A 57,671-nucleotide genomic window follows, 5' to 3' on the forward strand; every position below is an offset into this window, starting at 1 on the left:
TATGACCCCTTGGTCAAGTGGTTTAAGACACTGCCCTTTCACGGCAGTAACATGGGTTCGAATCCCGTAGGGGTCATCATGGAGGATTAGCTCAGTTGGGAGAGCGTCTGCCTTACAAGCAGAGGGTCACAGGTTCGAGCCCTGTATCCTCCATATGATGAGTTTACTCATCATTAATTTAATAGACTTCATCATGAAAAATGTAATTTGGCTCGGTAGCTCAGTCGGTAGAGCAATGGATTGAAGCTCCATGTGTCGGCGGTTCGATTCCGTCCCGCGCCATTTATGGAGGGGTAGCGAAGTCTGGCTAAACGCGGCGGACTGTAAATCCGCTCCTTCGGGTTCGGTGGTTCGAATCCACTCCCCTCCATTTTTCATAGGGATATAGTTCAATGGTAGAACAATGGTCTCCAAAACCATCGATGTGGGTTCAACTCCTACTATCCCTGCCATGATGGCGGTATTGGCGAAGTGGTTAACGCACCGGATTGTGGCTCCGGCACGCGTGGGTTCGATTCCCACATACCGCCCTTTGATTGGGTTATAGCCAAGTGGTAAGGCAATGGACTTTGACTCCATCATGCGCTGGTTCGAATCCAGCTAACCCAATTGGGTTTGGGCAAAAATGATGGCGGTATAGCCAAGTGGTAAGGCAGAGGTCTGCAAAACCTTCATCACCGGTTCAAATCCGGTTACCGCCTTTCCTGAAAGGGTTGTAAACCTGATCAGTAAATAGTAGTAAGTCCAATTCATTATTATGCCGGCGTGGCGGAATTGGCAGACGCGCTGGACTCAAAATCCAGTTCCCGTTGAGGGAGTATCGGTTCGACCCCGATCGCCGGTATCATTGCTACATAAGTAGTTACGATAAAAAGAGACATCATACCTTATGTGTGGTGTCTCTTTTTTTGTCGTTATAACGGAATAACAGCGATATAACAAACGATTGTTGAATGCTGATTTTTCATATTTGAAAACGAGTCTGTCATCAGAAGGGGGGGCGATACCGGTGATCAGGATCGAACTCGGATACGTCGAATCCACCCAGTATCAATCGATTATGGATACGACGAATTTTAAATGGTAAGTATTGATTAACGGTTTTTTATTAAACGAGGACTTAAAATGACTCTAGTTAGAACAGTTTATGATCCAGACTTACCGACGTTATTATTGTCTTTACATCCAGAAAATACGCAGGCTATTGTTGCGCAAACAAAAGTCATTGAGTATCGGCATCGCTTCTTCAAGCAGCCATTTCAAGCGTTTGTTTATACAACTGGTTCGCAAGGTGGTGTAAACCTATTTATGAAGTGTGACCAACCAATTAAGGCCACTGTTAACTCGTTGGCTCAAATCGGGTATCGGCTTCAAAATGAGAGCAGCAAAAGTGTCAACGCATATTTTAAGGCTCAAAACAGCGGTGTGGCGATTCCGATTACTGAATGGGTACAATTTCCCCTGATTAGGTTAAAAACGCTTAGAATAAGGTTTGATAATTTTGTAACCCCACGTAGTTATGTCTTTTTAGATCAGCAGGTGCGCCAAGCTCAATTGGATTATTTCTTACAGCAACCAATTTTGAAGCGAGGATTAACTGATTGGACAGCGAAATATGCTGATATTGCAGATTTGATTTAAAAATAGGCTATCGTGAAACAAATATAGTTAAATTGTGATTTAAGTGGTATCAAAGAAGAATAGTCTGATCAATATTTAAACCAATGTGATCTATTTGTTCTTGCGTAGTAAAGGTGGTGACCATGCCCCTTAACATGTACTAGATAGCCATCTTTTCCCATATGGTAAAAAGGCATAATAGAAATTCTATGACCTTTTTTAAGACGTAAGTGCCGACCTAAACGGCTAATTACGAATGAACTGCCTTGAATAAAACGATAAACGGTTATATTTCGAGAAACGTGGGCGGTTCGATACGAACTGGCGTCAGCAACTATGCCACTGAATAAGAAACTGACTACAAAAGCCTGGTTAACTGATCACACAAAATGTGATTCTGGTTAACCAGGCTTTTTTCGATTTACTTAATTAGCTTTTCATAAACGTAGCAGACGTCATCTTGGTGATAGACGCCGACCATTTCGCCAACTCGTTCGAACCCCATTTTAGCAATCAAATGTTGCATCGGTAAGTTGTCAGCATGGGTGTCGATCCGAATACTTTTAATTTCCGGATGACGGCGGATAATATGATCAATCATTTTTTCAAAGAGTTGAGTGGCATAACCATGACCAGCTTTACTGGAATGGATGGCCACACGGTGGATGACCCGGTATGGTTCGGTCGTGTTTAGCCAAGTGGCTTTGGCAGTATCATAAGTCGTGTCGGGTGATGGCACGACGGCAACAGCTCCAACGGTTGCGTGATCGTCTTCATTGAAGAGATAGGCCGATCCACCCATAATATCTTCGGTAATCTGATTACGTGATGGGTAGTCGCCTTGCCATTGGTTCACGCCGGCTTCGGCCAATTGGTTACGGCCGTCGCTTAAAATGTCGATGATTGTATCAATATCATCGAGGGTTGCTTTCTTGAAATACATGTTGCAGTGCTCCTCTCCTGTTACATCGGCGCGGATTCACGCTGACTTAAACAGTATACAGAAATCTGGTCAGATTGAAAGGATTTACTTCTGATTTTCATTAATTTTTCCATTTTGCAAATTGGTCAAAATCTGCGCCGCTTGACTAGCTAGCTGATGCTCCTCATTATAAGCGGCGACAGCACTGGGGGCGTACTGATAAGCGCCCGTTACTAAAGTTTGTTCATAGAATGGCAAATAGGGGAGCTGGTGATCACGGGCGATTTGAATCGCTGCTTGCCAGTCGAAGGGCACTTGGCGATAACTAATATCTAGGAGACCATGATCATCGAACGTCAATAGTAAATACATCGCGCGCTGTTGTCGCAATTGTGGATGAACGGCGGTCGGTAGGCCCACGGTGCCCGCGTTTAAAATTAATTGGCCGTTAGTTGAATACCGCATTAGTGGTTGGTGGGTGTGAGCGTAAATCACAATATCCGGATCACCAACTGTCGCTTGATCGAAATTAACTTGAGCTTCAGTTGGCGCCAAGGTATGGCCACTGGCGAAGTTCGGTAAAACGTGTTGCAGCCGAATCTTCAGCTCACCGACTTGCTTAGTAACGGTCAGTGGTAAGTGTACTAATTGCTCAAAGTGGGTGGTCGATAATTGGGCGCGGTCATAAGCTGTTAAAATCGTGGCCATAATTTGTTTCGGTTGGTTGAACGTTGTGGGTGTCGCGGTTAAAACTTTACGATAGTTTTGTTCGTGATTACCTAACACGTAAACGGTGGGGGCCACTTGATCAAGTAAGGTCATACACCGTTCGGCTTCCGGTCCACGCACGGTGATGTCACCGACCGTCCAAAATTCGGTTACGGCTTGTTGTTTGGCATCGGCCAGGACAGCTGTTAGGGCCGTGGCGTTGCCATGAATATCTGAGAGTACGGCAATTTTATGTAACATGAGTAATAGCCTCCGTAAGTGCGATTAAAGTTTGTTATCGGCTTAATCGTTTCTTTGAACTTTTGTTAACTGGCTGTAACGTGGTTGCAACTTGACTCTGGTAAGCTTGGTCATTGGAACGAAGTAATCTATTAGCACGTATATTCAAGCCAATTCGTTTCACGTCGCCGTAATCTCGCTGATTACGACGGTTTTTATTTTACCTTTTTTTAGTGATGAATAAAATTAAAATGAAATTAGTATTGACAGCATTAAATGAGAATGTTTTAATGTAAATATCAACTTAACGGAAAGGAAAGATAATTATGACACAACTTTGGTCAACTAACGCGTATTATTATGGCTTTTATTACTTTAGGTAGCGTCCGCATTAGTTTCTTAGATGCGGGCGGTGAACACGCCCGTGTCTAAGGTGAGCAAAGTCATTTTTGTCTTTGACCAGCTAGACACGTGAAGGTCTAGCTGGGAATAAACATCATTTATTCCTGCATGGTTTTTAAAGCCAGCTAGATTTTCTAAATCTAGCTGGCTTTTTATATTCTAATTCGTTTTTAATTTTAAGTAGTGGTTAACATGCATAAGAGAGCATTATCGTTGAGTTTATACCTGAATTACTTCGTTCATGGGATTGGGTTAATTATTTTAACGCAAAATATGCAAGCGTTAAGCCAGCATTGGCAAACGCCAATAGCCACCGTTTCCTACGTGGTTTCGGGAATTGGGATGGGGCGCTTGTTTGCCTACTTCCTATTTGGCAAATTATCTGATCGTTATGGTCGTAAGTTATTTATTAATATTGGGATGTTGAGTTACTTAGTCTTCTTCATTGGTATGGCGTTTGTGACTAATATTCAGGTGGCCTATGCCTTAGCTATTCTAGCGGGGATTGCCAACTCGGCTTTAGATTCTGGGACCTACACGACCTTCATCGAAATGGGTGGTCGGCAAGGATCCGCTAACGTGTTGATTAAAGCCTTCATGTCCGCTGGTGAATTTATCTTACCATTATTGATTGCCAGTCTAGAAACCACGCGGCAATGGTACGGCTGGTCCTTTATGTTAGCGGCCGTCGTTTTGATCGTCAATGTGGTCTTACTGAATCGGCAGAAATTTCCAGTACGTAACCAGGTCGATGCAAGTGCCCAAGCGGCGGGTCAACAATTATCCAAAGCCCGTCGTTGGTTAGCCAGTGCTAGCTTGGCTGGTTACGGCTACACGTCAATGGCTGTGATGATCTTATACACGCAATGGATCAGTTTATTCGTGACCAGCGAATTGAACTACTCGCGTGTGTTGGCACATTTATTACTATCACTATACAGTATCGGGTCCATTACTGGCGTGCTCGTGACGTTCTGGTTGCTACATCGTGGTGCAGCTGAAAATAAAGTCTTACTGACGATGAACCTGAGCTCGTTAGTCGCATTACTAGTCGTGTGTTACACGAGTTGGCCATGGTTATCGATCATCGCATCATTCGTTTTTGGCTTTACTGCTGCTGGTGGCATGATGCAAGTGGGGTTGAACTTATTTATCCGGCTTTACCCCCAAGCTAAAGGAACTGTGACCGGCGTCTTCTTCACTTTTGGTAGTATCGCGGCGTTCACGATTCCGTTGATTACCGGCTGGTTGTCGAAGCAAAGTATTGGCGCGGCGATGCGCTTTGATTTAGTGGTTGGCTTAGCTGGCGTGGCTTTAGTTGCTTTGGCCGTCTGGGCGTTAGGACCAACGAAGTCCTTAGCTCACGAACGGCAACATATTAATCAGATTGATCAACAGATCGTTCGGCTACTCAATCAACGGTTCGACATGGTCACCACGATTGGCGATTTAAAACAAGCTGAACAATTACCAGTCTTAGATCAGCAACGTGAAGATCGCGTTTTAGATCAAGTTGCACAAAAGAGTCAAACCGCTGCCCATACGCCATACTTACAAGCAATTTACCAAGCGATTATGTTGAATTCGCGGGCGTACCAAAGTGCCCGTAAAACGACGACTGAAATGACAACGAGATCCACTCAGCATAAGGAGGAATTAACACATGATTAATTACGTGACGGCCGGTGAATCACATGGGCCCCAATTAACTGGCATTTTAACCGGGATTCCAGCCGGATTAACCTTAGATATCGCGGCCATTAACACCGGCCTAGCTGCGCGGCAAGGTGGCTTTGGCCGCGGTAATCGGCAACAAATCGAGCACGATACGGTGACGGTTACTGGTGGCTTACGTCATGGTGTGACTTTGGGTTCCCCGATTGCGTTAACGATTCAAAATCGGGATCATGCGCATTGGCACGCGATTATGAATCCGACTAGTCCAGCGACCGCTGACAATACCTTGCGGCAAGTCACCCGACCACGACCTGGTCACGCGGATCTCGTTGGCGGCATGAAATACGGTCACCGCGATCTACGGAATGTCTTGGAACGGTCATCTGCTCGTGAAACGGCCATGCGGGTGGCAATCGGTCAGATTTGTAAGCAATTATTAGCCCAACTCGGGATCGACTTAGTCGGCTACGTGCAACAGATTGGGCAAATCCAAGTTGATCCGCAAGCGAGCTTGTCAGTCACTGAATTGACTCAAGCCATCGCACAAAACGATTTACGAATTACCGATAATGCGCAAGTTGATGATATTCACGACCTCATTACCGCGACTAAAAAAGCCGGCGATACACTAGGTGGCGTGATACGAGTGGTTGCCACTAATGTCCCAGCGGGCTTAGGTAGCTACACTAATTGGGACACTAAGTTGGATGGACAACTGGCAGCCGCCGTGATGGGCGTCAATGCGATGAAAGGCGTTGAGATTGGCGATGGCTTTGCCGCGGCTGCGAGCTATGGCAGTCAGGTGATGGATGAGATCGATTGGGATGCTGAAAACGGATGGTCTCGGTTGACGAATCATCTGGGCGGCTTTGAAGGTGGCATGACCAACGGAATGCCAATCATTATTAAGGCGGCGATGAAGCCGATTCCAACGCTTTACAAACCATTACAAAGTGTTGATATCCAGACGAAAGCGATTCAAAAGGCAAGCGTAGAACGCTCAGATACGACTGCCATCGTGCCCGCGTCAATCGTTGTTGAAAGTGTTGTGGCGATTGAACTTGCCCGTGCGATTACAGCGACCTTTGATGGCAGCAACTTGAGTCGGTTACAAGCGATGGTGCAAGCTTATCGCGCCGAACTCCAAGCGTACTAGCCAATGCAGATGCATACGTTAGGTCCCGCTGCTACTGATAGTTATGCGGCGGCGCAAACTTATAACCAATTGCCCGCAGTGACGCCGATGACGATTGTTGGTCACCCAAGCTTTGAAGCCATCTTGACCCATTTGGATCGCTACAGTGGTGATTATTTACTATTACCGGCGGCGTTCAAATCACCGGCGTTACAAGCAAGTTGGGGCGATGTCCACTATGCCTTGCTTGATAAGATGACGTTGACCCGTTGCTTTATGACGCAGTTGAACCCATTAGTGGTCGTGCAGCGATTGGATGCGGATAATCGCATCGGCTACACACATGCGGCGACGGCCCAACTCTTACAACGGATTGTCAGTCATGTCGACGTGCAAACGGCGCCAAGTAAAGTGGCGGCTTATCAACTTTATCAAACCAATCAAGCCGGCTACGTTTTAACGAATGAAAAAAATGTCACACTAACGGCCAATGAACGGGTGGTGAAACGTTTAACGCCCGCGATGGTCTGGTGTCTATATCATATTAAGGATGACGATGAATGAAAAAATTAAACAGCCAACCCGCTAATGGTCTCCACGGTACATTGACGGTTCCTGGTGACAAAAGTATTTCCCACCGCGGCCTGATCTTTGGTGCAATTAGCCAAGGGACGACTACGTTAACCAACTTTTTACCCGCTGATGATTGCTTGTCCACATTAGGTGCCATGCAAGCGCTCGGTGTTCAAATTGACCGGGAGGCAACGACTGTTCAGATAATCGGTCGCGGATTACATGGCTTGACAGCGTCACACCATCCTTTAGATATGGGTAATGCTGGGACAGCAACGCGCTTATTAGCCGGCTTATTGGCTGGCCAACCTTTTGACAGTACACTCATTGGTGATGACTCACTCAGTCAGCGGCCAATGGAACGGGTCCGTCAGCCATTAGCTACGATGGGTGCCAAATTGGATTTAGTGAATGGTCATTTACCAATGAACATTCACGGCCAGCGTTTACATGCCGCCAATTACCAAATGACGGTCGCCAGTGCTCAAGTCAAAAGCGCGTTAATCTTAGCGGCATTACAAGCTGACCACCCAAGTACGATTATTGAAAAATTACCGACGCGTGATCATACCGAACGCTTACTGCAGGCGTTTGGTGGCGAGATTGCGACGGCAGCTGATGGAAAGACGATTACGGTTCAGCCGCAACCAAACTTGCGGGGGCAAGATGTGACGGTACCCGGAGACTTATCGTCAGCAGCCTTCTTTTTAACAGCGGCTAGCATCGTGCCCGGTTCCCGCGTGCGATTGCACAATGTTGGTTTGAATCCCACGCGGACCGGTTTATTAACAGTATTGCAACGTATGGGCGGCGATGTCACGATTACACCAACTGCTAGTACGGGTGAACCATTCGGCGATGTGACCGTAGCGGCGACTGAACTAAAGCCGATTACCTTGACGGCAGCTGATATTCCAGCGGTGATCGATGAATTACCGTTAGTGGCGCTATTAGCGGCGACCGCTAATGGGGTCAGTCGAATTAGCGGTGCTGGTGAGTTACGGGTCAAGGAAACGGATCGCATTGCCACGATTGTGACTGAATTACGCAAACTAGGCGTCGCGATTGAAGAACGCCCTGATGGTTTTGTAATTGACGGGCGGCCGGCTTGGCACGTCCAGACGTCACAATTGGACAGTCACGGTGATCACCGCATCGGCATGATGATGGCGATTGCGGCGTTGCGGCTTCAGATACCGTTAACGTTGGCAAACTCGTCAGCCATCAGTATCTCGTACCCGAACTTCTTTCATGATTTACAACAATTATTACCGGCAACGGAGGTATTGGCATGACGCAAGTATTGATTAAAGGACTCGGGCTGATTGGCAGTTCGCTGGCGCTAGCGATTCGTCAAGCGCATCCAGCCGTCACGATTGTGGGCAGTGACGTGGTTCCAGCAACTCTTGATTACGCGCAACAAAGTCAGCTCGTTGATAAGGTGACAACTGATTTCTCAACTGCGGCAGTGACCGCCGATGTGATCATTTTAGCTGGGCCGGTCGCCGTGATTTGTGACGACCTAGCGACTTTAGCCAAGCTGCCGTTGAAACCGCAAGTGGTGATTACCGATGTTGGGAGTACGAAGCAGACGGTGTTAGCGGCGGCCAAACCATTACAACAACGGGGGTTAGCCTTTGTGGGCGGGCATCCAATGGCTGGTTCGCATAAATCGGGCGTGAGAGCGGGCCGCGCTGATTTATTTGAAAATGCGTACTACTTCTTAGTGCCCGGCTTAGCACCAACCACTGCGGTCCAGCAGTTGCAGGTCTTATTAGTGGGCACGCATGTCAAATGGCTCACGGTGACACCTAAGCAACATGATCGGTTAGTCGGTCAGCTCAGTCATTTGCCACATGTGGTGGCCGCAGCGCTAGTGAATCAGACGCAACAAGCGTTGGCCGATTCACCGCTAGGGTTACGGTTGGCGGCGGGGGGCTTTAAAAGCATTACCCGCATCGCGTCGGCGGACCCGACCATGTGGCAGTCGATTTTATTGAATAACGGGCAAGTCGTAACCAGCCAATTACAGGATTATATCGACCAGTTAGCTGCAATTAAAGCCGCGATTGAGCAGCAAGATGCGACTAAAATCAACGCGTTTTTCGCTGCAGCGAAGACCACCCGTGATCATTTAGGACCGGAACACCTGGGAAGCTTGCCTAACTTTTTCGATTTATTTTTAAATATTCCGGATCAGACCGGTGCGATTGCTGATGTGACGCAACGTTTGGCTGCCGCGGGATTGAGCTTAGTGAATATTCATATTTTAGAGATTCGTGAAGACGTCGATGGGGTCTTACAAGTCACGTTCGGCGATGCCGCCACACGTGATCAAGCGGCAACCCTATTACAACAAGCAGATTATCAGATTGTGAGGAGAAGTTAAGATGGAAGCAATTTTAATTGGATTTATGGGTAGTGGCAAAACGACGGTTGGTCGGCTATTGGCGGACCAATTAATGACCCAACATGCTGATTTGGATGACATGATTGTTGACCGGGCCGGCCAAGCCATTACGGCGATTTTTGAGGAACATGGCGAAGGGTACTTCCGGCAACTCGAACAACAAACGTTGCGCGGGGCCTTGGCGCAACCAGGCGTGCTTTCGACGGGTGGCGGGACGCCCACGATTCCGGCTAATGCGGCAATTTTGACGGCTAGTCCAGTGCCGGTTATTTGTCTAGCCGCTGACGATGCCACGATCCTCGACCGTGTGTCCCATGATACTAGCCGGCCATTGGTTAATGACTTGGATACAACGGCATTATTGGCACTGAAACATCATCGTGCCCCTTTATACGAAGCGGCGGCGGACTTGGTGATTCAGACCGACCAATTGACCCCGAACGAGATTGTGGCGACCATTCAAGACTGGTTAAGTCAACCCGCACGCCGGACTGCTCAAGGTTAGGGTCGTGGGAGGTTGCCGCCTGCCGGTTGGGTTCTAAAACGCTGGAACGCCATGGGTCATTTTGAAGCCAAAGCCCGGTCTGCAAAACTGACCTTGGCCTAAGTCCGAGAAAAACACTCGCACTAAGGCCAACGACACGGCTGAGCATTTTAGAACCCAACCTCTCGGCTAAATTTGTAATCGACAATAAATAGTCATTAATTCCCGTTATTTAACGCCGGGCGGGCCAGAATTGGCTCAGTGGTGTCGTTGATCTTAGTTGCCTGGTTTTTAGGCGACTTAGATCAAGCCCGGTTTTCGAGACCGCCCTATGGCTCGAAAACGTGGCCACCACGTTCCAGCCAATTCTGGCCCAACCAGAGTGGTAAATTTATCCAACTAATACATAAAACACCCGCTAACAGACTGCTAGCGGGTGTTTTGAGGTGCTATTCATTAGAAGTTAAGCTCAATTCATTCATAAACGTTAAGAGTAGTTTCGAATAACCGGGGTGATCGGTATTGGTCTTAGCTTCGACTTGCATCTCATGCAGATTGTCGGTGATGATGCCGTTGACCCCCATGAACATCATCTGATCCATCAAGTCAGTGTCATCGATATCCCATGCGTAAACTTTTTGATGATTACGGTCGGCTTTACTGACGAACTGATCGTTTAGCGTCGTGGCTTCCATCGTATAACCATTGGCGCTTGTATATGGAAAAGTTAGATTATATGGCAAGATATAATTGACGAATTGATGCGGGTCTTGCGTTTTTAAATCGGTCATGACCTTGTAGCTGAGCGTATGCACCTGGTCATGATTTTTCTGCAACGTTTGACCATAGCGTTTAATGAAGCGCGTCGTATCTTGACGGGTATACGCTGATGTCGTTTTGATTTCGACTAATAATTTTTGATGGTGTTGATGAGCGGCGGTTAAATATTGGTCGAAACTCGGAATCTTGGCTTGGTAGCCGTTTTCGTGAACCGTTAGTTTAGTCAATTGGTTCAAGGTTAACTGTGCGGGCTTTTTCTTGATACCCGCTAATTTCTTTAAATTAGTATCATGCATCACGACAAATTGATGATCCTTAGTGACTTGTACGTCCATCTCGATGTAGTCAGGATGTTCGCGACTAGTCTTAATCAAAGATGGCATCGTATTTTGCACGCCGTTACCATTATCGACACCGCGATGGGCAATCATCAACGGTTGGGTGATGGCGAGGCCATTTAGATAAATCAAATTAAACGCAACTAATAGGCCACTGGCTAACGTCATCCCAATGATGACTGTCGTCCGAGTCAGTCGTTTGAGGCGGGGCGCTTCGTTGAATCGAAGTTGATTTTGCATGGGCAAGGTTAGGTCTTGTCGGTAGCAGGCAATAATCAGCATCATAAACAGGACGGTCGTGTAACAGATGATAATTTCCGTGACGACTTCCATCATAAATAAGTTAACCGTCGCGGCGGCCATCCCAAAGTTGGTGTGGTCAAAGCCGAGTTGAGCAACGTAAATGCCGCCATAAATAACCAACACGATTAGCGTCACCATACCTAAAATGACGAGCATGTGCCAGAGGTAGCGCCAGATGCGGTGTTGTGTCTGTTGCCAGCTCTGTTTAACGGCTTGACGCCAGGGGAGTTGGTCGATAATCATGAGTGGCAATAAGCTGATTAACCGTAAGCCTAGATAACCAGCGCCGAGATAAAAGACGGCTAAGGCCACTGCTAGCCATGGGTTCTCAAGTAAATAGCTGACGATAAAAGCTGGAATTCGTGCCTTATTCAAGAGCGGGGTTGTAAAGAGATAGCTACCAAATGGCAAAATCACCATAAAATAGCCGATAAAAAAGATAAAGGTCCCAATCGAGGTATGATTTAAGCTGTGAACTGTGTCATACAAGACATCACGCACGGTTGCTGGTCGACCATTGAGAATATTAATGATTCCTAGGAGTAGGAAGGCGAATTGCCAGTAAACCAAAATAATTACTGCTAGTAATAATAGCAACATGCCAACAAACGCCAAGGGTTCTTTGACCATGATGTGGCCGAAATTGGTATATGACACATAAGCGACACCTTGCCACTTTAAGAGCATCTCCAATGCCCAGTTAAAAAACGGAATGGCCACGTAGCTAATCGCTAAGTTAGTCCCAAAAATCAGCGCGACGTAACTGCCCCAGTGTTGATAAAAACGGCGGGTCCCAGCCCACCAAAAACGCCATGCCCCCATGTTGCAGGCCCCCTAAAATTAATTTAGTTATAGTTTAGCATATGTGGTTGGTGACCGGGGGATGGATTGGCGAATTGCTGGTAACTGCCAATTGTAAAGAATATATAAAATGTTGATTCTAAAATAAATGCCAAACCAAGTCTAAATTTAAGCCGGTAATGATTAAGGTCAGGCCATAGCCCAACACCGTTGTCCACCAGTGATTGACGTGGGTCCCCATTAATTTAGCATGACTAGTGAGGGCGACCATCGGAAATAAGGTGATTGGTAAAGCAATGCTCAAAGCAACTTGTGCGTAGATGATTAATTGTTCAAAAGCATGGTCCGTAAAACCGACCAGTAGGCCAATTAAGAAAATCGGTAGTAGGGTGACTAGCCGAGTTAAGAGGCGTCGTTGCCACAGGGGTAGTCGGATATGTAAGTAACCTTCCATGACGATTTGGCCGGCAAGCGTACTAGTGATCGATGAAATCAGGCCGGTGATCAGTAACGCAAAGGCGAACAGGCTACTCATGACGGGACTAGCCAAAGCGCCAACGATGGCTGGATTCTTCAAACCATTAAATACAGCCTGTAAATTGGCTAATTGGGTAGTTGTATGGAAAAATAACGTGCCACCGAGAATGAGTAGGAGCGCATTAATGACGAAAGCGGCCAGTAGATGAATAGTGGAATCCCAGTTAGCAAATCGTAATGCTTCGGTGACTTGGGCCGGATTATGGTCGTCATAACGCCGACTTTGGGCCAAAGAAGAATGCAAATACAAGTTATGCGGCATGATGGTGGCACCAAGAATCCCTAGGCTTAGCATTAAAGCGGCATGATTTTTGAAAATTAATGGTGTCGGAACTAAGCCCGCCAAGATAGTCCCCGCATGCAAGTTTGTGCGGCCAACTTCACAGCCAAAAATCAGACCGACCGTCAAGATTGCTGCCAAAACGATGAATTCAATCCGTCGAATGCCGAATCTCAAAAAGAGCAAGACAATTAAGACGTCGCCAATAGTCAGCAAGATGCCAGCTAGTAAGGGTAAGCCAAAGAGTAATTTCAACGCGATGGCCGTGCCGATGACGCCGGTCAGATCAGTGGCCATCATCGCGACTTCGTTCAGCAGCCACAAGCCGTAACGAACTGGTCGTGGACAAAACTGGGCGATAGCTTGTGCTAAATCTTGGCGGGTGACGACTCCTAATTTATGGCTAAGGCTTGCATGAACGTGGCAACGATAATGGCCATGCCTAAGACGGCTAGTAGGTGATATTGAAATTGACTGCCGCCAGCTAGTGACGTCAGCCAATTGCCGGGATCCATATAGCCAACCGCAACTAGGGCACCGGGGCCACTATAGGCGAGAAATTTTTGCCAAAAGGCAGTTTGTGCAACGCCAGGGACGGGCACGCTGCGGTTGATTTCAGTGAGACTGGGCTCATCTTTAGGCTTCATGGACTTGCGCCTCCCACCAGCGGGTTGCCAGGTCCGCTAAGAATTGACTAAAGCGCGGATTATCATTCATTGGTGGCACTAAGTCAAAACGGTTACCGCCGCTAGCACGAAAAGTCTGATAATTTTGAACATAATCTTCTTCAATCGTTTCTAGACAGTCGACGACAAAGGAAGGCGTCACAATGAGCACATTGCGGTGGCCTTTTTCAACGAGAGTCATTAATTCATTTTTTAAATAGGGTTTCAACCATGGCATCGGACCAAATTTGGATTGAAATGCGGTGATGACGTGATCCGCCGGTAAGTCAGGCAACCGTTTGAGGACCGCTTTAGTGGTAGCTAAGCATTCTTGCAAGTAAGGGTCACCGTGGCGAACCATGGCCGTGGGAATACTATGATAACTGAAAATGATCCGATCATAATTGTGTTGGTCATAGCTAGCCTGCACTTGGTCAGCCAATAGTTGTAAATAGTCAGGTTCATCGTAAAAGTGCTTGATAAACGTCATGGGCACGCCACTGGTTTCTGCTTGAATCAAAATAGATTGGTGGGTACTTTGGGTGTATTGCGGGAAGAGTGGTAGGACAATCACTTGCGGACACCCCGCAGCAGCCATTTGTTTTAACGTCTTGCCAATGGCGGGTTTACCATAAGTCATTGCGAGACGAACGTCCCAAGTCGGTAAGTCGGCTTGCACTAAATCACGGATTTGCTGGGAACGAACAATCAGTGGTGAACCGGCCGCCAGCCAGCTATCACGGTAGAAAGTGGCCGAACGCCAAGCGCGTAGTGGCAAAATCAAACCGTGTAATAAGGGTTGCCAAATTGCTGGCGGCATTTCGATCACACTGGGATCACTTAAAAAACGACTTAAATAGGCTTTGACGTCGGCAGTCTGCGGCGATGCGGGTGAGCCTAAATTCACAAGTAAGAGTCCTGGTCGCATATTGACGACTCCTTTCAACTGATATCGAGTTCATTATGGCATAAAATTATTGATAAAAATGGATTGACGCCCTGAATTGTTGCGGTTATCAAGTGATAATCAGGTAATTAGTTTGGTAAGTCAATATACAAAATATATTTGCTGCTAGTTGGAGTTAAGCTGCCACTCTGGTTGGCCCGGAATCGGCTGAAACATGGTGGCCACGTTTTCGAGCCACAGTGCGGTCTCAAAAGCCGGGCTTTTACTAAATCGGAAGAATCACCGATTAAGTAAAACGACACCACTGAGCCAATTCGGCTGCCCGTCGTTAACGACTAAGTATTCGTTATAGTAAAAACGGCTACTCATTATTTAGATTTCCAAGCAATGAGTAGCCGTTTTCACTATTTAAGTTTGTTATGAAAGTTCTTCAATTAAGGTCTGAAGTGGTCGAAGAAGGTGTCAGAATTTGTTGTTCAAGTGCCATTAACTTGGTTTAATCTGTTTGAATTAAATCTCCAATTCATCTTGATGTTCAATAAGCTCTAGTTTGTATTTGGCAATTTTTGATAGGTGTTAAATAAAAATAAGTCTCGATGACTTAGGATAACTAAGTTGCATCGAGACTTATTGGAATGATTAATCAAACAGTTTGTTTATCGTAATTTGTTATACGTTGGCACTAACGAATCATGCTTGGTGTTAGTTAAAAGTAAACAACTAGTCAATTATAAATACCGGTAATTAACGGTGGGCGGCTCAGAATTGGCAATTGATGGTCGGACCAGAAGAATACCCGCTAATGACTTGCTATCTGACAAGTTGTTAGCGGGTATTTTAAGATGTACTAAAATAAAATTTAGCACTTAAATTAGCGTAGAGCGGGCTGGATGATGCTCAGTGGTGTCGTTTGACTTAGGGCGGGTGGTTTTCCCCGCTCTTAGTCAAAGCCCGGCTTGTGAGACCGTTTTTTTGGCTCACAAACGTGGCCACCACGTTCCAGCATCACTCCAGACCAACCGCAGCGGCAAGTTAATGGACACTGTTTAAATCCGAATTGTCGTATTACCAAGCTTTTCAATCAACTTCAAGTTTTCGCGATAATCAACCGGCACCGTAATAATATGCACGCCAGTCTTGGCGGCAACGGCTTGTTTCAGCATCGGTTCAAACTCGCTGGCTTGTGTTACGCGATAACCAACGGCGCCGAAACTTTCAGCATATTTAACGAAGTCCGGATTACTGAAGTCGACTTCATCATGATGTTCGAGCTCCATATCCATCTTCCACTTGATCAAGCCGTATGAGGCATCTTCCCAAATCACGATCACTAGATGTAGCTTTTCACGGATCGCGGTTTCGATTTCTTGGGAGTTCATCATAAAGCTGCCGTCACCCATCACGGCGACCACGGTGCGGTCCGGGTAAGCGAGCTTAGCACCTAATGCCCCGGGCAACGTCCAGGACATCGTTGACAGACCGTTGTCGATTAAGCAGGTATTCGGTAGGTAAGTCTGATACAACCGGGCCATCCACATCTTAACGGCCCCGGTATCGACTAACACGATATCGTCATCGGCTAAAGCGGCACGAGTATCGTTAACGATTTTTTGTGGCAGCATTGGGAAAGCGTCACTGGCGGCCCCGGTGGCGAGTTCCTTTTGAATCATTTCGCGAATCACTGGTTTGCGGTTAGCGTAGTGAATATCTTGTTCCTTTAGTGCAGCAATTAAGGCGGCTAAGCTGGGCCGGATGTTCGCGATAATGTTGAGTGTGACATCGTAATGGCTATCAGTATCTTGGCGGAACATGTTGATATGGATAATCTTCTTGTCGCCCCGCGGATTGATCTTTTTCGGATCAAATTGTTGAATCGAAAAGCCAATCGCGATAATTAGGTCGGCATCGTCAAAGGCGAAGTTTTCATAATCTTTACGCATAAAACCAACGACCCCGAGGGCATTTTTATGCCGGTCGGACAAGACGCCTTTACTCATAAAGGTGGTGGCAACGGGAATATCTAAGAGCTCACTTAGTTGTTGGACATATTGTTCAGCATGCTTCCAAGTGACCCCATCACCGGCTAAAATGATCGGGTGTTTGGCCCCGGCAATTAATTTAACGGCTTTGTCGATATCGCTGGCCGTGGGTTGCGTCACGGAAATTGGTGCAATTGGTAACGGCTTACTTTCAGCATCGGCTGGTGCCATCTCAACGTCTTGGGGAATGGATAAGTAAGTGGCCCCCGGCTTGTCGCGTTTGGAGATTGAGAACGCTTTACGGACCATTTCGGGCACCGCGTGAGACGTCAGCACCATATTGGCGTATTGGGTCACCGGTTTGAACATAGAGACTAAGTCGATGACTTGATGGGATTCCTTATGCAGTCGATCCAAGCCACCTTGCGCACTAATGGCAACCAGTGGGGTGGAGTTGGTTTCGGCATCCGCGACCCCTAACAATAAATTAATGGCGCCAGGGCCTAGGGTGGCGACACAAACGCCGGGGTTACCGGTTAGGCGGCCATAAACACTGGCCATAAAGGAAGCCCCTTGTTCATGCCGAGTTAAAATAAATTTGATTTTTGTCGATTTGTTAATCGCATCGACTAAGTGAATATTTTCTTCGCCAGGAATACCGAAGACGTATTGGACGCCTTCATTTTCGAGACATGCGACTAATAATTGGGCGGTATTTTGAGTCATTGGGACCGTCATAATTAACCTTCCTTACTGTGAGTGAATTTTTGATGACAATAATAACCTAGATAACAAATTGCCACGAATGGCAGCGTGTAATAAAGGGCGATGCGTTGATTGGGATCAAACCAGATCAACAGACAGGATAAGCCACTTAAAATAAACGCTAGCCAAGGGACGACCGGATAACCTGGTGTTTGATAGACCAAGTCTTCAAGTTTGTTGCCGGCTTTTAAATAAGCTTTACGAAAGTTGATCTCCGATAACGCAATCGCCATCCAAACCAGCACAACCGCTAATCCTGAGATTGAGACTAACACGAGATAAACGGAGCCCGCAGCATAAACACTTGATAATAATGCGAGAATCCCACCTAACATGCTGGTAATCAGCGCCGGTAACGGCACGTCGCGTTTGGTTGTTCGCTTAAAAATCTTTGGAATAGTCCCTTCGTTGGCAAGTGACCACAGCATCCGCGTTGACGCGTATAAGCCAGAGTTGGCGGCTGACATGATCGCCGTTAAGACAACGAAATTCATGATATCCGCGGCATAGGGAATCCCGATGGCTTTAAAGACCAGTACGAAAGGACTTTGAGTGACGCCTGCTTGTTGGTAGGGGATCAAGGCGGCCATGACGAACATACTGCCGACAAAGAAGATAATCAGCCGCCACAGGGTGGTTCGAATCGCCGTGGGAATCGTGTGGGCGGGATCTTTAGTTTCGCCCGCAGTAATCCCGATGAGTTCGGTCCCTGAAAAGGCAAAGTTAACCGTCAGCATGGTGGTAAAGACGCCACCGAAGCCATTCGGAAACCAGCCGTTTTTGTAATAATTGCTTAGAAATGGGGCGTGCGCATGGCCTTGTAAATGTAAGACGCCGACCATCGCCAAGCCACCTAAAATAATGAAGGCAATAATCGCAACGACTTTGATGCTGGCAAACCAAAACTCGGCTTCCGCAAACCAGCGCACCGACATCGCGTTGACTGTAAAGATGACGACCATAAAGACTAAACTCCAGATCCAAGTGGCGATATGCGGGAACCAGTGCTGCATAATTAAGCCAGCCGCCGTGAATTCGGAACCCAGCGCAATCGTCCAGGTGAGCCAGTATAAAATGGCGACCGTAAAGCCAGTGCCGGGACCGATGTATTTCTTAGCGTAGACATGAAAAGCACCGGTGTAGGGCATGGCAACGGCTAGTTCGCCGAGACACAGCATGACTAAATAGACCAAGACGGCGCCAATGGTATAAGCCAAGAGGGTGCCGATGGGTCCTGCTTCGTGAATCGTATAGCCGGAACTTAAAAAGAGCCCGGTCCCGATGACCCCGCCGAGCGAGATCATCAAGACGTGCCGGGACTCCATTTGCCGGTTGAGATGGGTCTGTTTTGCCATAAAGAATATCCGCCTGCCTTGTCAGTTTGAATTAATTAGAATAAAATGAGTAAACTCACCAGTGTCATTAGAATACCATAATTCAATGGTCGAAAGGAAACTGATTATGTCAATAAATACATTGAAAACGCTATTACAAAAAGGAATCGTTATTTCCGATGGGGCGATGGCCACGGAATTAGAAAAGCGCGGGGTGGCGACGGATAGTGCGTTGTGGTCGGCCACGGCGATGCAAAGTCAGCCAGCGGCGATTACGGCGGTCCATCAAAGTTATTTTGCGGCTGGCGCGCAGATTGCCACCACAAATACGTATCAAGCCAATGTGCCAGCATTCGTGCAGGCCGGGATTCCCGCAATGCAAGCCCGACAACTGATTCAAAAAGCCGTGACGTTGGCTAATCAAGCCCGGGATGATTATGCGGCGCAACATGCTGATTTTCGTGGCGTGGTCGCCGGTAGTATCGGCCCATACGGCGCATACTTGGCCGATGGTAGTGAATATACGGGCAAGTATCACTTAGATGAAGTCGCCTATCAAGCTTTTCATCGCGAACGGCTGCAGTTAATCACGCAAGTGGGTGTAGACGTGTTGGCTTTAGAGACAATGCCCAATTTTGAAGAAGTTCAAGCACTGGTTCATTTAGTGACAACTGAATTCCCTGACCAGCCGTACTGGGTCAGTTTTAGTATTGAAAATCCCACGACGTTATGTGATGGGACTTCACTGGCTACAGCGGCGCGTTGGGTTGCGCAACAACCGAATGTCGTGGCGGTCGGCGTTAATTGTACCCGCTTAGAAAATATTGAACCGGCGTTAAAGACATTGCGGGCTGCGGTCGACATCCCTTTGATCGTTTATCCTAATTCTGGCGATGAATATGATCCAATCACAAAAACGTGGCAACCCAATGCAGATAGCCAACCTTATGGCTCATTTGTGCCTAGCTGGATGGCCGCCGGAGCGAACGTGATTGGTGGTTGTTGCCGGACAACTCCGGCAGATATTGCGGCAGCGGCTAAGATTGTTGTGGGGTAAACGTGATGATTCCAATTGGCTTATTGGTCGTCATCGTAACCTTGATGAGTTGGTGGTTGGTGCATTTTTACTGGTATCGACGTGGCTGGCGCATATTTTGGGCGACCTTAGCAGTTCTATTAACCGTGATCGATATTGCTTGGATTGTGTTCATGATTAGAATGGCAACTGTGGTCGATTAAAAAACACCAACTCAGCTAAATGGGTTGGTGTTTTTGTGTGTCTGATATCATGCTTGTTGCAAGTTGGTTTAAATTGCCACTCTGGTTGGGCCAGAATTGGCTGGAACGTGGTGGCCGCGTTTGGAAGCCAAAGAACGTCTTCCAAGCCGGGCTTTATCTAAGTCGGAAAACCACCGACCAAGATAAATGACACCACTGAGCCAATTCCGGTCCGCCCGACGTTAAATAACTGATTATTTATTTAAAATACCCTTTTTAGAACCCAACCGGCAGGCGGCAATTTCAATTTACACCAAGTATGATTAATAGAGTAAAAACATAAAAATCAATTGCAATAACGCGTTGATCATCAAATGCAAGCGAGTACGTCCGAATGACTGTTGCATAAACCAAACCGCAACGGTCAAAATGATGGCAACGATGGTTTGCCACGTCATTGGCTGTAAGAAAATCGTAACGACTAGCAAGACACCGCTTAAGGCCGAGACGAGTTGATTAATTTGTCGCTGCTTACTGAACGTGGGGACATATAAGAAGATATAACTCGCAGCTAAGGGGGTTAGCTTCCATAGAAAGGTCGTTGATAGGTAGTTATTCTGTAAATAGAAAACAGCGACCGGAATGGTAAAGGTCATCACGATCCCGAAGACCACGAGTCCAAAATAATTTTGCATGCCAAAACGTGGAATCGCCATCACGAACAACCAGACACTGCACGTTAAGAGTAAATATAACAGTTCTGATTCACGGGCGATGATATTGGTAAACGCTAATGCAATTGAAATGCCAATCGCAATTAGGCTCCACTGGGCGCGAATTCGCCGATCTAAAATAATAAAGACGGTGGCGGCAATTGCTAAGGTGTAGCCGATTAGTGGTAACTGCGAACTTGAAAATTGTGCCGTTTGGAACGATTGGCCGTAATCTAATGCGGCCCACCAACAAATAATACTTTGGATGATCGTGAAAATGCCTAGTTGGACATAATCACGGTTGAGTTTAAGTTTTCCGATTCGAATCATTGGTCACAGCTCTTTCTGGTTAATACGATTGATGCTCATTGAAATTGCCGCCTACCGGTTGGATTTAAAATGTTGAAACGCCATGGCCATTTTGAAGTTGAAAACTGGTCTTGACCTAAGTCCGAGAACAGCACGTGTACCAAGCGTTAATAAATTTTTTGACAGTTTCCTCATAAAGACTAACTGGCAGACAACCATTTAACTAGCATCAAAAGTTGTTTAATATTTTAATCGTACCATAGGGCGCCTGTCCGTCAATCATTTGGAAAGAATCTTTAATAATTTACTAAATTGTGGTAGAGTGGTACAGTTATGAGCCGTTCCCGAAAGGATAAGAGAGCGTTTGGGCTGAGTGGCCGAAACGTGGTCTGACCAACTGCGGGCTGTGCCTAGCTACGCTTAACAACCGTTGCCAAACCCGCAACAATTGCTAAGCTAGGCTATGCGCGCCAGCAACCCGTTGGCCAGCCCACTCTTAGATGCCTTGTAACCGAAATACCAAAGGGGGAATTATAAAATGAGTGAGAGACACCTATTTACATCGGAATCAGTATCTGAAGGCCATCCCGACAAGATCGCGGATCAAATCAGTGATTCCATCTTAGACGCCATGTTGGCGCAAGATCCAAAAGCACGGGTTGCCGTGGAAACATCCGTTACGACTGGTCTAGTATTAGTTTTCGGTGAAGTTTCGACGACCGCTTATGTTGATATTCAAAAGGTTGTTCGTAATACGATTAAATCAATCGGTTATACGGATGGCCAATACGGGTTTGATGGTGACAACTGTGCCGTCTTAGTTGCTTTAGACGAACAGTCACCAGACATCGCGCAAGGGGTCGATGATTCCTTAGAAACGCGTGAAGGTAACGGCGATCCGCTCGATCAAATCGGGGCCGGTGATCAAGGGATGATGTTTGGCTATGCCATTAACGAAACGCCTGAATACATGCCATTACCAATCTCATTGAGCCACCGTTTGATGCGCAAGATTGCGGCACTCCGCAAGGCTGGCACCGTCAAATGGTTACGGCCCGATGCTAAATCTCAAGTGACCGTTGAATATGATGATGCTGGTCAACCTAAACGAGTTGATACGGTCGTTGTGTCAACACAACATGATCCCGATGTTGACTTGGCCACGATTCGCCAAACGGTGATCGACCAAGTTATCAAGGCCGTGATTCCTGCTAACTTGTTAGATGACCAAACGAAGTATCTCGTGAATCCAACCGGTCGTTTTGTGATTGGTGGGCCACAAGGGGATGCTGGTTTGACTGGTCGGAAGATTATCGTGGATACTTACGGTGGCTTCGCTCATCATGGTGGTGGCGCGTTCTCCGGTAAGGATGCCACGAAGGTTGACCGTTCCGCAAGTTATGCCGCGCGTTACATTGCGAAAAACATTGTCGCAGCTGGTTTAGCTGACCAAATCGAAGTTCAATTAGCTTATGCCATTGGGGTTGCACAACCCGTTTCGATTGCCGTTGATACGGCCGGCACTGGTAAAGTTAGCGATGATGCTTTAATTGAAGCTATTCGCAAAAACTTTGATTTACGTCCAGCTGGGATTATTCAAATGTTAGACTTACAACGGCCAATTTACCGTCAAACGGCGGCTTATGGTCATTTCGGTCGGACTGACATTGATTTGCCTTGGGAACATACTGATAAAGTTGACGCCTTAAAAGCTGAATTTGAAGAACTTAATAAATAAAACGGTGACGATTCCAACAGATCGTGACGGTCTGTAGGTACTCGACGCTAAAAGCGACCTCTTTTTGGGGTTGCTTTTTTATTATGGTCAGAGCGTTCAGGCCAACGGGTTGAAGGTGAGCATTGCCTAGCTAAGGTGGTGACTCGGTGAACTTTCCGAGTGGCCACCTTAGCGTAGCAAGCGCAGCCTTCAGTTGGCCTGGACACGTTTCGGCAAATTAGCAATAGCGTGGTTAGATAGTAACTTATCACGCTTGGTGCTAGTTGGATCAGGTTGCCACTCTGGTTGGTCCAGAATCGGCTGGAACGTGGTGGCCACGTTTTCGAGCCGAAGGGCGGTCTCGAAAGCCGGGCTTTATCTAAGTCGAAACCCACGACTAAGATAAACGACACCACTGAGCCAATTCTGGCCCGCCCGACGTTAATGAACAGGTATCTATGAATGAACGATTGCTGTTCAGCAAGTCTCTTAGCCGAGTAGTCGGCGGTAATTCTAACTAGTACTAAGGGCATGACCAGTATGTTTGTTAAGATTAAAGATTGTGCGTGTTGATTATTGATTTGAATAGGTCAACCTAGCTAAGGCTATTGATAATTGGACCATATTTCAACGGTACTACTCGGCTAAAAATGAATTTGTCTTAAACTATAATCACAAAAAAGCACTTAATTAGCGCAGGGCGGGCTGGATTGATGCTCAGTGGTGTCGTTTGACTTAGATCGGGTGAATTTTCCCGGTCTTAGTCAAAGCCCGGCTTGTGAGACCGAACTGTGGCTCACAAACGCGGCCACCACGTTCCAGCATCAATCCAGCCCAACCGCAGCGGCAAATTTATACTAACTAGATTTAAAAAAGAGAAGGAGAAATACATGCAACAGCGTAAAACCAACGTGATGGCAGTCACCATTGCCATTTACGTGGCCACGTTCATGAGTGCGATTGAAGGGACAATTGTCTCGACCGCGTTGCCAACGATTGTCGGCGACTTGCACGGGGTCGCTTTAATGAACTGGGTCTTTTCGATTTATTTATTGACCAACGCCATGATGACGCCAATTTATGGCAAGCTGACTGATTTAGTCGGCCGTAAACCCGTCATGCAAGCGGGATTACTGATTTTTATTATCGGGTCCATGATGAGTGGGCTATCTGATTCGATGCCGACGCTGATTTTTTGGCGGGCGATTCAAGGGATTGGGGCTGGGGCGTTGATGCCGGTCTCAATGACGATTATTGCGGATATTTATTCGTTTGAACGGCGGGCAAAAGTTCTTGGATTTAACAGTTCTGCCTGGGGGATTGCCTCCGTATTGGCACCGTTAATCGGGGGCTTGATCGTGGATAAATTAAGCTGGCACTGGATTTTCTTCATTAACGTTCCCGTGGGCTTAATTACCTTGATCTTATTTCAAGTTTATCTGCGTGAACCAAAACGGCATAATGACGTTAAAGTTGATTATCTAGGTAGCTTTTGGTTAATGCTATTTTTACTATGCTTAATGCTCAGTTTCCAATTATTGGGAAATACGACAATTAGCTGGCCAGCGGTTATCGGGGCGTGGATCATCAGTGCATTGAGTTTATGGCTCTTTATCCGGCGTGAAAGTCGGACCCCTGAACCGGTTATTTCACTCAAGTTATTTAAAAATCATACTTTTGTGATTCAAAATGCTGTCGCAGCTTTAATCAGTGGGTTCTTGATGGGGGTAGAAGTGTATATCCCAACTTGGACGCAAGGTATTTTAGGTGTGCCGGCTTCCTTAGCTGGTTTCGCGGTGACGCCGAGTTCCTTGATGTGGATTATCGGGTCATTCGTGACGGGTCGTTTGCTGGCCAAATGGGCGCCTCGACGCATTATCTATTTGAGCTTAGCCTTTATTGCGGTGACCGGGATATGCTTAGCCGTGATTCCCGTTTCAACGGCATTTGCTTGGTTCTTCTTGATTACTGCCGTTGGTGGGGTTGGTTTCGGGATCGTGATTACCGCGACGACCGTAACGTCACAACATTTAGTGTCACCCAAAACAGTTGGGGTCGCGACATCGTTTAATACGTTGAGTCGGACGATTGGGCAAACGTTGATGATTTCAGTCTTTGGGATTGCGTTAAACGTTGGGATGAATCAAGGGATTCAAGGCCATCCGGGGACGAATATGGCGATGATGAACAAGTTGATCAATCCACAGACAGCAACGGAATTACCGGCTAAATTATTGCCAACTTTGCGCGGCATTTTATATACCGGCCTTCATTGGGTCTACTTAATTGGGTTGGGCTTGATTCTCTTGGCTGTTTTGGTGAACAGTCTGGATCGTGGCCCACAATTGACAGCGGCCCAGCATGCTGAACAGCTACATCGAGATGAACATGATGACGCGACGGACTAAGGTTTTATGGACTAGCCTAATAGGACTACTGATTGTTTTAGCTGTCGGTTACGGGGTCATCAAAGCCAAAACCTATGAGCCTAGTCGCGCTGCGCAAACGGCAGCAACAACAGCGACGGTTACGGCTAACTATACGGTCTTTAAAGGTAGACCGTCGAAAACGGCCATTGTTTTCTACCCCGGGGCACTTGTTGATCCAGCCAGTTATAGTATCTGGGCCAAGCAGGTGGCGCAACAAGGTCACAGTGTCTATTTGATGCATTTTCCATTGGATTTAGCGGTATTAGCTGGTAATCGAGCAGACCAAGTGCCAGCCAAAGTACGTCACAATTATGTGATTGGCGGCCATTCTTTAGGTGGCGTGATGGCGAGTCGCTATGCGGCAAAGCATCCGCGGGGCCTGAAAGGCAGCTTTTACCTTGCCAGTTATCCGGACAAAAAAGGTCGACTTGATCACACAACGTTACCAGTGCTGTCAATTACCGCAAGTCGTGATGGGGTGTTGAATTGGTCGCATTATCGGCAGAGTAAAGTGTATCTGCCAGCACACACCACGTTTGCCAAAATAATTGGTGGTAACCATGCGGGCTTTGGCAGTTATGGACCACAAAAGGGGGACCACGCGGCCACATTGGCCAATGCTCAGCAACAGGCACAAGTGAGCCAGTTGTTAACGCAATGGCTGACTAAATTAACTAAATAATGGGTCAAAAAAACGGGCTTACTAACTGAAGTAGGCGCGTTTTTTTGTGTACAGCTTTTAAGTGGCGGCTAATGATGTTGGCTCCGTTGACCAGTACGTCTTAACAGTCCAGTCCAACCGGAGCGGTGATAGCAGCCAAACTTAATCAATCAGCACCCTTAATAGTCTTCTGGCAGACTTAGAAGTTGTGGCCGACTGAAATAATAGCCCTGTTTGAATTTAATGCCCAGTTTTTTACTGAGCTGATTGTCGGCGTGATCTTCAATGCCTTCCAAAACGAGGCGAATGCCATATTCAATACTGATGGCATGCCAAAAATGGATCTTTTGCTGGATATTCGGATCTTTAAACTGCTGATTAAAATTTTGTAACGCAAATTTGATTTCGGAAACAAACGGCAGTAGATCCTGAATCTCAGTGAAATAGTTGTCACCGGTGCCAACATCGTCAAGTGAGAGTTGCATTCCATATTTGAGAAAGCGCTTTAATTGTGGAATTAAGTCATCAACCGGATATTTTTTAGGACCATCTTCTTCGGTCAATTCGATGACGAGTTTCGTCGGATAAAGTTGTTCCTGACTTTTGATCAAGGCGTGCGCAATCGGTGTGGTCATTAATTGTTCACGACTGACATTCACTGAACAGTAGCGTACTTTAACCGATAGGACTTTCGTGGTGGCGATTAAGAGGTCAGCAATGACTTGCGGATCAATGGCGGCAAATGATTCTGGCAGTCGCCAGCCATCGCGGGTGAGTTGTTTCATCAATAGTTCATAGCCAAAAATAGTCTTGGTCGCTGTATTGATTTGTGGTTGGACAAAATAGCGATAAATTGGTTTCAAATGAGGGGCCTCCCTAGCGGACTATTATGTCAATTACAATTAAAGTATACTATAATTAATTGTGAATGAATAAAAGAAAGCCTAAATTTGGCTAAGAATGGTTAAAATATCGGCGACACGAGCGGTTGTGGTGTCATCTAGCCGATGAATTGGGCTTCGAATGAGGAAGGATGATTTGATGAAAGTCGTTATCATTGGGTGTACCCATGCCGGTATTGCGGCCGTCAAACAAATTTTGAAAGTGTATCCGAAAGCGGAGATTACCGTGTATGAACGGCAGGCTAATATTGCTTATCTATCCTGTGCCACGTACTTACATATTGAAGGTACCGTGCAACGGTTGTCCGACGCTGTCTATGCAGAACCCGAAGAGTTTACGAAACAAGGGGTGCGGATGCAGCTCAAGCATGATGTTGTTCAGGTTGACGCGGCCGCTCACCGCTTGTTAGTGCAAAATCTAGTTAATAAGCACTTGACGACTGATCACTATGATCGCTTAATTATGGCGACCGGTTCTATTACGGCGATTCCAGCGATTACTGGGATTGAGAATCCAAAAGTCATGTTGTGTAAGACTTTTGACCAAGCGCATGATTTGTGCCAAAATGCGGAAAGCTTTGATCGGGTTGCCGTATTAGGCGGTGGTTACGTTGGCATTGAACTGGCTGAAGGGTATGTCAATTCCGGCCATCAAGTGACGCTGATTCAACGGCCCAAGAGTTTATTGAACGCTTATGTTGAACCGGCGATTAGCGATGCAGTGGCGGCCGTTTTGAGGACACATGGCGTTAAAGTTGTGCTTGGGACAGAAGTTACTGCTTTTGAAAATACGGATTCTGGTGACTTGTTAGTCAAGACAAACAGTGGCGATTATCAAGTGGATATGGCGGCGATTAGCACCGGCATGTTGCCACAGACGGATTTGTTGGAAGGCCAAGTGAAGATGGCGGCTAACGGGGCTATCATTACGGATGATTACATGCAGACGTCTGACCCGGATATTTTTGCGGCCGGCGATGCAGCGGTCAGCCACGATAATCCCGCGCATCAGTTAACGTATGCGCCGTTAGTTTCGCATGCGATTCGCCAAGGGGCTTTAGCCGGGATTAATGTCTTTGATCGGCGGTTACGGACAATTGGTACTCAGAAGACGACTGGGATGCAAGTCTTTGACCAAACGGTGGTCGCCACCGGTCTGACGTTAGCGGCGGCTAAAGCGGCTAATCTTAACGCAGCTCAAGTGGTCTATCAAGGGGCCTATCGTCCTGAATTTATGCCAGCCACGCCGATGGTCACGGTGCATTTGATCTATGATCGTAATAACCGTAAGATTTTGGGCGCACAACTAATGAGTGGGCACGATGTCTCTCAAGCGGCGAATACGGTATCAGCGTTGATCCAAAATGGCGGGACGGTTGATCAGTTAGCCTTTCTGGATACGCTATTTTCGCCGAACTTCAATGATTTATATAATTATTTGAACTTAGCGGGTCAGCTGGCTGTTGATCAAGAACAAGGGTATTTACGGACTTGAAAAATAAGCGTCTCAGAAATTTCTGAGACGCTTATTTTATACATACTAGTTGAAATTGCCGCCTGCCGGTTGGTTCTTAAAACGCTGGAACGCTAAGGCCAACGACACGACTGAGTATTTTAGAAACCAACTAGCACCAAGCGTATATTAACGTTTTTGAATGGCAATTAAATAGGGTGGTTGATGGATTTGGTTAATAAAGCCATACTGTAAGACTTGAAAAGTCTGCTGGTCAAGTTGTGTCACGTGGTCGTGAAGGGCTTGGGCCTCGGCCTGGCCACCCGGATGTCCGGCGTAGACCATTAAAATGATGAGGCCATTTGTTGCTAAACGGCTTTCCAAGGCAGTCACTGCCGTTAAGGTCGTGGCAGCATGGGTAATAATGGTTTTGTCACCACCAGGTAAATAACCGAGGTTGAAAATGGCGCATTTGATGGGTTGGTCAGCTGGTAACACGGTGGCCAAATTTTCATGACCAGCGTGAGTCAAGGTCACTGATGGTTGCAAGTGCGCATTTTCTAAGGCCGCGGCGGTATGATCGATTGCTGCTTTTTGGATATCAAAGCCGTAGACATGGCCTTGGGGGCCGACTAATTTGGCTAGGTAAACAGTATCGTGGCCGTTACCAACTGTTGCATCTACTACGACATCACCGGGATCGACGACTTGATTGATTAACGTATGACTATAAGTTAAAGCTGAACTAAGTTGGATGAGGTTTCACTTCCTTACAAGCTGATTATGACCGGGACTTAAGTCGAATAGGGCCAGTTCGATGGCCGGCAGTTAGGCGGGTACTGAGATACAATAAACAACTGCCGAGCATGAGACCACCAAAAGTATCACTGGGATAATGCACGCCAACAATAATTCGACTGATCATCATGAGTAACACCATCAAAGTACCAAGCCCAAGCAGGCTTCTTTTAAGCGGCGTTTGTTTAAGTAAATCCCAGGCAATCACGAGTAGGCTGCCGATTAAAAGTGTGGTAGTCGTTGAATGTCCACTGGGATAGCTGTAGCCGCCGATTTGGACGAGCCGCCAAGCAGTTGGACGTGGTCGTTGGATGATTTGCTTAATGAAATAATTGCCATAGCCACCTAAGACCCAAACATTGATCCAGAAAAATAAAGTGGCGCGGGGTTGTCGCATAAGTAATAATGTCATCCCAATAATGGTGGTAATGATCGTAATCATATGTGGATTGCCTAGTTGGGTATAGCTCACCATGGCTTGCTGGAACCACTGGGGACTGTGATGTAGCGGGATGGCAATTGCTTGATCAAATTGTCTAATTATTGTCGCTGATTGTGCCACTGCAATGGTCCAGCCAAACCATAACAGTAATAACCCACTCATCAGGGTATCTTGGGCCCGCCATCTTTTACTGGCCATTGCCCCACCTCCGTTAATTATCTCTAATCATTATAGCATTGTATTATTTTAGCGTTAACGAAATAATAATAAAACACGTTTGGTGATAGTTGGTTTAAATTGCCACTCTGGTTGGTCCAGAATCGGCTGGAACGTGGTGGCCACGTTTTCGAGCCAAAACGCAGTCTCGAAAGCCGGGCTTTATCTAAGTCGGAAAACCACCGACCAAGATAAACGACACCACTGAGCCAATTCTGGACCGCCCGGCGTTAGTTAATGGACATTAATAAATTAATGATTAATTATTTTCAACTAGCGCTAAGTGTCATGAAACTAATCATCAAATTCCTAATCATTTCTACAATAGTGCTTGAAAATCAGCACGGGGTTTGCTAGTATGGTAGTCAATAACTTTGCGACTCTGACAAGGACTAGTAGTCGCTGCTGCTTTTCAGAAACTCCGTGGTCGTTGCAAACGGGGATGCAGTGGTGGCGAACTCACCTTCGAGTCTTCCGGCTGAAGCAATTGTAGGTACGGACGTGGTTTCGCGTTAAGAAAACTCAAGAGGCCACGCTAGTCGTGGAATCATAGGTGGTACCGCGGAACCTCGTTTCGTCCTATAAGCGCTTTTTGCTTATAGGATTTTTTTGTAGCGTGCGAAGGTGGCCGGGTGGGATTGAGGATTGCCTAGCCAATCACTGAATGCGCTTTTTGCATTGAGTGATTAGCGTAGCAACCGGAAGTTCCAGGCCACCGGAGCACGTTTTACCCAAAATACTTCAACCAGACTCACTAAATCCAAAGTCATCAACCGCAATGCTAGTTACATAGCAGGCACAAGAAAGGGGCACAATTATGGCATACAACCATAAAGTCATTGAACGTAAGTGGCAACATTATTGGAAGGTTAACAAGACTTTCAAGGCACAAGATACAACTGATAAACCCAAATACTATGCATTGGATATGTTCCCTTATCCATCCGGTCAAGGGTTACACGTTGGACATCCAGAAGGGTACACCGCCACGGATATTATGTCGCGGATGAAACGGATGCAAGGGTTCAACGTCTTACATCCAATGGGGTGGGACGCTTTTGGCTTGCCAGCTGAACAATATGCTTTAAAGACGGGTCATAACCCGAAAGACTTTACGGCTAAAAATATTAAAAACTTCAAACGCCAAATTCGGTCATTAGGTTTTTCATATGATTGGGATCGTGAAGTCAATACGACTGATCCTAGTTATTACAAATGGACTCAATGGATCTTTGAACAATTATACAAGCGCGGTTTAGCGTATGAATCTGAAACGTTGGTTAACTGGGCCCCTGATATGATGGGTGGGACTGTAGTTTCTAACGAAGAAGTGGTTGATGGCAAGACGGAACGCGGTGGCTATCCAGTTTACCGGGTCCCAATGAAGCAATGGAGTCTTAAGATTACGGCCTATGCCGACCGTTTAATCGATGATTTGGATGATATTGATTGGCCAGAAAGCATCAAGGAACAACAACGTAATTGGATTGGCCGTTCAGTTGGGGCTTCGATTCGTTTCAACATTGAAAACCATCCTGATCAACAGATTGAAGTCTTTTCAACCCGTCCAGATACCTTGTACGGTGCTAGCTATATGGTCTTAGCGCCAGAATTGGACTTGGTCAATACGTTAACGACGCCTGAACAAGCTGAAGCCGTTAAAGCTTACAAAGCCAAAATTGCCAGCAAGTCTGACCTGGAACGGACTGACTTGAATAAAGACAAGACCGGGGTCTTCACCGGGAGCTACGCGATTAACCCAATTAATGGCGAAAAACTACCAATTTGGATCGCCGATTACGTCTTGGCATCATACGGGACTGGGGAAGTCATGGGCGTTCCCGCTCACGATGATCGTGATTTTGAATTTGCGCAAAAGTTTGGTCTCGATATTAAACCTGTCATTGCTGGTGAAAATGACTACAGCAAGCAGGCTTACACTGAAGATGGTGAACATATTAATTCCGGCTTAGTGGATGGCTTAACGAAACAACCCGCTATTGACAAAATGATTGATTGGTTAGTTGAACATGATGCCGGCGAAAAGAAAGTCAACTTCCGCTTACGGGATTGGATCTTTTCACGGCAACGTTATTGGGGCGAACCAATCCCAGTAATCCATTGGGAAGATGGCGAAACCACGTTGGTACCGGAAGATGAATTACCACTCCGTTTACCAGCTACGAAGAATCTCGAACCTTCTGGGACTGGTGAAAGCCCATTAGCCAACATCGATGACTGGGTCAATGTCGTTGATAAAAATGGCCGTAAAGGAAAACGTGAAACCAACACGATGCCACAATGGGCCGGGAGTTCATGGTACTTCTTGCGTTACGTTGATCCACACAATGCCGATGCTTTAGCCGACTATGACAAGTTAAAATACTGGTCACCAGTTGACTTATACGTGGGTGGTGCGGAACACGCGGTCTTACATCTATTGTATGCGCGTTTCTGGCACAAGTTCTTGTACGACCTCGGCGTCGTGCCATTTAAGGAACCATTCCAGAAGTTAGTCAACCAAGGGATGATCTTGGGCGATAACCATGAAAAGATGTCCAAGTCACGTGGCAACGTGGTCAACCCTGATGATATCGTTGAACAATATGGCGCCGATACGTTGCGGTTATACGAAATGTTCATGGGACCTTTGGAAGCTTCAATTCCATGGAGTACAGAAGGTTTGCATGGTGCTAACAAGTGGATCGAACGGGTTTGGCGATTGATTATTGATGAAAATAATCACGTGCGCGATCGGGTCACGACCTTTAACGATGGTAAGTTGACGAAAGTCTATAACCAAACCGTCAAAAAGGTTACTGAAGATTATGAAGCGATGCGCTTTAACATTGCCATCTCACAGATGATGGTCTTCGTTAACGAAGCGTACAAGGTTGATGATTTACCAATCGTCTATATTGAAGGCTTAGTGAAGTTATTAGCCCCAATTACGCCACACTTGTCTGAAGAACTCTGGTCATTATTAGGCCATGAAAAGACGATCACGTACGCGACTTGGCCAACTTATGATGAATCTAAGTTAGTTGAAAGTACGGTCCAGATTGTCTTACAAGTTAACGGTAAGGTTCGGTCACATGCCGAAGTCGCTAAAGACATGGGTAAAGACGAACTTGAAAAGTTAGCCTTGGCCGACGAAAAAGTTAAAGAATTTACTGACGGGAAGACGATTCGCAAAGTCATCGCTATTCCTGGTAAATTAGTGAACATTGTCGCTAACTAAATCTAGTTTAAAAAAGTTGTCATCAATTTTGATGGCAGCTTTTTTATTTTGGAATTTAGCTACACCTCCGTTGATCAGGCTGTACGCGGTGGGGCGGACCTGAAGCCTCAGGAGCGGTCTTCAGGACACTTTTTAGCCGAAAGACACGTCTAAAAAGTTGGCCCAGTCACTAAGACTGGAAGATCACCAGTCTTAGTGACTCGCAAAGTGACTCGACACGGCGTACAACCTACTCAGCTCCGGTTTCGCAGTAAGTTTGAATTGATTAGCAGAACACTTTAGAAACCAACTTCTCAGCTAAAGTTACTGGTTGCAACGAATTAACGTTAGTTTATAAATAGCCAATAATTAACGCCGGGCGGACCAGAATTGTGGTGTCGTTTATCTTAGTCGTAGGTTTCGACTTAGATAAAGCCCGGCTTTCGAGACCGCACTTTGGCTCGAAAACGTGGCCACCACGTTCCAGCCGATTCTGGGCCAACCAGAGTGGCAATGTAATCCTACTAGTACTATGCGCTCTGAACACTGGCTTTTAGGCTTCAGGTCTGCTCCACAGTACACCAATGAGAGTAATTTACTGTTAATCAGGTCTTGAACCTGCGATGTCTAAAATCTTAAACGTTGCTTAAACTCCCCGCGAACACCAGAATTGAATTGCAACTGTGCGATATTTCATCTAAAATGGTTAAGATTGAACTAAGAAAGTGGGTTACGAAACATGTCTGAGGAATCAAAAGCAAATCAGCCGCAAAATCCGCATATGAATTCGGAAGCTGACGCGCATCAAAAGATGGTGCGGGGATCGGCTTGGATGACGGCCGGCAGTCTCTTTTCACGGATTCTTGGGGCCATTTATATTATTCCCTGGGTCGTGTGGCTCGGTAACGATTACGCGCAAGGTAACGCGCTATACGCGAAAGGCTATAACATTTATAGTTTCTTCCTATTAGTAGCGATTGGTGGGATTCCTTCTGCCATCTCGAAGCAGGTTTCAGAATATAATGCGCAAAATGAATACGGTGTTGGTCAGCGGTTATTTAAACGGGGCCTATTGTTGACGACGGCCATGGGAATTGTGGCTGGCTGTATCTTGTGGTTCGGTGCGAAACCGATTGGCTTTATTTTCGGTGGTAGTGATCCGAATATGATTCCAGTGTTGCGGGCGTTAGCGATTGCCTTAGTGATTATTCCGTCGATGTCGTTGACCCGTGGTTTCTTCCAAGGGTACCAACAGATGGCGCCGTCCGCCGTGTCCCAATTCGTTGAACAAGTCTTTCGGGTCGTTTATCTATTGGGTGCGACTTACTTTATTATGCGGGTGCAGCGTGGGGATTGGGTCAATGCGATTACGCAGTCAACCTTTGCAGCGTTTGTCGGGGCGGCCGCTAGTTTCTTACTGTTAGGGTGGTATTACTACCGGCAGCGGCCGGAACTGAATCGTTTAGCGGCGCAAAGTGATGCCAAGCTGGTCATCCCAGTGTGGCAGTTATTTAAAGATATTATTATCCAAGCGATTCCGTTTATTGTGATTGATACGGCCACAACGGTCTTTAACTTGTTTGACCAAGCGACCTTCCAACCGATTATGCAACATGCTTTCCATATGAAAGTGTCGGTTATTAATACGTTGTACGCCTTATTTGCGTTCAACTCTAATAAATTAGTCATGATTATTGTTTCGTTAGCTTCTGCGATTGCGATTACGGTTGTGCCGTTATTGTCCGAATCATTAGCGGCCCATAATCTACGGCAGATTCGAAAACAACTGGAAGATGCGCTGATCCTATTTTTGTTCATTATGATTCCAGGTTCCTTAGGGATGGCGGCGATTGCTTATCCGTTAAATACGTTATTTTACGGGTATGATGAATTAGGGTCGTTGATTTTGCAGATTGCCTCATTTACGGCCATTTTACTAGGGCTATTTACGGTGGTGACCGGCTTAATGCAAGGGTTGTCACGGAACAAAGATGTAATTCGATATTATCTAATTGGCTTAGTGGTCAAGTTAGTAGTGCAAGTGCCTTGTGTGATTTTTCTATCGGCAGCGGGGCCGTTAGTCGCCACGGCGATTGGGATGGCGGTTGCCAGCATGCTGGTCTTGTATGATTTGGAAGTGAACTTCGGTGTTCGCTATGCGAAGTTATTGCCGAAAGTCAACCGGATTTTGATTTACTCGATTTTGACGTACTTAGCGGCAACTTTGGTTGTTCATGGTCTCAACTTAGTTCTAAATGAACACAGTAAACTGCAAGCAATGATTATTTTAATCTTAGCGGTTGCCGCTGGTGGTGCGGTCTATGGGTACTTTGCGTTGAAGTCCCATCTTGCTGATTTGATGATTGGTTCCCGGGCGGCCGGTTTACGGCGCAAGCTCCGGATTAAGTAGGTGTAGAATGCGAATAGATAAATTTTTACATGCCATGCGAATTGGCACGCGGACGCAAGTGCGTCGGTTGATCAAGGACGGGCACATTACCGCCAATGGTGAACGCGTGCTTTCTGGTAAGCAACAAGTTAATCCTAGTAGTGACGTGGTTTACTTGGATGAAGAACCGGTTCGTTACCAACAGTACTTTTATTATGTGATGAATAAACCTGTTGGTGCGATTACGGCCACGGTGGATGCGCAGGCTAAAACGGTGCTGGATCTTTTTAATGCCACGGATTACCGAGATGATTTATTCCCGGTTGGCCGGTTGGATAAGGACACGGAAGGTATCTTGTTGATTACTAATGATGGTGCCTTGTCGCACGCCTTGTTAGCCCCCGCACATCACGTGACGAAAGTCTATGAGGCTGAGGTGACTGGCGAAATTACTGCTGATCAAGTCGCTGGTTTTAATGATGGGGTGACGTTGAAAGACGGGACTCAGTTACAACCGGCCCAAGCTGAAATTGTTGCGTTTCATGAGATTGAAAACTTTACGACGTTACGGATTCAGATTCATGAAGGCAAGTATCATCAAGTTAAACGGATGATTGGGACGTTAGGCGAACGGGTGGTGCAATTAAAACGCATCAAGTTCGGGTCATTAACGTTGCCAGTAGGTTTACTTGCTGGGAATTATCGCGCTTTAACTGATGATGAATTGACCGCGTTAAAAGCGGATGCGGGTCAAACTGAAAATTAAAAATAAAGCATCGTTATCCGAGGTTATGCTGGGATAACGGTGCTTTTTTCTTAGGCTAAGCTTGACTGTAATCATGCATGTACTTCGGTAGTTGCGCACTGATTTGATGGGGCAACACCACGTATTGGGTCTGGGCTAAGTCGTCGGCAATCGCGCTGTGTAAGTAGACCGCGCTTAAAATGGCATTCGTGAAATCATCGAATTGAGCTAGAAAGCCACCAACCATGCCGGCTAAGGTATCCCCCATACCGCCAGTTGCCATTGCCGGGGTACCACCGGGATTAATCCAAGCCTGGGGGCCATTGTAGATGGTTGTATGATGAGCCTTAACGACGGCAGTGACGTTGAGCCGTTGTGCAGCTAGCTGATTAGCAGCTGGGGTTTGGTCGGCAATTTTGAGGCCACTGACCCGTTGCCATTCCATCTGATGGGGTGTTAGGACAACTTGACCGGTTAAGGCTGGTTGTCTGGTCGTGGCGAGTAGGGTTAAGGCGGAGCCGTCAATCACTAGGCGTTGTTTTGGCGTAACTGTTTTTAAGACTTGGGTCAAGAGTGTCGGGGCAACCGCTTCGGTACCTAAGCCAGGGCCAATCACGATCACGTCCATAGTCGCCAACAGGTCGTTGATTTGCTCGAAATCCGTATAGTCGACCACCATCGCTTCGGGTAATTGGGCATGCAGACTAGTGAAGTTGATGGGGTCAGTTGCGACCGTCACTAGGCCGGCACCGCTGTATGTAGCGGCGGTGGCAGCCATGATAATGGCCCCACCAAAGTTCTGATTGCCGCCAATTAACATGATGCGGCCATAGGTGCCCTTATATGATTCGGCGGGGCGTTTAATAATGGTCTGACGGACTAACGCCGGCGTAATTGTTTGCAAAATAAGACCTGCTTTCTTGAATTTACTTTCAGTACGTTTGGTGTTAGTTGGTTTAAATTGTCACTCTGGTTGGTCCAGAATCGGCTGGAACGTGGTGGCCGCGTTTTCGAGCCACAGTGCGGTCTCGAAAGCCGGGCTTTATCTAAGTCGGAAAATCACCGACTAAGATAAACGACACCACTGAGCCAACTCTGGCCCGCCCGACGTTAACTAACGGATATTAAAAAATTAACGATTGATTATTTCAGTTTAGTCATTAGCCGAGAGGTTGATTCCTAAAATGCTCAGCCGTGTCGTTGGCCTTAGTGCGAGTGGTCTGCTCGGACTTAGGCCAAGGCCAATTTTGAAGACCGTGCTTTGGCTTCAAAATGGCCCATGGCGTTCCAGCATTTTAGGAACCAACCGGCAGGCGGCAATTTCAACTAGCATCGAGCGTATTCTCAGTATAACATGCAGGTGGTGAGCGGTTGCTTAAGATTATTAAGTTGGCGTCACCTATGCTAGAATTAAGTAAACCAAATATTGGAGGAATTTATTAATGACAATTGATTGGCAAGCAGAAGCGGCTAAGCGCCAGGACGACTACTTAGCAGATTTAACCACGATGTTGCGGGTACCGAGCTTTCGAGATGATAGTCAGGCAACGGCCGATGCCCCATTAGGTCCCGGTCCTAAGCAAGCGTTGACGACGTTCTTAGCAATTGCCAAACGCGATGGCTTCAAAACCAAGAACATTGATAACTTAGTCGGTTATGCGGAATACGGCGAGGGTGACGAGACATTAGCGGTCTTAGCCCATGTCGATGAGATGCCCGCTGGTAACGGTTGGGATACCGATCCATTTGAACCGACCATTAAAGATGGCAAGCTGTATGCTCGGGGGGCCTCGGACGATAAAGGCCCCGGGATGGCGGCTTATTATGGTTTGAAGATGGTCAAAGAGCTTGGCCTGAAATTAAATAAAAAGATCCGGTTTATTGTTGGGACCGATGAAGAAAGCAATTGGACGGGGATGAAACGGTACTTTGAAGTCGAACCGGCGCCAACTTTGGGCTTCTCACCGGATGCGGAATTCCCATTAATTAATGGTGAAAAAGGGAACGTCAGCTTGCAAGTCCACTTTGGTGCCACTGATACCGGGGCAGTTAGCTTAATCAGCTTTGACTCTGGCTTGCGGGAAAACATGGTGCCTCGTGAAGCCGAAGCCATCATTGCCAATGCCGATGTTGACCAAGTGACGGCTGATTTTAAAGCGTTCTTGGCTGACCAACCGGTGACAGGTGAGGTCACTAACGATGCACAAGGGCTTAAATTAGCGCTCGTTGGGAAAGCCACTCACGGGATGGAACCACGTAATGGGATTAATGCCGGGACTTACTTGGCGACCTTCTTGAATAACTATGCCTTTGCTGGCGATGCCCAAGCGTTCTTGAACTTTATCGCCACTAAATTACACAAGGATTCACGGGTCAACCAATTAGGCTTAGCCTTTACTGATGAAGTGATGGGCGACTTAACGATGAACGTGGGCTTATTGCACTTTGATCAGCAACAAGGCGGTGATTTGACCTTGAACTTCCGTTATCCAAAGGGGATTGAACCTGCTGACTTGACGAACGGCGTCACGGCACAATTACCAGCTGGGGCGACGGTCAGTCAAGGTGACTTTATGGTGCCACATTACGTAGACCCTGAAGATCCAATCGTTAAGGATTTGATGGCTGTTTATCGACGCCAAACTGGCGATAGCGCTTCACAACCAGAAATCGTTGGTGGTGGGACTTACGGTCGAATGATGAAGCGCGGCGTTGCTTTTGGGGCTTTATTCCCACATACTGAAGATACGATGCACCAAGCCAATGAATTCCAACCGGTTGCTGATTTAATGGCAGCGATGGCGATTTATGGCGAATCGATTGCGGTTTTAGCAACTGATCACTAATTAACTTAAAGGAGGAGACGCGTCATGACGCTTTACCAAAAGATTCTCGTCGGAATTGATACCTCGTTGCAATCAGAATTAGCCTTAAACAAGGCCACTACGATTGCCAGTAAGAATCAAGCGACTTTAGATATCGTCACGGTGATTAATACGGAAAAGTTTATCGGTGTTACGCAAGGACCAATGGGGTTTGGCGCGGCGACTCCGCAAGTCTTACAGGAATTGACCAAGCAGTTGAAAGCCACTTTGGCGCAGGCCCGGCGTAAAGCTGTTGAAGCTGGTGTTCCTGATGTGCAGATTCATTTGCATTCTGGAAACTCCAAGACTTTATTGGCAACGACGTTACCGGCGCGCTATGGAACGGACTTAATTGTCATTGGGGCGACTGGTCTAAACGCGGTCTCACGTTTTTTGATTGGCTCCAATGCGGCCTACGTCACGCGTCGGGCTGTTTGCGATATCTTAGTGGTGCGGACGGATTTGGCACATCAATTGGTTGAACATCCGACGCGCTTAACGCGTAAATTATAAGTTAATGAAGAACGGTCTTGGCGGTGCGTGCTGTCAGGACCGTTTTTATAAGCTTAAAAATTGATCGGCTTGATTCTTAACCGAACACATACGTAATCTTTACAATAAGTCGACAATTTTGCAACGTTGTTCTGGCATGATTTAGAGTGTAAGCGTAGACGGCAATTGTCACTAACATCAGACGTCAAGCGACTGATTTGATTACGGTCATGATAAAAGCCCGAGAATACCTGAAACCAGTTACCGATAACATGTTAAAATTAAGACACTTGGCCAAATACCTGTGGTTGAGAGAAAAGAGTTGAAATTTAATGACAAGTAATTCCCTGATATATGGTCATCGCGGGGTGCCAGTGAAATTTCCAGAAAATTCATTGGCTGGTTTTGCCTATGCGATTGGTCATCAGATCGATGGTTTAGAATTTGATGTGCATTTGACGAAGGATCGGGTCCCAGTCATTATGCATGATGAAGAAATTAATCGGACGACCGATGGGATGGGACGTATCGCTGACTATACCTATGCCGAATTACGGCAATTCACGTTAGCCAATGGTGAACCAGTGCCGTCCTTAAAAGAATTATTGGATTTGGTGAGTGGTGAACCGGTTCATTTAAACTTAGAGTTTAAGACGGATAAGCATTATTATCAAGGAATTGAACGGATCGTGTTACAACTTGTTCAACAAGCCGACTTGGTCTATCCGGTGGTGTTCTCGTCATTTAACTTGCGTAGTTTGGAACGGGGTCATGAGATTGACTCACGACAAAAGTATGCGTTTTTAACGTCAGCCAAGCTTGGTGATCCAGAAGGGTTTGCCGTCGCGGAGCATTTAGAAGGCCTGCACTTGGAACATTATCAAGACATGCAGCATGTGTCAGAACGGGTCTGGACCGTTGATGACCCTGATGAGTTGCGGGAATTATTTGATAAGCAAGTCAGTGCCGTAATTACTGATGATTTTGAATTGGCACGCGAGGTGCGCGCAGCCATCTAAAGCTAAAAAAACAGCTATTCAGAAAATTTTCTGAATAGCTGTTTTTGTTCGGATTTAGACGTTTGCTGGTTTGCGAATTTTAGCTAATTCGGCATCAATTTGTGCCAAAACAGCTTGTTGGTTTTCAACTTTTTCCAAGTTGTATTTTTGTAAGTCGATCTTCATCTTAGGACTAGCATCGTATTCGTCGAACCACTTCCGATAAGCGGTCCACATCTTGAAATAATAAGATTCCAATTCAGGATTGTTATCGAATTGTTCGTAATCACGACCACGTTTTTTAATCCGGTATAAGATCGTATCAAAATCAGTTTCTGAATAGACCATCAAATCTGGTGCTTTTTTAGGTAATTCAGTTAATTCGGTCATCATGTTATCGAGCAATTGCAAATAAACTTTTAATTCCGTGTTGGAAATATTACCTTCCGCGTTGTTTTCCTTGGTGAATAGGGCATCTTCATAGATGGAACGGTCGAGGACGTTGTTGTCATCGGCCAATGCCTTTTTGATCATCCCGAAACGTTTGTTAAGGAAGTAGATTTGTAATAAGAAACCGTAATTTTTAGGATCTGAGTAGTATAGTGGCAATACTGGATTGTCGCCAACTGGTTCGTAGAAAGCTTTAGTGCCAAGGTGGTCAGCGATTAACCCCGTTAACGTGGTTTTACCGACACCAATCATACCTGCTGTTATTATCACCATGATAGCCCCTCTTTATAGAAAATTGCACTATATAGTATACCAAAAAAATGACTAATACTATATAGTGTTTTGAATAAAGTTTTGGTGAGGCTGGACAATTATTTTTTTACTTGTTCCTTCATTAAATCGCGGATTTCACTCAAGTATTGTTCAGACAAATCTGGTTCAACTGGTGTTTCTTCAGGTTCTGTTTTGACGACTTTATTGATCGCCTTAACGAGCAAGAAGACGACTAACGCAATGATAAAGAAATTAATAATTGAGTTGAGGAAAGCACCATATTTAAAGGTTGCTTCCCCAATGGTGACTTTTAAGTTAGACAGATCGATCCGTCCGAGAAAAATTCCAATCAAAGGATTAATTAAATTGTTGGTGAGAGATTTGACGATGCCGGTAAAAGCCGACCCGATAATGACCCCGACGGCCAGATCAATCACGTTACCACGGGCAATAAATTGTTTGAATTCTTCAATCATAATGAAATTCCTCCTAGTATTAATCTAAGCTAGCATAGCAAAAAATGAAACCGGCGACAATTCAGACGCTCATTAAACGGTTTATTGATAGGTCAACGGCCAAATTAACTGGTAAAGCGGTTGCATTCCGTTGTGGATTTCGATAGAGTGGAGTGTAAACTTTAATTTAAGAGGGTAGTTTTAGTATGTATAAAATGATCGTCTGTGATCTCGACGAAACGTTAATGAACGATGACGGGACGTTATCTAAAAAAAATGCGGCTGCTATTCAGGCCGCGACTAAAAAAGGGGTCTACTTTGTAGCAAATTCGGGGCGGAGTTATACCTCGTTTCAAGACAATCTAGCGCAAATGCACTTGCGCGATCAACCGGATCAATATTCGATTTCGTATAATGGTGGCTTAATCTTGGAAAACGCCGGTAATCGGCCGATTGCGGTCAATGCGATGCCATTTGAATTAGCCCGCGCGATTTTTGAAGTGGGTGCGGCTAATCCAGAAGCAGCCACCCATATCTATACACAAGATCAGTTATTTATTTATCATCCCACGCCAGATGATTCGGCTTATCTGACTAATCGTGGTGCTGAATTCACCCCAGTGACTAGTGCTGATTTTAATCAGTTTAAGTCATTAAATGTGATGAAAATTATCATGGCTTTGCCAACGGTTGAAAAGCGCCAAGCGATGCGTGCAGCGGTCGAAGCGGTCGTTGATCCTGCGCAACTAGCGGTCACTTTTTCATCAGGGCGTTATGTAGAATTTAATCAGGCCGGTGTTAATAAAGGGTCGGCTGCTGTTCAATTGGGACAACTATTAGGGATTAAACCGGCTGAAATTATTGCGGCTGGTGATAATAGTAATGATTTGCCGATGCTACGTGCAGTGGGGTTGCCTGTCAGTGTCGCCAATGGGATCGATGCTGTAAAAGCGGCGGCGAAATATGTTACCCAGGCTGACAATAATCATGATGCCATTGCGGAAATTATTAATAAGTTTGTTTTATAACCGAAGCTATCTTAATATTGCAGTCGAATTGGTTTGAACTAAGGCTGAGCCTAGTGGTATGATGTTAATTGGAATGTAGTGGACGCTACAAGTTATTGCCAGTGAAGACTCACTGGACATCAGTGAATGGGGGAACGCGCAATGAGTGCGATTCGAGACGATTTAGCGAAGGCAATTAAGAATAAACATCTCGTTGAAATCTATTCCAAAGGAACCAACGAGCAGTTTAGTGTCGGCTATATATTACAACAAGACGAAAAGTTCGTCTTAGTCGAAGCCATCAATGTTGACGGTGAGTTGGATGGCTTAGTAGTCTTCCGTAAGGCGTCACTGGCAAAAGTGGTGACGGGAACAGATTACTTGAAGAGTATGATGACCATCGTGAGCCTCGCCCAACAACGCGGCTACTTCGATGTTTGGAACACGGAACGGTTGGCAGCTAAGTTCTTGAAGAAGGATAACCAGAAACATTCCTTATTGAAGACCTTATTAAAGCAAGCCTTCAAACGCGATCAAGTCATTCAGCTATCTGGTCGCATCAAGAAGCATGGCGACAGTTATACCGGTTTTATTCATAGTGAACATAAGAAGTATCTTGAATTTAACTATGTTGATACGTTTGAACTAGAAAAGCGGCCCCAGATTGCCGTGCGGTATGCAGAGATTGACGAAGCAAGTTTGCATAGTTTTGAAACCTTTAACATTACCGCCGTTATCGAGAGCTACATGCCCGGCGACTTCCATTAAAATAGACTAATTATGGGTCAGCTATCTGATGAGATGGCTGGCTTTTTTGTGTCGACTTTTAGAAGTTTGACGGTGTTTAAAGTTGCTAATGGTGATATAGTTAAACCGAAAGCCCTAGGATAATTGTGATGATTGGACTTCCATAATTTTTATGAATATAGATTAGGTTATTTAAGAATTTTAGGGGGCTACGAGATGAGTAGCAAAAATTTAATGCAGGGTTCAAAACCAGTTAAGGTTCACTATCGGATGTATAAGTCGGGGCGTCAGTGGCTCTTTGCCAGCATGACGGTTGTGACTGTTGGTGGCAGTTTATTATGGGGCAATCAAGCACATGCAGCCACGACTACGCCAACTAACAATGAATCAGCTGACCAAACAACTGTAAGCGGTACCGCATCGGCTAGTTCAACGGTGACGTTACATGAGTCAACAAGTACAACTTCACAAGTGTCGTCTTCCAGCGCTGTTAGTGGTGACCAGCAAAGTGGCACTAGTGCCATGAGCCAAGATAGTCAGGCCAGCCAAGCGAGTCAAGTAACTAATGACTCGAGTAGTGCTAGTCAGCCAGCTATTAGTGAGGGGCAATCAGCACAGTCATCGGCTCAGACATCGAGTCAGGCCAGTCAGACGAGTCAAGCAACTAGTGCGTCGAGCAGTGTTGGCCAGTCAGCGACTAGTGTTGGTCAACCATCACCAGCGGCAACTAATTCAATTGACGGTGCTGCAAACCAGTCAAAATCAGCCGTATCATCACTAGCGAGTGTGGCTGATAATCAGCGGATTACCGTACAGCACGTCGTTAGTTTGGCGAATGAACAAGCTGATAGTGGCACATTAATGGCTAACTTAATGACTTCGGGTGTCAACGCGGCAAATAAGATAGTTGCGACTCGGGCTAGCTTACTTAAGGATGCAACCCCGGATTCGACGTTTACTTGGACGATTGATGACACTGGGACAACGTTAACGTTGAATGGCGGGACGCCGACTGAATCGCTATATACGATGCTGACGGATGCGCAACGTGAGAAAATTGAACACATTGTCATTGCAAATCCAGTGACGATTATCGGTGATGTTGGTAAGAATTTTTTAATGGCTTTTACTACGATGAGACGATTACCGGGCTGGAAAAGATCAATGTTGATCAGGCGACTGACTTGAACTCAATGTTCAATCGGTTAGGTAATAATCCCTCGTTTAAGCCCATTGCATTTGGTGGTTTGGCTAACTGGAACGTTTCAAATGTGACGACCTTTAGATTTATGTTCTATAATGCGCAGATTACTAGCGTCGATGTTAAAAATTGGCAAGTTAGCCAAGTGACGGATATGGGATATATGTTTGATGGGACCTCGCAATTATCTAGCCTGGACCTTAGCGGTTGGCAGGTTACAGGTGGTACATTGAGTGACATGACCGACTTTGCTTACGAGTCTAATATCAGTCATTTGGATTTGCGGACTTGGCAAGTAGCTCCAGGACTTAAGGTCAATGCTGCGATTAGTACGGATAATTTAACTGAAGTAGGGTTAAATGACAGTTTTCAAAACTTTAATATGGGTGATCTTCTTGGTTTTCGCAAGTCAGCGGGATATCCCTATGATGATCAATGGATTGATGAAGCCACTCAGAAACGTTATACGGCTGAAGAACTGGAAACGTTATATGATTCTGGTCAAGGGACGACTAGTTTATATAAAATTCATACGGTTACAGTTCAGGGGCTAACGACTAAAGCGGTGACCATTTATCCGAATATGACTGTTGACCCAATCGCTTTTGCGGACACGTTTGTTGATACAGATGACCGAACATGGAATGCAAGTAATATTGACACAAACGCTTCGAATTTTAAATTTGCGAGTCCGGTTGATACGAGTCAAGTTGGTGATTATCAGGTTGAGATTATTTATACGAATGATCAAGGTCAACCAATTTCGAGTGAGGCAACTTTGCATGTTATTCCTAGTAAAGTGACCTACACTATGCAAAATCAAACTGCAATTATTAATGAAAATCCGGCTGATGCGGAAGATACTGAAAAACGTTTAGCGTCACTAATCTCTAAACTGGAACAAATGATGGTTGCAGACGATAATGGGCAAAAGCTGACTTTGCTAACAGGACTAGAGCTTACTGAAGATTCATATGCCGCATTTGAAGCTATTGAGAGCTTAATTCCAGGGGTTTATTCAATAACATTTACGCATACAGATCCAATTGATAATATTCCCGTGGAATCACCGGTAGTTACGTTTACGTTGATTGAGTCAAAAGCAAAGCTCACTTTAAACCCGGTGACAATTATCCGTCCTGATGGCTCAATTACGGCGACTGACTTATTCCAAACAGCGTTAGATGGTTATGGCGACTCTTTGATCGGTGCGGATGGTCAATTAAGTTCGGCAGTGACACTTGATTTAAGTGGCTTGAATTTATCAAAACCAGTGCCGGGGACGTATCAAATCTCGGCAACTTATACGGATGAGGCCAATAATGTCGTGACGGCGACGCAAGCCGTTACTGTAGCCAAGACAAAGCAAAGTCTTGACTTGAATAATCATGATCAGCCAGTATCATTGATTGCTGGACCACGCCCTTACTTTGTTCCCGCTAACTTGGTAGATAGCGCAACTGATGGATTTGGTAATCCTATCGATGCGTCACAATTGCAGTACGATTATTATGACTTGAATAATCAGCCAGTAACTTTGGATTTAAAAAATCCTGGTAAATATCAATTAAAAATTAGCTACCAGGACAGTGCTGGTAATATTATCAGCAAAACAGTCCCAGTTAATCTCGATGCCACCAAGGCAAAAGTTAAATTGACGACGAATTCAGAGGGAATTGTGATCAACGATACTGACTTTGATCCAACCTCATTGATTGAAACTGCCGTTGATGAAAATGATGACCCATTGAGTCCAACTGTCGTTAGTACCTTTGCACGCATGGCTCGTTTAGGCGGCAATCAGTTATTAATTACCAATCATGTAGATGTAACTAAAGCCGGAACTTACACGGTTGATTTCAGCTATACCGATGTTGCTGGCAACGTGTCTGAGCAGCATGCCAACGTCACCGTATATGTACCTGCAACCTTTGCGATTCAACCAACACAAACAATCACTCAAGGCGAGGTATTTGACCCGCGGAGTCTCTTTGTATCGGGAACCGGTGTTGATGGCGCAACCTTAACTGCGGCTGATTTGACGTATGATTTGAGTGGTGTTGATTTTACCAAAGCAGGTGTCTACCAATTGCCAGTCAGTTACAAGGATCAATATGGCAAGTTGACGACGGCTAACTCAGAATTAACCATCAAAACGCAGCCAGTTGTTGGTCAAGCAAAGATTACGCTGAATTCAGTAGCGCCGATTGTGGCCGCGGCTAATCAAACCTTTAATCCGACGCGAGTGGTTAACATGATTACGACGGCCACCGGCGAAAAAGTGGCGGTAACCGATCCAGCGGTTAAGCTGACAAGCAATGTTGATCCAACCAAGCCGGGGACGTATCAAGTACGAGTCAGTTATGCTGGTGTTAGCGCCACTGCGACAATTACAGTTATCGCAGCGACTAACCCGGGTGATGATGGTAATAGTGAGACAACTACCCCGACTAAGCCAAATGACGGGCATAACGGTGGCACCACACCCTCTACTAATCCGGATGATAATGGTGGGACAACCACCCCAACCACGCCCGATATGGGAAACGGGAACAATGCGACGGTTTCAGATAATAATGGTGGCACAACGATGCCAACGGTTAATAAACCAGTGACATCAGTTAAAACACCGGCAACTGCTAATCAGTCTAAACCAGTTATTGCTAAGAAACAGGTAACAAACCAGCCTGTAACTAATATCCGGCCAGTTAAAGCGTCATTGGTAGCGACCGATGTGCACGTTAAAACTGGCACTTGGCAAGCTAGTCCGGCAGGTGTCATGCTAGCTAAGCCTGAAAAGACAACCGTTACCTCGAAAAAAGTTGATTTAAAAGCGCCAACATCTAAGCAGCCAACCAAATCGCAACCGATCAGTGGTGAGTTACCACAAACTAATGACCGAGTATCGGCTGTAGGTATTGTTGGTGCCGCATTAGTCGGACTACTAGGTTTGTTTGGTTTGGCTAGTCATCGAAAGTTTTAAGTTGAAATTGATTGATTTAAGGTCTGAAATTAAGTTTTCAGGCCTTTTATTTTGAACTATTTTGACGCAATGGTCTAATGACTGATCTAAAGTGGGGACTTAGATTGAAGGCTGAATCGGATGATTGGCTTAGTAATGCTTAAGTAATCATCACTTGCAAGTAATGGATTGGTTAGGTTTAGTGCGTTAGAATAGTTGCTAGGGTAAATGGTTCTTACATTATTTAATTTATTTTATTGAAATCATTTAATTAATATACATGGACTGATTTGTTGGATGAGGGTAACCGAAAGGATGCGGGTTAGAGATGTTGTATAAGCAGAATGCCAGGATTCAAAAGGCAAAAATACATTATAAAATGTATAAATCTGGTAATAAATGGCTATTTGCTAGTTTGACGATGTTAACTTTAGGATTAGGTGGAACGGTGACTGCGCAGGCGGCAACACCAGTTGGACCATCAACACCAGCCGGAACCATGACTAGTCCGGACACTAAAACGTTGCCTAAAAGCCAGTCGATACCAGTATCTTCAGGAGCGCCAGTCGTGGCGAGTGGCACGTCAGCGGCATCGGCGGCAACGTCTGGAGCTGTTAATTCAACAGTTTCATCAACAGCGGCCGCAGCAAGTTCTGAAGTTGCGGGTTCACAAGCTGTTTCAGAGACTAGTGCAACCAGCCAAGCCACGAGTACTACAGTTAGCATGGCCGGGACCGATGTCACTAGTGCTTCAACAACCCAAGCATCGACAGATCCAGCTTCGACGGTAGCGCCAGGTGACCCTAAAGCAACATCACGGGCCTTACCCATTGAAAAAGCTACTGCCGCTAAGCGTTCAACTGTGGAACTTGAAGGGATGAACGGGACTGTTCACTGGCAGTTGTCAGACGGTGAATTAACGCTCGACGGTGGGACCTTAGCGGAAAATGAATTCAAAGATAGCACTGGCAATACTGACTGGAAATCACGCGTTTATCATGTCACCGTGAAGGCGCCGGTAAAAGTTGTCGGTAAAATTGGGGTTGGCTTGTTTCAAGATTGGAATCAATTAGTAAACATTAAGAATGGTGAAAATTTAGACGTCAGTGAAGCCACTGATCTGAATCATATGTTTGCTAATGATCCGAACTTAGCTTCTTTAGACGTTAGTCAATGGCAAGTAGATCGGGTGACTGATTTTAGTTGGCTTTTTTCAAATGATGCGAGTTTAGGCAGAAATAATGTCATAGTCGACCAAGAAGATACGATCTGTTCGGGGATAATTGATGTTAGCAAGTGGCACACTACGGCAGCAACTAACTTACAAGGGGTTTTTCAAGGTGTTCACCGAAATGGTACTTATCCGATGACTTTAAACGTGGCTAACTGGCAGGTTGATCACGTCACGAATATGAGCGAACTTTTTGCGGAGACCACCTTAGGCCCGTTGGATTTATCTAAGTGGCACGTTGATCAAGTGACTGATATGAGTGGCATGTTTGCGCGGGTCGAAGGTCTGGAAAATTTGGACTTAAGTCAGTGGCATGTGGGAAACGTCACTACGATGGCTGAGATGTTTCGTGAGACGACTGATTTGGCGAGCTTAAACGTTGGTCATTGGGATGTCAGTCATGTAACCGACATGCATGCGATGTTTTATGGCACAATGCTGCCCAAGTTGGCCTTAAATCAATGGGACGTTTCAAATGTCACCAACATGGCCGGTATGTTTAAATGGTCAGCGTTAACGGATTTACAGATTGGTGATTGGCAGACGGGGCATGTAACTAATATGGGGCATATGTTTGAGCAGGCCGACTTAGTGAAACTAGATTTAAACCGTTGGGACGTGAGCCAGGTCGTTAATATGACTGGCATGTTCAAATTAATGCCCAACTTACGGGACTTGCAGATTAGTAATTGGCAGACCCACCAGTTGACTAAAATGGCCGGGATGTTTATGGGGATTAGGGATTTAACGCCACTAACGACCTTAGATATCGCTAATTGGGATACGTCACACGTGACGAGCTTTGATCAACTCTTCCGAGATCAGAGTCATTTACACAATCTAGATGTCAGTCGGTGGGACGTTCGGCAAATTGAGTCAATGGACTATGCGTTTGCTGATACTGGTTTGTTGGCGATTGATTTAGGCGACTGGCAGTTACAGCCGTATGTGCATATGACACGTGCGCTTAATTCAACAGACTTGGGAAGAATCCGAATTAATGGGACTTTTCGACCTTATGACGCCGATATTTTTCCGACACCCAAAGTGATGGACGGTAATAGTGATACTGGTCATTGGTATAACTTGGCAACCAATCAAAAATATACATCAAGTGAATTGGTCGATTTGTATCATAAAGTGGACAATCAAGGTAATCCGATCGAGCCTGGCCCACTAGCCACCTATATTTGGCGACCAGATCGCAGCCTACTAGAGGTCCAGAATGATGTCAAAATTTATCAATATACGCCATGGCAGGCTGGGCTAGTCATTAGTAAATTGTTAGGCGATCATGGTAATCCAATTGATCCAGCTACCGTACCGGCTGAAGATTTAGTCGTCACGGCGGTCGATACTAGTAAACTTGGCAAACAACTTGTGCATATCAAATATACGTCCAGTTATGGGAAAGTCTTAGAAAAAGAAACGACTGTCGAAGTTGTCCCGGCTGGCAAAGCTACCTTAACCGGGCGCGATGTCCTTTTAATTGCGGGACCCAAACATACTGCGTCACAATTAGCGTCTTTATTTAGCGGTACGAATGAGCAGGGACAACCGTTAACCTTAAATGATGTCACAGTGAGCTGGGTTGATATGAATGGCGAGCCACTCGATCAACCAGATTTAACGCAAGTTGGTCAGTATTGGGGCCGGTTTAGTTATCAGACTGATAATGTGACTCTTACACAGGCGAGTCAATTAACCGTCTTACCAAGTCGTGCGCTGGTACAGTTGACACCGGCCACCGTCGTTGTTGGACCCAATGCGTCCTTTAATTTAGATGATCATTTGTTGATTTGGGATGCGTTTGGTCAACCACTAAGTAGTACGAGTGCTGGGGTGAGCGTCCACTGGGTCACTGGGCCGCAATTGCGTGCGACCCAAGCGACCGGACGGTATACCGCGACGGTTAGTTATACCGATATTGCGGGTAATCAGTTGACCGATACCGCGACGATGCGCTTGATTAGTAGCCAAGCTAATATCTTGACGGTACCGAGTTTGAAAGTCTTGCAAGGCACAACCTTTGATCCGACTCAAACGGTTATTGCAGCATGGGACGCGGCTGGTCAGCCTTTAGCGTCCACGCAGTTAACATATGCGTCAACGGTGGACCCATCGAAGTTAGGCCAATACTGGGTAAAGGCCAGTTATCAAGATGAAGTCGGTAACGCACCGATTATCAAGTGGGTGCCGGTAACGGTTATCCAGCCGGTTAAGATTAGTTTAAAGACGCCACCATTGTTAATTGCTGGTCCCAAAACCACGTTTGACCCACAACAATTAATCGAGCAGGTGCAAGATGAAAACGGTCAAACTGTTCCACTCAACCAAGTGTCGGTAGTCAGCAACGTGAATCCACAACGAGTTGGCACTTATCCCGTGACGGTTAGCTATGGCGAGGGCAGTGCACAATTAATGGTCGTGGTGCAGGCGTCACAGGCTGGTCTCCAAGTTAAGACGCCGATTAAATTAGTGGTTGGTCAAGCTTGGCAACCGCAAGCCGCTTATGTGAGTGGTACTGATGCGACTGGTCACACCTTGCCATGGTCAGCGGTGACGGTGAAGGGACAAGTTGATTCCCAACAGGTCGGCATGACTGAGCTTTGGTATCAGTACACGGATATTGCCGGTAATCTGTGGCAACAGTCCGTCTGGGTACAAGTCGAGCCAGATACTCAACCAGGTGGTGGCGGGGGTGGTACGGAGACACCGGGACCGGTGCCGCCAATCACAACGCCAGAGCCGCCGGTTGAGCCGGGGACACCAACTGATCCTGAAAAGCCCACGCAACCAGAGAAACCACTGAGGCCAGTTCAACCAACTAATCCGACTAAACCAGGCACTGGCGCGACTGCTGGCGGACAAATCACGGTGAAACCAGTCATAGCTAAACCAGTAGTTGCATCGAAACCAAGCGCCAATTCATCAAAAGCGACTGAATTACCACAAACTAATGAAACGACTACCATCGCGACAGCTTTAGCTGGTGTCAGTCTATTGATGGTTAGTCTAGGTGAGTTGATTGATTGGCGTCGTTTCTTCTAAAATTAATATTTTTTAATGAGGCTTGGATTAAGTTCCAAGTCTTTTTTGTTCGGTGACTTTGTTTGTAATTAATTTAAGTCGTTGTCTGGAATTGAAATGACAGAAAAATCTCCCGATAGATTAGTATCAAGCTAGCCTAACCGTAGTGGCAAGTAGAATCTGATAGTATTCAAACGTGTTCACGCTAATGGCTAGGCACTACTCAGAAGTAACCTGTTGGCGCTCACACTCTTAGAAATTGTTAAGTTTCTCAACATCAAATATACAAACGGACGGCCTTCCGATACAATAGGACTAATGAACTTTCGGTATCTTGGGGAGGGCGGCATCATCGTTTATGTGAATTGGTATATCGCCGCGTTTGATCATTGGTATTCAGTCATGCTGGTCTTTGTGCTGCAAATCCTAATTAATCGGGAATTGCAACATCGCCGGGTCTATCTGACCGTTGTGATGATGGCAGTATTGTTGACCGGATCCTATTTACTTTATGATGATTATTCAGACATTGCGACGTTTATTGTGAACTTGGGGTTGCTGGTCTTCGTTAAAGATAAAAAGTATTTTATTGTGACGAGTCTGACGGCGACCCTTGCTTATATTTTATTTAGTTTTTTTGGCAATTACGCGACAGAAACGATTTTTGATCTTTTTCATTTAGGTATCGGTCTGTGGAGTGGCTGGGCTTTTGAAATTGTTGGGGAAATCGTGGTCACCGCATGTATGTTGGTCGTGGCGATTAGTTTTCGACTGTTACACAAGCGGCATGCCAAGCAGTTTAGCGATGACGTGACGTTAAACGTGATTGCGAGTGCTTTGATTGTGGCGGCGATTGCGTACTTTGCGATTGCATCGGCGGCCGATAATTATAACATCGGGCATGGCTTTTTAGGTATCTTGATGATTATCTTGGTGGCAATCCTGCTGATCAACGGGGGGACGTTTATTTACTTGTTCTACAGCTATACAATGCGGGTTCAAGCCCATCGGCAAGCCTTAGAACGCCAGCAATATGATATTTATGTTAAAAATTTGGAAAGCAGTTATCAAAATTTACGTAAGTTCCGGCACGATTATCAAAATATTTTGCTCTCATTGAGTGAGTACGTGCAAGACGCGCACAATGCCGAATTGCAGACTTATTTTGATGATGTGATCAAGCGGTCGCAAAAGAGCTTGAGTCGCGATTTTGGACATTTTGATAATTTGGAACGGATTAAAGACAAGTCTCTCAAAGCTATCATTCAAGATAAGTTTTCAGCGGCACGTCAAGCAGGCGTGCAAGTGCGGTTAGAGGCAAATGATGACATTTCAACGCCGCCAGTTGATCCGGTGACGTTGGCCCGGGTGAGTGGGATCTTATTAGATAATGCGATTGAAGCTGTCAACGGACAACCCGGTGGCGAAATTGCGGTTGCCGTTGTAAAATACGCGAAAATGGTGGAATTGATTTTTGCAAATTCACTGCAAGCGCCGATTGACCGGGTCGATGAATTGTTGACACCGGGGCATACGTCGAAAGGCGCTGGTCACGGTCAAGGGTTAGCGACAGTGCGCGAGCTGCTGGATCCGTTGCCGAACGTGACTTATGAGATTAGTGCCCAGCAGCAATTTGAATTTATCATTAGTATTGAAAGTGAGTGAGAACCTTTGTTGAAGACTTTTGTGGTTGAAGATGATCCAGAACAATTAGCGACGTTAAAGCAGATTATCACGAATCATATTATGATTAACGACTTTGATATGCAGCTAACGTTGGCGACTGGCCAAGCCCAGGCGTTACTAGATTATTTAACGGCTGAACCGGCCGTTGAAGGATTGTATTTCTTGGATATCGAGTATCCTGGTCAAACTTTGAACGGGCTGGAGTTAGCGTCTCAGATTCGAGAACGGGATGTGAATGCCAAGATTGTCTTCGTCTCAACCCATTCAGAAATGGCTTTTTTGACGTTTGAACGTCGAATTGAACCGCTGGACTTTGTGGTAAAGGATTTAGGTGCAGCAACCGTTAAGTCGAAAGTCGAAAAAGACATTCGCGTGGCCTATGATCGCTATACCAAACAGGGGCTGACGAGTAAAGCTATGTTCTCTTATTCTAAGGGCGGCGAATTGTTCAACTTACCGTTATCGCAAGTCTTGTTTATTGAAACGGGAACTGCGCGGAATAAGTTGGTCTTACACCTGGCTGATCGCATGATTCAGTATAACGGTAAGATCAGCGATGAAACGGTTGCTCATCCGGAACTCTTCCGAGTGCATAAGAGTTTCTTGGTGAATCCGCAAGCTTTGGTAAGGGTCAATAAACAGTCCCAATTGGGATACTTTGAAAATGGCGAATCAGTCGATATTGCGGTGCGTAAAATGCATGATTTGATTACATTGATCAAACAATCGGCCTTGACGGTAAAAGTTGATTGACTCTGATGTAACATAATCGTTGTGATTTATAAAATAAGGATAACGTTGGTGCAGGCTTCTTTAGGCTTTGCACCTTTTTTCGTCTGTTTGGCTGGAATGCAGGTAAGATAGAATTATTGAATCGAGCGGTCGTGGGGGCCGGTCAAAAATGGGGGATAAAATCAATGAAGCAATTTTGGTCGCTAACATTGATGGTTCTCGCCGGATGCTTCTTAATCGTAGGTTCGGAGTATAGTTTGCAAGGTGACTATCGTCATTATCGGCATAAGGTCGTGGCCAAGGTGGATTATCACGCGGCTAGCCACCATGCGACGATTAAAGGGCGGACGAAACATGGTGTCATCGTAACGTTTCGGACAGGCAAGCGGGTCCATCAAGTGATTTCAAATAAGCAAGATGGCCGGTTCTATACGAAGTTGGCTGTTAAAGCCAATCAGCATGTAACGGTACAAGTACCGGGATTGAAACGCACCGTTTTGACCGTGCAATAGTGTCGAAGAGTTAGTGCAACTAATGGGTAGATCTGACCAGGAGTGGTGAGGTCTTTTTTTGTTTAATTATTGGGGAGGTTTGCTAAAAAAGCGTTAAGCTTCCTAGCGATTGGTAGGCACCTTTCACAAATTAGCGTAAGCTGAACTTAATCGAGAAAAGGAGTCGTGAAACCACGCTATGCTTGTGATTGGCATTATCTTAATAATTGGAGTTGTGGGGACGGGGGTCTTACGGTTTCGCTATCATTACCGGCTCTCCATGGGACCGGTAACGGAAACAGCCTTCGCATGCTCGTTACTCAATATCGGGGTGTTTTTGTTATTCGTGTTATTGGGACAATTGCCGGGGCCGTTTTTGACCATGGGGCCGATTTACTTGCCACTGTACCGGTTTTTACAAGGCGGTATCATTCCACTAACGGGCATCGTGTTGGCGATTGTGGGGATGGTTCGCGAACGTGGCCTAATGGATTGGTGGCTACTACAATTTAATGTCTTATTTTTAATCTTTGATATCTTATTAGTTTGGCTGGGAAATTATGCCAGCTGATTATTTTAAAAAACGTTTGATGGCGGCATAAAAATGTTGACCATCCGTCACGGCCGTGTGATTAACCTCAACGGCCGTGATTTTTTCATTGTCGAGAATGGTGGCGTTTTGATTGTCAGTCCGAACTAAAGTGATGTCTAGTTGCCGCACACGTTTGTCGCTGAGCGTAACCGATAGAATGATTTCGTTACTGGTCATTGGCTGGGCTTCAACCTGGGTGCCAAGTAGTTTTTGCAAGGCGACTTCTAAGTCCATGGCATCGCCAGCCGTGAATTGCGACTTGTGACCATTATGGATATCTGCGATAAGATAATTGATCGTATTGACCGCTTTGACGTAGGCTTCACCGTCGGGCCGGTCAGTTTGTGGTTGGGTACCATTGTTGACTTGTTCATACGGTCGGCGTCGGATAACCCCGAATCGGACGCCGGCAAAAAAGACGCTGATGACGATGACACTGATAATGATGTGGACTAGCATTTGAGAAACTCGCTCTCCTTAATGAGTGAAATTGGGTATTAATTGATAATTGGTATACATATAAATGAGTAATCATTTGATAACTGATACCACTTGTTCAACGCTTAACTATATCCTACCATTATTTTTTGAAAATGCCTATGTATCAGTGAAAATTATTTGACATAAGCAGTAACTGACAATTAGTTTTAATTTTATAAATGAATCGTATCAGAATATTGGTCTAAGTTTATCCCAAAAAATTGGGGCTTGAATTTTAACTGGCATTAACCGTTGAGGCAATACTTGATAAATAAGGTTTGATAGAGAATTAGGGTTACGCTTGGTGCTAGTTGCCTTAAACTGCTACTCCGGTTGGGCCAGAATCGGCTGAAAAGCGGTGGCTGCGTTTGGAAGCCAGTTCGGTATTCCAAGTCGGGAGTTAGCTAAGTTGGAAAATCACCGACCAAGATAAACGACGCCACTGAGCCAATTCTGATCCGCCCAGTGTGAATGGTTTGATGATCTATGAACAACTTAAGCTACAAACCAACCGGCAGGCGGCAATTTTAACTAGTACCAAGCGTTAGGGTTATAAAATTATGGCTAAATAAAAAATGACTCTACCGCTATACAGCAGTAGGGCCAAAGAGTTAGGTTTAAGTACAATATGGGGGATTGTACTTACTTGTCCATCCACTTTGGGGGAGTAAAATGAACAAGTGTATAATTATTAGGTACAAAGATATAGTATTATATAATTGTGAAGAAAGTGTGAAGATTTGTCCTAAATACGGAAAAAGTTGGATTTATTTTATAAATCGCTATATTAATTTATAATTTAACTTCATAAAAGCATTTGTATTAAGAGTTGGCTACTGAATTTACCAACAGTCAGTTAGTAAGCATGGTAAAATAGAGATTAATTGAAAGTTTCGAGAGGTGTATAAAAATGAAGTTAACTGCGATTGCTCATAACGTGGCACATGCGATCAAGGATCGTAGCTCCGATAATCCGTATATTTTAGCGATTGAATTCACTGACAAAGCGACTAAAGGTAAATCTGCCACTGGGTGTGTGATTGTTCAGATGAATGACGCTAAGCATTACACCATTACTAGCCCGGATTGCCGTTATATGGATGTTGGTAAGGATATTCTCGCGATGGAACTTGGCGCTTTTTTTGAATGTGACGACGATTTGGACCAACGAGAAACGATGGTCGAGACCATCAATCAGTTAGTTGCTGATGACGAAACTAATGATAAAAGTTTAGTTACCGCTTAAAAACTGTCATTATTAGTTGCTGTGTAGGCGCATCTTGCTTAAGATGGCGCTTTTTTTGTTGCATTGAAAGTCAAGTTGTTCGCTTAGACGTTGTCAGAATGAAGCTTTTGTAAGCTCGAGTAGTTGATGGTTGTTAAGTTGAATCTCCAGTTAAAAGCGTGAAAATTCTAAGCTTTCTACAAAACTGCCCAGATAAGTCACCATTAAAACAATTAATACCAAAAAACATTGTGATTTTAAGCCTGCCTTATTGACTTTCCGTTCAAAAATCTTGATACTAGGGGTAAGTTAAGCAGAGAGTGGGGGGTAATCATGAAAAAAGAATGGTTAGTCGCGTTATCGTTAGTTGCTGGGTTTAGTGGTGGCTTATTGGTAGCGCAACCAATGACCAGCCACGCCGCCACGACGACCTTGTCTGATACGGTCGCGCCGCGGGTGAAAGTAACGAGTACCAAGAAAAAAGTTAAACCCAGTAAAAAAGAAGTTATTGATATTGTCTTAAAATCCCGTAATAGCAGTGCATTAAGTAAATATAGCTATGCAACGGTCAATCCAAAATCAGCGTCATATCATCAATACTTAACGCCCAGTGCGTTTGGTAAAAAGTATGGGCAATCAGCGAAAACGTTAACCACGATTAAGTCCTATTTAAAGAAGCATCA

General features: G+C 45.7%; 44 protein-coding genes, 9 tRNA genes, 1 pseudogene and 1 other annotated feature (1 of these 55 running past the window's edge). Of the genes and pseudogenes, 39 read left to right on the top strand and 15 right to left on the bottom strand.

Features of this window, described 5'->3' with window-relative positions; genetic code table 11:
* Positions 1 to 3 precede the first annotated feature (3 nt).
* From FFM77_RS02130 to FFM77_RS02175, 10 genes are all read left to right on the top strand, one after another.
* Positions 4 to 76: transfer RNA gene (locus tag FFM77_RS02130), tRNA-Glu, on the top strand.
* Positions 77 to 80: 4 nt separating this feature from the next.
* A tRNA-Val gene (locus tag FFM77_RS02135) sits at positions 81 to 153 on the top strand.
* Between the two features lie 56 nt (positions 154 to 209).
* Positions 210 to 282, top strand: a tRNA-Phe gene (locus FFM77_RS02140).
* Positions 283 to 287: 5 nt separating this feature from the next.
* Positions 288 to 370 (top strand) — tRNA-Tyr (locus FFM77_RS02145).
* A gap of 8 nt (positions 371 to 378) precedes the next feature.
* Positions 379 to 452 (top strand) — tRNA-Trp (locus tag FFM77_RS02150).
* A gap of 5 nt (positions 453 to 457) precedes the next feature.
* A tRNA-His gene (locus FFM77_RS02155) sits at positions 458 to 530 on the top strand.
* Between the two features lie 7 nt (positions 531 to 537).
* Positions 538 to 609 (top strand) — tRNA-Gln (locus FFM77_RS02160).
* Positions 610 to 630: 21 nt separating this feature from the next.
* Positions 631 to 701, top strand: a tRNA-Cys gene (locus FFM77_RS02165).
* A gap of 58 nt (positions 702 to 759) precedes the next feature.
* A tRNA-Leu gene (locus FFM77_RS02170) sits at positions 760 to 844 on the top strand.
* A 281-nt stretch (positions 845 to 1,125) separates the two neighbouring features.
* A complete protein-coding gene (locus FFM77_RS02175) occupies positions 1,126 to 1,641 on the top strand; it encodes a hypothetical protein (RefSeq protein WP_137634109.1) in 516 nt (171 codons plus the stop codon).
* A gap of 400 nt (positions 1,642 to 2,041) precedes the next feature.
* Here the strand turns inward: FFM77_RS02175 and FFM77_RS02180 are convergent, their stop codons facing one another.
* Together FFM77_RS02180 and FFM77_RS02185 are read right to left on the bottom strand one after the other, a co-directional pair.
* Positions 2,042 to 2,563: a GNAT family N-acetyltransferase gene (locus FFM77_RS02180; protein ID WP_137634110.1), complete on the bottom strand. Its 522-nt coding sequence runs from the start codon at positions 2,561 to 2,563 to the stop codon at positions 2,042 to 2,044.
* A gap of 84 nt (positions 2,564 to 2,647) precedes the next feature.
* The gene (locus FFM77_RS02185) at positions 2,648 to 3,511 is read right to left on the bottom strand and encodes a metallophosphoesterase family protein (protein ID WP_137634111.1); all 864 of its coding nucleotides are present in this window, start codon (positions 3,509 to 3,511) and stop codon (positions 2,648 to 2,650) included.
* Between the two features lie 573 nt (positions 3,512 to 4,084).
* Here FFM77_RS02185 and FFM77_RS02190 point away from each other — a divergent pair.
* The 6 genes from FFM77_RS02190 to FFM77_RS02215 are packed head-to-tail and all read left to right on the top strand — an operon-like array spanning position 4,085 to position 10,192.
* Positions 4,085 to 5,563 (top strand): MFS transporter, encoded by a 1,479-nt coding sequence (locus tag FFM77_RS02190; RefSeq protein WP_137634112.1) that lies wholly within the window; start codon positions 4,085 to 4,087, stop codon positions 5,561 to 5,563.
* The gene (aroC, locus tag FFM77_RS02195; protein WP_137634113.1) at positions 5,556 to 6,725 is read left to right on the top strand and encodes a chorismate synthase; all 1,170 of its coding nucleotides are present in this window, start codon (positions 5,556 to 5,558) and stop codon (positions 6,723 to 6,725) included. Before FFM77_RS02190 ends, aroC begins: the two co-directional genes overlap by 8 nt.
* Positions 6,726 to 6,728: 3 nt before the next feature.
* Entirely contained in the window at positions 6,729 to 7,268 is a 540-nt protein-coding gene (locus FFM77_RS02200; RefSeq protein WP_137634114.1) for an amino acid biosynthesis protein, read from the top strand.
* Positions 7,265 to 8,572 carry a 3-phosphoshikimate 1-carboxyvinyltransferase gene (gene aroA / locus FFM77_RS02205; protein ID WP_137634115.1) on the top strand — a complete coding sequence of 436 codons (1,308 nt, stop codon included), beginning with the start codon at positions 7,265 to 7,267 and terminating at the stop codon, positions 8,570 to 8,572. Before FFM77_RS02200 ends, aroA begins: the two co-directional genes overlap by 4 nt.
* A complete protein-coding gene (locus FFM77_RS02210) occupies positions 8,569 to 9,666 on the top strand; it encodes a prephenate dehydrogenase (RefSeq protein WP_137634116.1) in 1,098 nt (365 codons plus the stop codon). Before aroA ends, FFM77_RS02210 begins: the two co-directional genes overlap by 4 nt.
* Position 9,667: 1 nt before the next feature.
* Positions 9,668 to 10,192, top strand: a complete 525-nt coding sequence (locus tag FFM77_RS02215; protein WP_137634117.1) for a shikimate kinase — start codon at positions 9,668 to 9,670, stop codon at positions 10,190 to 10,192.
* Positions 10,193 to 10,620: 428 nt separating this feature from the next.
* Here the strand turns inward: FFM77_RS02215 and FFM77_RS02220 are convergent, their stop codons facing one another.
* The 5 genes and pseudogenes from FFM77_RS02220 to FFM77_RS02240 all read right to left on the bottom strand — a co-directional run bounded on the left by FFM77_RS02220 (position 10,621) and on the right by FFM77_RS02240 (position 18,881).
* Positions 10,621 to 12,414, bottom strand: coding sequence for a glycerophosphoryl diester phosphodiesterase membrane domain-containing protein (locus FFM77_RS02220; RefSeq protein ID WP_137634118.1), 1,794 nt, complete (start codon positions 12,412 to 12,414; stop codon positions 10,621 to 10,623).
* 118 nt (positions 12,415 to 12,532) lie between these two features.
* Positions 12,533 to 13,857: pseudogene (locus FFM77_RS02225) on the bottom strand (Nramp family divalent metal transporter).
* Positions 13,847 to 14,803, bottom strand: coding sequence for a ferrochelatase (hemH, locus tag FFM77_RS02230; protein WP_137634119.1), 957 nt, complete (start codon positions 14,801 to 14,803; stop codon positions 13,847 to 13,849). The pseudogene FFM77_RS02225 and the gene hemH overlap by 11 nt, the downstream one beginning before the upstream one ends.
* Positions 14,804 to 15,828: 1,025 nt before the next feature.
* Complete coding sequence (locus FFM77_RS02235) at positions 15,829 to 17,499, bottom strand: acetolactate synthase large subunit (RefSeq protein WP_223876755.1); 1,671 nt, start codon at positions 17,497 to 17,499, stop codon at positions 15,829 to 15,831.
* A gap of 2 nt (positions 17,500 to 17,501) precedes the next feature.
* A complete protein-coding gene (locus FFM77_RS02240) occupies positions 17,502 to 18,881 on the bottom strand; it encodes an amino acid permease (RefSeq protein ID WP_137634120.1) in 1,380 nt (459 codons plus the stop codon).
* A gap of 106 nt (positions 18,882 to 18,987) precedes the next feature.
* Between FFM77_RS02240 and mmuM the strand changes: the two genes are divergently transcribed.
* Positions 18,988 to 19,917 carry a homocysteine S-methyltransferase gene (gene mmuM / locus FFM77_RS02245; protein ID WP_137634121.1) on the top strand — a complete coding sequence of 310 codons (930 nt, stop codon included), beginning with the start codon at positions 18,988 to 18,990 and terminating at the stop codon, positions 19,915 to 19,917.
* Positions 19,918 to 19,922: 5 nt separating this feature from the next.
* Positions 19,923 to 20,099, top strand: coding sequence for a hypothetical protein (locus FFM77_RS13950; protein WP_171001538.1), 177 nt, complete (start codon positions 19,923 to 19,925; stop codon positions 20,097 to 20,099).
* 302 nt (positions 20,100 to 20,401) lie between these two features.
* On the opposite strand, the gene FFM77_RS02250 is transcribed toward FFM77_RS13950, so the two are convergent.
* Entirely contained in the window at positions 20,402 to 21,121 is a 720-nt protein-coding gene (locus FFM77_RS02250) for a hypothetical protein (protein WP_137634122.1), read from the bottom strand.
* A gap of 517 nt (positions 21,122 to 21,638) precedes the next feature.
* Here FFM77_RS02250 and metK point away from each other — a divergent pair.
* The 3 genes from metK (at position 21,639) to FFM77_RS02265 (ending at position 25,928) form a co-directional block, all read left to right on the top strand.
* Positions 21,639 to 22,838: a methionine adenosyltransferase gene (metK, locus tag FFM77_RS02255; RefSeq protein WP_137634123.1), complete on the top strand. Its 1,200-nt coding sequence runs from the start codon at positions 21,639 to 21,641 to the stop codon at positions 22,836 to 22,838.
* 869 nt (positions 22,839 to 23,707) lie between these two features.
* The gene (locus FFM77_RS02260; protein ID WP_137634124.1) at positions 23,708 to 25,225 is read left to right on the top strand and encodes an MDR family MFS transporter; all 1,518 of its coding nucleotides are present in this window, start codon (positions 23,708 to 23,710) and stop codon (positions 25,223 to 25,225) included.
* Positions 25,209 to 25,928, top strand: a complete 720-nt coding sequence (locus FFM77_RS02265) for an alpha/beta hydrolase (RefSeq protein ID WP_137634223.1) — start codon at positions 25,209 to 25,211, stop codon at positions 25,926 to 25,928. Before FFM77_RS02260 ends, FFM77_RS02265 begins: the two co-directional genes overlap by 17 nt.
* A 158-nt stretch (positions 25,929 to 26,086) precedes the next feature.
* On the opposite strand, the gene FFM77_RS02270 is transcribed toward FFM77_RS02265, so the two are convergent.
* Positions 26,087 to 26,770: an EAL domain-containing protein gene (locus tag FFM77_RS02270; protein WP_137634125.1), complete on the bottom strand. Its 684-nt coding sequence runs from the start codon at positions 26,768 to 26,770 to the stop codon at positions 26,087 to 26,089.
* 178 nt (positions 26,771 to 26,948) lie between these two features.
* Here FFM77_RS02270 and FFM77_RS02275 point away from each other — a divergent pair, with 178 nt between their 5' ends.
* Positions 26,949 to 28,304 carry an FAD-dependent oxidoreductase gene (locus FFM77_RS02275; RefSeq protein ID WP_137634126.1) on the top strand — a complete coding sequence of 452 codons (1,356 nt, stop codon included), beginning with the start codon at positions 26,949 to 26,951 and terminating at the stop codon, positions 28,302 to 28,304.
* Positions 28,305 to 28,451: 147 nt separating this feature from the next.
* On the opposite strand, the gene mnmM is transcribed toward FFM77_RS02275, so the two are convergent.
* Entirely contained in the window at positions 28,452 to 29,018 is a 567-nt protein-coding gene (gene mnmM, locus FFM77_RS02280) for a tRNA 5-(aminomethyl)-2-thiouridylate-methyltransferase MnmM (protein ID WP_479686903.1), read from the bottom strand.
* A gap of 25 nt (positions 29,019 to 29,043) precedes the next feature.
* Complete coding sequence (locus FFM77_RS02285) at positions 29,044 to 29,700, bottom strand: phosphatase PAP2 family protein (protein ID WP_137634128.1); 657 nt, start codon at positions 29,698 to 29,700, stop codon at positions 29,044 to 29,046.
* A 391-nt stretch (positions 29,701 to 30,091) separates the two neighbouring features.
* Positions 30,092 to 30,303 (top strand) — a binding site (T-box leader).
* 232 nt (positions 30,304 to 30,535) lie between these two features.
* Here FFM77_RS02285 and leuS point away from each other — a divergent pair.
* The 3 genes from leuS (at position 30,536) to FFM77_RS02300 (ending at position 36,093) form a co-directional block, all read left to right on the top strand.
* Positions 30,536 to 32,959 (top strand): leucine--tRNA ligase, encoded by a 2,424-nt coding sequence (leuS, locus tag FFM77_RS02290; RefSeq protein ID WP_137634129.1) that lies wholly within the window; start codon positions 30,536 to 30,538, stop codon positions 32,957 to 32,959.
* Between the two features lie 718 nt (positions 32,960 to 33,677).
* Positions 33,678 to 35,348 carry a putative polysaccharide biosynthesis protein gene (locus tag FFM77_RS02295; protein WP_137634130.1) on the top strand — a complete coding sequence of 557 codons (1,671 nt, stop codon included), beginning with the start codon at positions 33,678 to 33,680 and terminating at the stop codon, positions 35,346 to 35,348.
* A gap of 7 nt (positions 35,349 to 35,355) precedes the next feature.
* Positions 35,356 to 36,093: a pseudouridine synthase gene (locus FFM77_RS02300; RefSeq protein WP_137634131.1), complete on the top strand. Its 738-nt coding sequence runs from the start codon at positions 35,356 to 35,358 to the stop codon at positions 36,091 to 36,093.
* Positions 36,094 to 36,148: 55 nt separating this feature from the next.
* On the opposite strand, the gene FFM77_RS02305 is transcribed toward FFM77_RS02300, so the two are convergent.
* Positions 36,149 to 36,976, bottom strand: coding sequence for an NAD(P)H-hydrate dehydratase (locus tag FFM77_RS02305; RefSeq protein WP_137634132.1), 828 nt, complete (start codon positions 36,974 to 36,976; stop codon positions 36,149 to 36,151).
* Positions 36,977 to 37,514: 538 nt separating this feature from the next.
* On the opposite strand from FFM77_RS02305, the gene pepV reads away from it, so the two are divergent.
* From pepV to FFM77_RS02320, 3 genes are all read left to right on the top strand, one after another.
* Complete coding sequence (gene pepV, locus FFM77_RS02310; protein ID WP_137634133.1) at positions 37,515 to 38,918, top strand: dipeptidase PepV; 1,404 nt, start codon at positions 37,515 to 37,517, stop codon at positions 38,916 to 38,918.
* A 24-nt stretch (positions 38,919 to 38,942) separates the two neighbouring features.
* Entirely contained in the window at positions 38,943 to 39,449 is a 507-nt protein-coding gene (locus FFM77_RS02315; RefSeq protein ID WP_137634134.1) for a universal stress protein, read from the top strand.
* Between the two features lie 311 nt (positions 39,450 to 39,760).
* Positions 39,761 to 40,447 carry a glycerophosphodiester phosphodiesterase gene (locus FFM77_RS02320; protein ID WP_137634135.1) on the top strand — a complete coding sequence of 229 codons (687 nt, stop codon included), beginning with the start codon at positions 39,761 to 39,763 and terminating at the stop codon, positions 40,445 to 40,447.
* Positions 40,448 to 40,501: 54 nt separating this feature from the next.
* On the opposite strand, the gene FFM77_RS02325 is transcribed toward FFM77_RS02320, so the two are convergent.
* A complete protein-coding gene (locus tag FFM77_RS02325) occupies positions 40,502 to 41,149 on the bottom strand; it encodes a deoxynucleoside kinase (RefSeq protein WP_137634136.1) in 648 nt (215 codons plus the stop codon).
* A gap of 98 nt (positions 41,150 to 41,247) precedes the next feature.
* On the bottom strand, positions 41,248 to 41,625 hold the full coding sequence (gene mscL, locus FFM77_RS02330; protein WP_137634137.1) for a large-conductance mechanosensitive channel protein MscL: 378 nt from the start codon (positions 41,623 to 41,625) through the stop codon (positions 41,248 to 41,250).
* Positions 41,626 to 41,810: 185 nt separating this feature from the next.
* Between mscL and FFM77_RS02335 the strand changes: the two genes are divergently transcribed.
* The 9 genes from FFM77_RS02335 to FFM77_RS02375 all read left to right on the top strand — a co-directional run bounded on the left by FFM77_RS02335 (position 41,811) and on the right by FFM77_RS02375 (position 55,262).
* Positions 41,811 to 42,632, top strand: a complete 822-nt coding sequence (locus tag FFM77_RS02335) for a Cof-type HAD-IIB family hydrolase (RefSeq protein WP_137634138.1) — start codon at positions 41,811 to 41,813, stop codon at positions 42,630 to 42,632.
* A 141-nt stretch (positions 42,633 to 42,773) separates the two neighbouring features.
* Positions 42,774 to 43,379 carry a hypothetical protein gene (locus FFM77_RS02340; protein WP_137634139.1) on the top strand — a complete coding sequence of 202 codons (606 nt, stop codon included), beginning with the start codon at positions 42,774 to 42,776 and terminating at the stop codon, positions 43,377 to 43,379.
* 195 nt (positions 43,380 to 43,574) lie between these two features.
* Positions 43,575 to 44,546 carry a KxYKxGKxW signal peptide domain-containing protein gene (locus FFM77_RS02345; protein ID WP_137634140.1) on the top strand — a complete coding sequence of 324 codons (972 nt, stop codon included), beginning with the start codon at positions 43,575 to 43,577 and terminating at the stop codon, positions 44,544 to 44,546.
* A gap of 5 nt (positions 44,547 to 44,551) precedes the next feature.
* Positions 44,552 to 47,542: a bacterial Ig-like domain-containing protein gene (locus FFM77_RS02350; protein WP_263390720.1), complete on the top strand. Its 2,991-nt coding sequence runs from the start codon at positions 44,552 to 44,554 to the stop codon at positions 47,540 to 47,542.
* A gap of 307 nt (positions 47,543 to 47,849) precedes the next feature.
* Positions 47,850 to 51,803, top strand: a complete 3,954-nt coding sequence (locus tag FFM77_RS02355; protein ID WP_137634142.1) for a BspA family leucine-rich repeat surface protein — start codon at positions 47,850 to 47,852, stop codon at positions 51,801 to 51,803.
* A gap of 297 nt (positions 51,804 to 52,100) precedes the next feature.
* The gene (locus FFM77_RS02360; RefSeq protein ID WP_223876756.1) at positions 52,101 to 53,447 is read left to right on the top strand and encodes a sensor histidine kinase; all 1,347 of its coding nucleotides are present in this window, start codon (positions 52,101 to 52,103) and stop codon (positions 53,445 to 53,447) included.
* Positions 53,448 to 53,456: 9 nt separating this feature from the next.
* The gene (locus FFM77_RS02365) at positions 53,457 to 54,221 is read left to right on the top strand and encodes a response regulator transcription factor (RefSeq protein ID WP_223876757.1); all 765 of its coding nucleotides are present in this window, start codon (positions 53,457 to 53,459) and stop codon (positions 54,219 to 54,221) included.
* 164 nt (positions 54,222 to 54,385) lie between these two features.
* Entirely contained in the window at positions 54,386 to 54,712 is a 327-nt protein-coding gene (locus tag FFM77_RS02370; protein WP_137634144.1) for a hypothetical protein, read from the top strand.
* Positions 54,713 to 54,890: 178 nt separating this feature from the next.
* Positions 54,891 to 55,262 (top strand): hypothetical protein, encoded by a 372-nt coding sequence (locus FFM77_RS02375; protein ID WP_137634145.1) that lies wholly within the window; start codon positions 54,891 to 54,893, stop codon positions 55,260 to 55,262.
* Here the strand turns inward: FFM77_RS02375 and FFM77_RS02380 are convergent, their stop codons facing one another.
* The gene (locus tag FFM77_RS02380; RefSeq protein WP_137634146.1) at positions 55,263 to 55,742 is read right to left on the bottom strand and encodes a hypothetical protein; all 480 of its coding nucleotides are present in this window, start codon (positions 55,740 to 55,742) and stop codon (positions 55,263 to 55,265) included. It abuts the gene before it with no gap.
* Positions 55,743 to 56,673: 931 nt separating this feature from the next.
* Between FFM77_RS02380 and FFM77_RS02385 the strand changes: the two genes are divergently transcribed.
* Positions 56,674 to 57,009, top strand: coding sequence for a hypothetical protein (locus tag FFM77_RS02385; RefSeq protein WP_137634147.1), 336 nt, complete (start codon positions 56,674 to 56,676; stop codon positions 57,007 to 57,009).
* A 312-nt stretch (positions 57,010 to 57,321) separates the two neighbouring features.
* On the top strand, positions 57,322 to 57,671 hold the start of the coding sequence (locus tag FFM77_RS02390) for a S53 family peptidase (RefSeq protein ID WP_137634148.1). The gene runs 1,546 nt beyond the window's last position; 350 of the gene's 1,896 nt are visible here — the first part of the coding sequence; it begins with the start codon at positions 57,322 to 57,324; its stop codon lies beyond the right edge, outside the window.

It is taken from the genome of Lactiplantibacillus songbeiensis (genome assembly GCF_005405125.1).
Taxonomy (GTDB): domain Bacteria; phylum Bacillota; class Bacilli; order Lactobacillales; family Lactobacillaceae; genus Lactiplantibacillus; species Lactiplantibacillus songbeiensis.

Coding starts and splice junctions, on each gene's coding strand:
- FFM77_RS02175 (WP_137634109.1), top strand. CDS start 1,126: ATGACTCTAGTTAGAACAGTTTATGATCCAGACTTACCGACGTTATTA.
- FFM77_RS02180 (WP_137634110.1), bottom strand. CDS start 2,563: ATGTATTTCAAGAAAGCAACCCTCGATGATATTGATACAATCATCGAC.
- FFM77_RS02185 (WP_137634111.1), bottom strand. CDS start 3,511: ATGTTACATAAAATTGCCGTACTCTCAGATATTCATGGCAACGCCACG.
- FFM77_RS02190 (WP_137634112.1), top strand. CDS start 4,085: ATGCATAAGAGAGCATTATCGTTGAGTTTATACCTGAATTACTTCGTT.
- aroC (WP_137634113.1), top strand. CDS start 5,556: ATGATTAATTACGTGACGGCCGGTGAATCACATGGGCCCCAATTAACT.
- FFM77_RS02200 (WP_137634114.1), top strand. CDS start 6,729: ATGCAGATGCATACGTTAGGTCCCGCTGCTACTGATAGTTATGCGGCG.
- aroA (WP_137634115.1), top strand. CDS start 7,265: ATGAAAAAATTAAACAGCCAACCCGCTAATGGTCTCCACGGTACATTG.
- FFM77_RS02210 (WP_137634116.1), top strand. CDS start 8,569: ATGACGCAAGTATTGATTAAAGGACTCGGGCTGATTGGCAGTTCGCTG.
- FFM77_RS02215 (WP_137634117.1), top strand. CDS start 9,668: ATGGAAGCAATTTTAATTGGATTTATGGGTAGTGGCAAAACGACGGTT.
- FFM77_RS02220 (WP_137634118.1), bottom strand. CDS start 12,414: ATGGGGGCATGGCGTTTTTGGTGGGCTGGGACCCGCCGTTTTTATCAA.
- hemH (WP_137634119.1), bottom strand. CDS start 14,803: ATGCGACCAGGACTCTTACTTGTGAATTTAGGCTCACCCGCATCGCCG.
- FFM77_RS02235 (WP_223876755.1), bottom strand. CDS start 17,499: ATGACGGTCCCAATGACTCAAAATACCGCCCAATTATTAGTCGCATGT.
- FFM77_RS02240 (WP_137634120.1), bottom strand. CDS start 18,881: ATGGCAAAACAGACCCATCTCAACCGGCAAATGGAGTCCCGGCACGTC.
- mmuM (WP_137634121.1), top strand. CDS start 18,988: ATGTCAATAAATACATTGAAAACGCTATTACAAAAAGGAATCGTTATT.
- FFM77_RS13950 (WP_171001538.1), top strand. CDS start 19,923: ATGATTCCAATTGGCTTATTGGTCGTCATCGTAACCTTGATGAGTTGG.
- FFM77_RS02250 (WP_137634122.1), bottom strand. CDS start 21,121: ATGATTCGAATCGGAAAACTTAAACTCAACCGTGATTATGTCCAACTA.
- metK (WP_137634123.1), top strand. CDS start 21,639: ATGAGTGAGAGACACCTATTTACATCGGAATCAGTATCTGAAGGCCAT.
- FFM77_RS02260 (WP_137634124.1), top strand. CDS start 23,708: ATGCAACAGCGTAAAACCAACGTGATGGCAGTCACCATTGCCATTTAC.
- FFM77_RS02265 (WP_137634223.1), top strand. CDS start 25,209: ATGACGCGACGGACTAAGGTTTTATGGACTAGCCTAATAGGACTACTG.
- FFM77_RS02275 (WP_137634126.1), top strand. CDS start 26,949: ATGAAAGTCGTTATCATTGGGTGTACCCATGCCGGTATTGCGGCCGTC.
- FFM77_RS02285 (WP_137634128.1), bottom strand. CDS start 29,700: ATGGCCAGTAAAAGATGGCGGGCCCAAGATACCCTGATGAGTGGGTTA.
- leuS (WP_137634129.1), top strand. CDS start 30,536: ATGGCATACAACCATAAAGTCATTGAACGTAAGTGGCAACATTATTGG.
- FFM77_RS02295 (WP_137634130.1), top strand. CDS start 33,678: ATGTCTGAGGAATCAAAAGCAAATCAGCCGCAAAATCCGCATATGAAT.
- FFM77_RS02300 (WP_137634131.1), top strand. CDS start 35,356: ATGCGAATAGATAAATTTTTACATGCCATGCGAATTGGCACGCGGACG.
- pepV (WP_137634133.1), top strand. CDS start 37,515: ATGACAATTGATTGGCAAGCAGAAGCGGCTAAGCGCCAGGACGACTAC.
- FFM77_RS02315 (WP_137634134.1), top strand. CDS start 38,943: ATGACGCTTTACCAAAAGATTCTCGTCGGAATTGATACCTCGTTGCAA.
- FFM77_RS02320 (WP_137634135.1), top strand. CDS start 39,761: ATGACAAGTAATTCCCTGATATATGGTCATCGCGGGGTGCCAGTGAAA.
- FFM77_RS02325 (WP_137634136.1), bottom strand. CDS start 41,149: ATGGTGATAATAACAGCAGGTATGATTGGTGTCGGTAAAACCACGTTA.
- mscL (WP_137634137.1), bottom strand. CDS start 41,625: ATGATTGAAGAATTCAAACAATTTATTGCCCGTGGTAACGTGATTGAT.
- FFM77_RS02335 (WP_137634138.1), top strand. CDS start 41,811: ATGTATAAAATGATCGTCTGTGATCTCGACGAAACGTTAATGAACGAT.
- FFM77_RS02340 (WP_137634139.1), top strand. CDS start 42,774: ATGAGTGCGATTCGAGACGATTTAGCGAAGGCAATTAAGAATAAACAT.
- FFM77_RS02345 (WP_137634140.1), top strand. CDS start 43,575: ATGAGTAGCAAAAATTTAATGCAGGGTTCAAAACCAGTTAAGGTTCAC.
- FFM77_RS02350 (WP_263390720.1), top strand. CDS start 44,552: ATGTTCAATCGGTTAGGTAATAATCCCTCGTTTAAGCCCATTGCATTT.
- FFM77_RS02355 (WP_137634142.1), top strand. CDS start 47,850: ATGTTGTATAAGCAGAATGCCAGGATTCAAAAGGCAAAAATACATTAT.
- FFM77_RS02360 (WP_223876756.1), top strand. CDS start 52,101: ATGAACTTTCGGTATCTTGGGGAGGGCGGCATCATCGTTTATGTGAAT.
- FFM77_RS02370 (WP_137634144.1), top strand. CDS start 54,386: ATGAAGCAATTTTGGTCGCTAACATTGATGGTTCTCGCCGGATGCTTC.
- FFM77_RS02375 (WP_137634145.1), top strand. CDS start 54,891: ATGCTTGTGATTGGCATTATCTTAATAATTGGAGTTGTGGGGACGGGG.
- FFM77_RS02380 (WP_137634146.1), bottom strand. CDS start 55,742: ATGCTAGTCCACATCATTATCAGTGTCATCGTCATCAGCGTCTTTTTT.
- FFM77_RS02385 (WP_137634147.1), top strand. CDS start 56,674: ATGAAGTTAACTGCGATTGCTCATAACGTGGCACATGCGATCAAGGAT.